This is a genomic window from Mesorhizobium sp. M0768 (assembly GCF_040320195.1).
In the GTDB taxonomy this organism is placed as follows: Bacteria; Pseudomonadota; Alphaproteobacteria; order Rhizobiales; family Rhizobiaceae; genus Mesorhizobium.
This window is the reverse complement of sequence record NZ_JAMYPD010000004.1, coordinates 357,219-410,583: the sequence shown is the minus strand read 5'-3', so window position 1 is coordinate 410,583 and position 53,365 is coordinate 357,219. Positions and strand designations below refer to the sequence as shown.

At 62.5% G+C, this 53,365-nt stretch carries 61 protein-coding genes, 1 other RNA gene and 1 pseudogene (2 of these 63 only partly in view); 35 read left to right on the top strand and 28 right to left on the bottom strand.

Features of this window, described 5'->3' with window-relative positions; translation table 11 throughout:
- Positions 1–1,029 carry the 3' portion of an alanine racemase gene (gene alr, locus NKI08_RS08715; protein WP_352768425.1) on the top strand. The gene continues 123 nt to the left of window position 1, outside the view, so the window shows 1,029 of its 1,152 coding nt (coding positions 124–1,152); the start codon falls outside the window, past its left edge; it ends in the stop codon at positions 1,027–1,029.
- Between the two features lie 117 nt (positions 1,030–1,146).
- Positions 1,147–2,424: pseudogene (locus tag NKI08_RS08710) on the top strand (D-amino acid dehydrogenase); the annotation flags it as partial.
- A gap of 37 nt (positions 2,425–2,461) precedes the next feature.
- On the opposite strand, the gene NKI08_RS08705 reads toward NKI08_RS08710, so the two are convergent.
- Complete coding sequence (locus NKI08_RS08705; RefSeq protein WP_352768423.1) at positions 2,462–3,343, bottom strand: LysR family transcriptional regulator; 882 nt, start codon at positions 3,341–3,343, stop codon at positions 2,462–2,464.
- Positions 3,344–3,563: 220 nt separating this feature from the next.
- Between NKI08_RS08705 and NKI08_RS08700 the strand changes: the two genes are divergently transcribed.
- The 3 genes from NKI08_RS08700 (at position 3,564) to NKI08_RS08690 (ending at position 6,281) form a co-directional block, all read left to right on the top strand.
- Entirely contained in the window at positions 3,564–5,060 is a 1,497-nt protein-coding gene (locus NKI08_RS08700; RefSeq protein WP_352768420.1) for a CoA-acylating methylmalonate-semialdehyde dehydrogenase, read from the top strand.
- A 307-nt stretch (positions 5,061–5,367) separates the two neighbouring features.
- Entirely contained in the window at positions 5,368–5,664 is a 297-nt protein-coding gene (locus NKI08_RS08695; RefSeq protein ID WP_352471247.1) for a hypothetical protein, read from the top strand.
- A gap of 302 nt (positions 5,665–5,966) precedes the next feature.
- Complete coding sequence (locus NKI08_RS08690; RefSeq protein WP_352471246.1) at positions 5,967–6,281, top strand: hypothetical protein; 315 nt, start codon at positions 5,967–5,969, stop codon at positions 6,279–6,281.
- A 13-nt stretch (positions 6,282–6,294) separates the two neighbouring features.
- Here NKI08_RS08690 and NKI08_RS08685 read toward each other — a convergent pair whose 3' ends face one another.
- Complete coding sequence (locus NKI08_RS08685) at positions 6,295–6,885, bottom strand: GntR family transcriptional regulator (protein WP_502893709.1); 591 nt, start codon at positions 6,883–6,885, stop codon at positions 6,295–6,297.
- 166 nt (positions 6,886–7,051) lie between these two features.
- Between NKI08_RS08685 and NKI08_RS08680 the strand changes: the two genes are divergently transcribed.
- From NKI08_RS08680 to NKI08_RS08620, 13 genes are all read left to right on the top strand, one after another.
- On the top strand, positions 7,052–7,945 hold the full coding sequence (locus NKI08_RS08680) for a dihydrodipicolinate synthase family protein (protein ID WP_352471244.1): 894 nt from the start codon (positions 7,052–7,054) through the stop codon (positions 7,943–7,945).
- Positions 7,946–7,993: 48 nt separating this feature from the next.
- Positions 7,994–9,244 carry an NAD(P)/FAD-dependent oxidoreductase gene (locus NKI08_RS08675; RefSeq protein ID WP_352768416.1) on the top strand — a complete coding sequence of 417 codons (1,251 nt, stop codon included), beginning with the start codon at positions 7,994–7,996 and terminating at the stop codon, positions 9,242–9,244.
- A gap of 28 nt (positions 9,245–9,272) precedes the next feature.
- Positions 9,273–10,274 (top strand): 4-hydroxyproline epimerase, encoded by a 1,002-nt coding sequence (locus NKI08_RS08670; RefSeq protein WP_352683322.1) that lies wholly within the window; start codon positions 9,273–9,275, stop codon positions 10,272–10,274.
- 335 nt (positions 10,275–10,609) lie between these two features.
- Positions 10,610–11,512 carry a branched-chain amino acid ABC transporter permease gene (locus tag NKI08_RS08665; RefSeq protein ID WP_352454929.1) on the top strand — a complete coding sequence of 301 codons (903 nt, stop codon included), beginning with the start codon at positions 10,610–10,612 and terminating at the stop codon, positions 11,510–11,512.
- Positions 11,513–11,516: 4 nt separating this feature from the next.
- Positions 11,517–13,145: a high-affinity branched-chain amino acid ABC transporter permease LivM gene (livM, locus tag NKI08_RS08660; RefSeq protein WP_352768413.1), complete on the top strand. Its 1,629-nt coding sequence runs from the start codon at positions 11,517–11,519 to the stop codon at positions 13,143–13,145.
- Positions 13,145–14,311: an ABC transporter ATP-binding protein gene (locus tag NKI08_RS08655; RefSeq protein WP_352471240.1), complete on the top strand. Its 1,167-nt coding sequence runs from the start codon at positions 13,145–13,147 to the stop codon at positions 14,309–14,311. The genes livM and NKI08_RS08655 overlap by 1 nt, the downstream gene beginning before the upstream one ends.
- Complete coding sequence (locus tag NKI08_RS08650) at positions 14,311–15,039, top strand: ABC transporter ATP-binding protein (RefSeq protein ID WP_352471239.1); 729 nt, start codon at positions 14,311–14,313, stop codon at positions 15,037–15,039. Before NKI08_RS08655 ends, NKI08_RS08650 begins: the two co-directional genes overlap by 1 nt.
- A gap of 19 nt (positions 15,040–15,058) precedes the next feature.
- Positions 15,059–15,406, top strand: a complete 348-nt coding sequence (locus NKI08_RS08645; protein ID WP_352471238.1) for a DUF6867 family protein — start codon at positions 15,059–15,061, stop codon at positions 15,404–15,406.
- A gap of 138 nt (positions 15,407–15,544) precedes the next feature.
- Positions 15,545–16,663, top strand: a complete 1,119-nt coding sequence (locus NKI08_RS08640; protein WP_352471237.1) for a branched-chain amino acid ABC transporter substrate-binding protein — start codon at positions 15,545–15,547, stop codon at positions 16,661–16,663.
- Between the two features lie 191 nt (positions 16,664–16,854).
- On the top strand, positions 16,855–20,313 hold the full coding sequence (pyc, locus tag NKI08_RS08635) for a pyruvate carboxylase (RefSeq protein WP_352768410.1): 3,459 nt from the start codon (positions 16,855–16,857) through the stop codon (positions 20,311–20,313).
- 160 nt (positions 20,314–20,473) lie between these two features.
- Positions 20,474–20,734 carry a DUF2312 domain-containing protein gene (locus NKI08_RS08630; protein ID WP_023719653.1) on the top strand — a complete coding sequence of 87 codons (261 nt, stop codon included), beginning with the start codon at positions 20,474–20,476 and terminating at the stop codon, positions 20,732–20,734.
- Between the two features lie 61 nt (positions 20,735–20,795).
- Positions 20,796–21,236, top strand: a complete 441-nt coding sequence (locus tag NKI08_RS08625) for a hypothetical protein (protein WP_352683328.1) — start codon at positions 20,796–20,798, stop codon at positions 21,234–21,236.
- 69 nt (positions 21,237–21,305) lie between these two features.
- A complete protein-coding gene (locus tag NKI08_RS08620; RefSeq protein WP_023678043.1) occupies positions 21,306–21,620 on the top strand; it encodes a hypothetical protein in 315 nt (104 codons plus the stop codon).
- A gap of 3 nt (positions 21,621–21,623) precedes the next feature.
- On the opposite strand, the gene msrB is transcribed toward NKI08_RS08620, so the two are convergent.
- From msrB to NKI08_RS08585, 7 genes are all read right to left on the bottom strand, one after another.
- Positions 21,624–22,028 carry a peptide-methionine (R)-S-oxide reductase MsrB gene (msrB, locus tag NKI08_RS08615; protein ID WP_027152870.1) on the bottom strand — a complete coding sequence of 135 codons (405 nt, stop codon included), beginning with the start codon at positions 22,026–22,028 and terminating at the stop codon, positions 21,624–21,626.
- 109 nt (positions 22,029–22,137) lie between these two features.
- On the bottom strand, positions 22,138–22,959 hold the full coding sequence (locus NKI08_RS08610; RefSeq protein ID WP_352768406.1) for an MBL fold metallo-hydrolase: 822 nt from the start codon (positions 22,957–22,959) through the stop codon (positions 22,138–22,140).
- Complete coding sequence (locus NKI08_RS08605; RefSeq protein WP_352768403.1) at positions 22,960–24,150, bottom strand: vWA domain-containing protein; 1,191 nt, start codon at positions 24,148–24,150, stop codon at positions 22,960–22,962.
- A gap of 9 nt (positions 24,151–24,159) precedes the next feature.
- Positions 24,160–24,564 carry a type II toxin-antitoxin system HicB family antitoxin gene (locus NKI08_RS08600; RefSeq protein ID WP_254816428.1) on the bottom strand — a complete coding sequence of 135 codons (405 nt, stop codon included), beginning with the start codon at positions 24,562–24,564 and terminating at the stop codon, positions 24,160–24,162.
- 9 nt (positions 24,565–24,573) lie between these two features.
- Complete coding sequence (locus NKI08_RS08595; protein ID WP_126104508.1) at positions 24,574–24,768, bottom strand: type II toxin-antitoxin system HicA family toxin; 195 nt, start codon at positions 24,766–24,768, stop codon at positions 24,574–24,576.
- A gap of 61 nt (positions 24,769–24,829) precedes the next feature.
- The gene (locus NKI08_RS08590; protein WP_352768400.1) at positions 24,830–25,276 is read right to left on the bottom strand and encodes a GNAT family N-acetyltransferase; all 447 of its coding nucleotides are present in this window, start codon (positions 25,274–25,276) and stop codon (positions 24,830–24,832) included.
- Between the two features lie 117 nt (positions 25,277–25,393).
- Positions 25,394–26,233: an AAA family ATPase gene (locus tag NKI08_RS08585; RefSeq protein ID WP_352471229.1), complete on the bottom strand. Its 840-nt coding sequence runs from the start codon at positions 26,231–26,233 to the stop codon at positions 25,394–25,396.
- Between the two features lie 176 nt (positions 26,234–26,409).
- Between NKI08_RS08585 and ssrS the strand changes: the two genes are divergently transcribed.
- The 6 genes from ssrS (at position 26,410) to NKI08_RS08555 (ending at position 29,641) form a co-directional block, all read left to right on the top strand.
- Positions 26,410–26,565, top strand: a non-coding RNA gene (gene ssrS, locus NKI08_RS08580) — 6S RNA.
- A 140-nt stretch (positions 26,566–26,705) separates the two neighbouring features.
- On the top strand, positions 26,706–27,293 hold the full coding sequence (locus tag NKI08_RS08575) for a 5-formyltetrahydrofolate cyclo-ligase (protein WP_352450855.1): 588 nt from the start codon (positions 26,706–26,708) through the stop codon (positions 27,291–27,293).
- Between the two features lie 81 nt (positions 27,294–27,374).
- A complete protein-coding gene (locus NKI08_RS08570; RefSeq protein WP_023678036.1) occupies positions 27,375–28,199 on the top strand; it encodes a TIGR00282 family metallophosphoesterase in 825 nt (274 codons plus the stop codon).
- 70 nt (positions 28,200–28,269) lie between these two features.
- Complete coding sequence (locus tag NKI08_RS08565) at positions 28,270–29,037, top strand: TerC family protein (protein ID WP_352768396.1); 768 nt, start codon at positions 28,270–28,272, stop codon at positions 29,035–29,037.
- A 53-nt stretch (positions 29,038–29,090) separates the two neighbouring features.
- On the top strand, positions 29,091–29,297 hold the full coding sequence (locus NKI08_RS08560; protein WP_352768394.1) for a BrnT family toxin: 207 nt from the start codon (positions 29,091–29,093) through the stop codon (positions 29,295–29,297).
- Between the two features lie 56 nt (positions 29,298–29,353).
- Entirely contained in the window at positions 29,354–29,641 is a 288-nt protein-coding gene (locus NKI08_RS08555; protein WP_352450852.1) for a BrnA antitoxin family protein, read from the top strand.
- Positions 29,642–29,683: 42 nt separating this feature from the next.
- Here NKI08_RS08555 and NKI08_RS08550 read toward each other — a convergent pair whose 3' ends face one another.
- From NKI08_RS08550 to NKI08_RS08540, 3 genes are read right to left on the bottom strand one after another with little or no spacing between them, the layout of a single operon-like run.
- The gene (locus tag NKI08_RS08550) at positions 29,684–30,151 is read right to left on the bottom strand and encodes an SRPBCC family protein (protein ID WP_352768391.1); all 468 of its coding nucleotides are present in this window, start codon (positions 30,149–30,151) and stop codon (positions 29,684–29,686) included.
- A 30-nt stretch (positions 30,152–30,181) separates the two neighbouring features.
- A complete protein-coding gene (locus NKI08_RS08545) occupies positions 30,182–30,544 on the bottom strand; it encodes a VOC family protein (protein ID WP_352768388.1) in 363 nt (120 codons plus the stop codon).
- A 17-nt stretch (positions 30,545–30,561) separates the two neighbouring features.
- Positions 30,562–31,044 (bottom strand): SRPBCC domain-containing protein, encoded by a 483-nt coding sequence (locus NKI08_RS08540; protein ID WP_352613345.1) that lies wholly within the window; start codon positions 31,042–31,044, stop codon positions 30,562–30,564.
- Positions 31,045–31,095: 51 nt separating this feature from the next.
- Between NKI08_RS08540 and NKI08_RS08535 the strand changes: the two genes are divergently transcribed.
- From NKI08_RS08535 to NKI08_RS08525, 3 genes are all read left to right on the top strand, one after another.
- Positions 31,096–31,419, top strand: a complete 324-nt coding sequence (locus NKI08_RS08535; protein WP_023678030.1) for an ArsR/SmtB family transcription factor — start codon at positions 31,096–31,098, stop codon at positions 31,417–31,419.
- 237 nt (positions 31,420–31,656) lie between these two features.
- Entirely contained in the window at positions 31,657–32,406 is a 750-nt protein-coding gene (locus NKI08_RS08530) for a YebC/PmpR family DNA-binding transcriptional regulator (protein ID WP_352540320.1), read from the top strand.
- Positions 32,403–32,714, top strand: coding sequence for an Rdx family protein (locus tag NKI08_RS08525; protein ID WP_352683337.1), 312 nt, complete (start codon positions 32,403–32,405; stop codon positions 32,712–32,714). The genes NKI08_RS08530 and NKI08_RS08525 overlap by 4 nt, the downstream gene beginning before the upstream one ends.
- A 27-nt stretch (positions 32,715–32,741) precedes the next feature.
- Here NKI08_RS08525 and NKI08_RS08520 read toward each other — a convergent pair whose 3' ends face one another.
- On the bottom strand, positions 32,742–33,221 hold the full coding sequence (locus NKI08_RS08520; RefSeq protein WP_352471219.1) for an anthrone oxygenase family protein: 480 nt from the start codon (positions 33,219–33,221) through the stop codon (positions 32,742–32,744).
- Between the two features lie 131 nt (positions 33,222–33,352).
- Here NKI08_RS08520 and NKI08_RS08515 point away from each other — a divergent pair, with 131 nt between their 5' ends.
- Positions 33,353–33,994 (top strand): TetR family transcriptional regulator, encoded by a 642-nt coding sequence (locus NKI08_RS08515; protein WP_352768383.1) that lies wholly within the window; start codon positions 33,353–33,355, stop codon positions 33,992–33,994.
- A gap of 69 nt (positions 33,995–34,063) precedes the next feature.
- Here NKI08_RS08515 and rpmE read toward each other — a convergent pair whose 3' ends face one another.
- Positions 34,064–34,285, bottom strand: coding sequence for a 50S ribosomal protein L31 (gene rpmE, locus NKI08_RS08510; RefSeq protein ID WP_006327661.1), 222 nt, complete (start codon positions 34,283–34,285; stop codon positions 34,064–34,066).
- A 204-nt stretch (positions 34,286–34,489) separates the two neighbouring features.
- Between rpmE and NKI08_RS08505 the strand changes: the two genes are divergently transcribed.
- On the top strand, positions 34,490–36,292 hold the full coding sequence (locus tag NKI08_RS08505) for an ABC transporter transmembrane domain-containing protein (protein ID WP_352768380.1): 1,803 nt from the start codon (positions 34,490–34,492) through the stop codon (positions 36,290–36,292).
- A 118-nt stretch (positions 36,293–36,410) separates the two neighbouring features.
- On the opposite strand, the gene NKI08_RS08500 is transcribed toward NKI08_RS08505, so the two are convergent.
- From NKI08_RS08500 to NKI08_RS08490, 3 genes are all read right to left on the bottom strand, one after another.
- The gene (locus NKI08_RS08500) at positions 36,411–37,607 is read right to left on the bottom strand and encodes a hypothetical protein (RefSeq protein ID WP_352768377.1); all 1,197 of its coding nucleotides are present in this window, start codon (positions 37,605–37,607) and stop codon (positions 36,411–36,413) included.
- On the bottom strand, positions 37,562–38,437 hold the full coding sequence (locus tag NKI08_RS08495) for a DUF3857 domain-containing protein (protein WP_352768374.1): 876 nt from the start codon (positions 38,435–38,437) through the stop codon (positions 37,562–37,564). Before NKI08_RS08495 ends, NKI08_RS08500 begins: the two co-directional genes overlap by 46 nt.
- A gap of 206 nt (positions 38,438–38,643) precedes the next feature.
- A complete protein-coding gene (locus NKI08_RS08490) occupies positions 38,644–40,128 on the bottom strand; it encodes a carboxypeptidase M32 (protein WP_352768371.1) in 1,485 nt (494 codons plus the stop codon).
- A 166-nt stretch (positions 40,129–40,294) separates the two neighbouring features.
- Here NKI08_RS08490 and NKI08_RS34675 point away from each other — a divergent pair, with 166 nt between their 5' ends.
- Positions 40,295–40,534: a DUF1304 family protein gene (locus NKI08_RS34675; protein WP_502899574.1), complete on the top strand. Its 240-nt coding sequence runs from the start codon at positions 40,295–40,297 to the stop codon at positions 40,532–40,534.
- A complete protein-coding gene (locus NKI08_RS34670) occupies positions 40,446–40,655 on the top strand; it encodes a DUF1304 family protein (protein ID WP_502899569.1) in 210 nt (69 codons plus the stop codon). The genes NKI08_RS34675 and NKI08_RS34670 overlap by 89 nt, the downstream gene beginning before the upstream one ends.
- A 78-nt stretch (positions 40,656–40,733) precedes the next feature.
- On the opposite strand, the gene NKI08_RS08480 is transcribed toward NKI08_RS34670, so the two are convergent.
- The 7 genes from NKI08_RS08480 to NKI08_RS08450 form a co-directional block, all read right to left on the bottom strand.
- A complete protein-coding gene (locus tag NKI08_RS08480) occupies positions 40,734–41,030 on the bottom strand; it encodes a hypothetical protein (protein ID WP_352768368.1) in 297 nt (98 codons plus the stop codon).
- Positions 41,031–41,396: 366 nt separating this feature from the next.
- On the bottom strand, positions 41,397–42,428 hold the full coding sequence (locus NKI08_RS08475) for a peptidoglycan -binding protein (RefSeq protein WP_352768365.1): 1,032 nt from the start codon (positions 42,426–42,428) through the stop codon (positions 41,397–41,399).
- 1 nt (position 42,429) lies between these two features.
- A complete protein-coding gene (locus tag NKI08_RS08470) occupies positions 42,430–43,455 on the bottom strand; it encodes a MotA/TolQ/ExbB proton channel family protein (RefSeq protein WP_352471212.1) in 1,026 nt (341 codons plus the stop codon).
- A 115-nt stretch (positions 43,456–43,570) separates the two neighbouring features.
- Positions 43,571–44,278 carry a PAQR family membrane homeostasis protein TrhA gene (trhA, locus tag NKI08_RS08465; RefSeq protein ID WP_023678018.1) on the bottom strand — a complete coding sequence of 236 codons (708 nt, stop codon included), beginning with the start codon at positions 44,276–44,278 and terminating at the stop codon, positions 43,571–43,573.
- Positions 44,279–44,377: 99 nt separating this feature from the next.
- Positions 44,378–45,178, bottom strand: coding sequence for an inositol monophosphatase family protein (locus tag NKI08_RS08460; protein WP_023678017.1), 801 nt, complete (start codon positions 45,176–45,178; stop codon positions 44,378–44,380).
- Positions 45,179–45,259: 81 nt separating this feature from the next.
- Entirely contained in the window at positions 45,260–45,826 is a 567-nt protein-coding gene (efp, locus tag NKI08_RS08455) for an elongation factor P (RefSeq protein WP_023678016.1), read from the bottom strand.
- 138 nt (positions 45,827–45,964) lie between these two features.
- On the bottom strand, positions 45,965–46,822 hold the full coding sequence (locus NKI08_RS08450) for a LysR family transcriptional regulator (protein ID WP_352768362.1): 858 nt from the start codon (positions 46,820–46,822) through the stop codon (positions 45,965–45,967).
- A 112-nt stretch (positions 46,823–46,934) separates the two neighbouring features.
- Here NKI08_RS08450 and NKI08_RS08445 point away from each other — a divergent pair, with 112 nt between their 5' ends.
- Positions 46,935–47,951: a zinc-dependent alcohol dehydrogenase family protein gene (locus NKI08_RS08445; RefSeq protein ID WP_352768359.1), complete on the top strand. Its 1,017-nt coding sequence runs from the start codon at positions 46,935–46,937 to the stop codon at positions 47,949–47,951.
- A 42-nt stretch (positions 47,952–47,993) separates the two neighbouring features.
- Here NKI08_RS08445 and NKI08_RS08440 read toward each other — a convergent pair whose 3' ends face one another.
- The 3 genes from NKI08_RS08440 to NKI08_RS08430 all read right to left on the bottom strand — a co-directional run bounded on the left by NKI08_RS08440 (position 47,994) and on the right by NKI08_RS08430 (position 50,735).
- Complete coding sequence (locus tag NKI08_RS08440; protein WP_352683356.1) at positions 47,994–49,025, bottom strand: tetratricopeptide repeat protein; 1,032 nt, start codon at positions 49,023–49,025, stop codon at positions 47,994–47,996.
- A 1-nt stretch (position 49,026) separates the two neighbouring features.
- Entirely contained in the window at positions 49,027–49,674 is a 648-nt protein-coding gene (locus NKI08_RS08435; RefSeq protein WP_352471207.1) for a thiamine phosphate synthase, read from the bottom strand.
- A gap of 176 nt (positions 49,675–49,850) precedes the next feature.
- Positions 49,851–50,735, bottom strand: a complete 885-nt coding sequence (locus tag NKI08_RS08430) for a DMT family transporter (RefSeq protein ID WP_352540309.1) — start codon at positions 50,733–50,735, stop codon at positions 49,851–49,853.
- Positions 50,736–50,867: 132 nt separating this feature from the next.
- On the opposite strand from NKI08_RS08430, the gene NKI08_RS08425 reads away from it, so the two are divergent.
- Positions 50,868–51,317 (top strand): Lrp/AsnC family transcriptional regulator, encoded by a 450-nt coding sequence (locus NKI08_RS08425; RefSeq protein WP_023678010.1) that lies wholly within the window; start codon positions 50,868–50,870, stop codon positions 51,315–51,317.
- Positions 51,318–51,412: 95 nt separating this feature from the next.
- On the top strand, positions 51,413–52,183 hold the full coding sequence (locus tag NKI08_RS08420; protein ID WP_352450835.1) for a sulfite exporter TauE/SafE family protein: 771 nt from the start codon (positions 51,413–51,415) through the stop codon (positions 52,181–52,183).
- Positions 52,184–52,224: 41 nt separating this feature from the next.
- Here the strand turns inward: NKI08_RS08420 and NKI08_RS08415 are convergent, their stop codons facing one another.
- Positions 52,225–52,776 (bottom strand): DUF2269 family protein, encoded by a 552-nt coding sequence (locus NKI08_RS08415; protein ID WP_352768354.1) that lies wholly within the window; start codon positions 52,774–52,776, stop codon positions 52,225–52,227.
- Positions 52,777–53,356: 580 nt separating this feature from the next.
- Here NKI08_RS08415 and rcdA point away from each other — a divergent pair.
- Positions 53,357–53,365 carry the beginning of a protease adaptor protein RcdA gene (gene rcdA / locus NKI08_RS08410; protein ID WP_352450833.1) on the top strand. It continues 519 nt past the right edge of the window, so the window shows 9 of its 528 coding nt (coding positions 1–9); its start codon is at positions 53,357–53,359; its stop codon lies beyond the right edge, outside the window.

Here is a 53,365-nt window from a genome sequence, read left to right as displayed (position 1 = left end):
CTGAAGGCGCGGCTGGGCGGCGTCGGCTGTGCTGGAGTGGTCAAGGCCGACGGCTATGGGATTGGCGCGGCGCCGGTGGCGGCGGCGCTGATGGGTGAGGGCTGTAATACTTTCTTTGTTGCGCATTTGGCCGGCGGCATCTTGCTGCGCAAGGCGCTCGGCTCAGTCCCGGCCATTTATGTGCTGAACGGCATTCCGCCGGGTGCGGAAAGGGAAGCGGTTGCGGCAGGGCTTTGCCCAGTACTCAACAGCGCCAGCCAACTCGCGGCATGGCGCGAGATGGCCGGGCGGGTGGGCCGTAAGTTGCCGGCCGCCCTCCAGGTCGACAGCGGCATGTCGCGGCTCGGCATGACGCCATCCGAGGTGAAGGCAGTCGCGCAGGATCCGCAGGCTTTCGACGGTGTCGAACTGACGTTCGTGATGAGCCATCTCGCCTGCGCCGATGAACCCGAGCAGCCGGCCAACGAGCGGCAGCGGCTCGAATTCGAACGGCTGCGCCGGATGCTGCCGGAAGCGCCGGCTTCGTTTGCCAATTCATCAGGCATTTTTCTCGGGCAGCGCTATCACTACGACCTCGTTCGTCCGGGTGCCGCTCTCTATGGCGTCAATCCGACGCCGGCGAAGGACAATCCGATGCTGCCGGTGGTGCGATTGCAGGCCAAGGTCATCCAGACGCGGATATTGGGGGCCGGCGCCGGTGTCGGCTACGGCCACACTTTCCACACCAAGGCTCCGCTTGCCGCGGCGACGATTTCGCTCGGCTACGGCGATGGCTGGCATCGACGCGCCGCTTCCTCCGCCTGGCTCGAAAATGTGCGGCTGCCCTTCGTCGGCCGGGTTTCGATGGATTCGATCATCCTCGACATTTCCGCACTGCCGCCCGGCAGGCTGAAGGCCGGCGACCTCGTCGAACTGATCGGACCGTCGTCGCAGACGGTGGACCAGGTAGCCGGCCAGGCCGGCACCATCGGCTATGAGGTCTTGACCAGCCTCGGCCACCGTTTCCACCGGCGCTATGTGAATGGCTAGGACGCAAGGTTGTTGTCCTCACGCATGTCTTTTCCCTAAGCATCGGCACTTGGCTGACGCCACAGAATCCGGCAGACATGAGGCGGCGATGATCCCGGTCTCGAATCCCGACGAGATGCTGCCGCGGAGAACCAAACGATGAAGATCTTCGTGCTGGGCGGCGGCGTGATCGGGGTCACCACCGCCTATTTTCTTGCCGAGGCCGGTCATCAGGTGACGGTGATCGATCGCCAGAAAGGCCCGGCGCTGGAAACCAGCTTTGCCAATGCCGGCGAGATCTCGCCCGGCTATGCCTCGCCCTGGGCCGGGCCCGGCGTTCCGCTGAAGGCCATCAAATGGCTTTTGATGAAGCACGGTCCACTGGTGGTGCGACCGGCCCTCGATCCGCATATGTGGATATGGCTGGTCAAGATGCTGCGCAATTGCACGGCTGAACGCTACGCGCTGAACAAGGCGCGCATGGTGCCGCTGGCCGAATACAGCCGCGACACGCTGAAGGCGCTGCGCGAGGCGACCGGCATCGCCTATGACGAGCGCGCCAAGGGCACGCTGCAGCTCTTCCGAACGCAAAAGCAGCTCGACGGCGTCGGCGGCGATGTCGAGGTGCTGAAGGCCTATGGCGTCCCCTACGAGGTCCTCGACCCCGACGGCTGCATTGCGGCCGAGCCTGGGCTGGCCGGCGTGCGCGAGAAATTCGTCGGTGGCCTGCGGTTGCCCGGCGACGAAACTGGCGACTGCAAGATGTTCACCGACAGGCTTGCCGAGCTTTGCGCGGCACGCGGCGTCACCTTCGAATACGACACGGAGATACGGCGCGTCGTCAAGAAGCGCGATCGCATCACCAACATCAGCACCAGCAAGGGCTGGATGGTCGCCGATGCCTATGTGATGGCGATGGGCAGCTATTCGGCACGGTTCATGCGCATGCTGAAGCGGCCCATCCCGGTCTACCCGGTCAAGGGCTATTCGATCACCCTGCCGATCAAGGACGCCGCCGCCGCGCCGGTCTCGACCGTGATGGACGAGAGCTACAAAGTAGCGATCACCCGGCTCGGCGACCGTATCCGGGTCGGCGGCACGGCGGAGATTTCCGGCTTCGACCTGCGGCTGCATGAATCGCGGCGGCGCACGCTCGAGCATTCGGTCGGCGACCTGTTTCCGGGCAGCGGCGACATGCGATCGGCGACCTTCTGGTGCGGGCTGCGGCCGATGACACCGGACGGGCCGCCGCTGATCGGCCGCACCGATTTCTCCAATCTCTATCTCAACACTGGCCATGGCACACTCGGCTGGACCATGGCCTGCGGCTCGGCCAAAGTTCTGGCCGACATCATCTCCAGCCGGGTGCCCGACATCGACGTCGGCGATCTCGGGCCCGGACGATACGCCAAGTAAGACGCCCACCAGCTAAGACAGCCAGCGGCCGGCAGGCTCACGCGAACAAACCCCTGTCCCGTTCGACGGCCTTGGTAATGAAGCTCGCGACGACCTGGACGCGGCGCAGCGGCCTGACCGATTCATGATAGACCAGCCAGTAGGCGCGGCGGATGGGTGCGACGATATCGAGAGGCACCAGCTCCGGGATCGAGCGGGCAACGAAGGTGTGCAGGATGCCGATGCCGGCGCCGGAACGCACCGCTTCGGCCTGGCCGAGCGCGGAGGAAATGGCGAAGCTGGTGCGCCAGTCGGGGCTGAATTCGGCCGCGTAGTCGAGCGAGGGACTGACGATTAGGTCCGGCACGTAGCCGATCAGCGTATGCTGGCCTAGCTCGGCGGCGGTTCCGGGCAGGCCATGGGTGTCGGCGTAGGCACGCGACGCGAACAGGCCGAGCGTGTAGTCGACCAGCTTTCCCGCCACCAGGCGGCCTTCCGTCGGCCGTTCGACGGTGATGGCAATGTCGGCCTCGCGCCGGGACAAAGAGAAGGAGCGTGGCACCGGCACCAGCTGGATGGTGAGCTCACGGTGCAGAGCGGTCAGCGCGCCGAGGCGCCTGGCCAGGAAGGCGACGCCAAAGCCGTCCGGCGCGCCGATGCGCACGGTGCCCGAGATGTCGTCGCCTTCGCCTGAAACGGTCGAGCGCGCGGCGATCATGTCGCCCTCCATGCGTTCGGCAATCTCGAGGAAACGCTCGCCCGCCGGCGTCAGCTCGCTGCCGGTGGTAAGCCGGCGAAACAGTTTTGTCCTGAGCGCTGCCTCGAGGGCGGCAATGCGGCGCGAGACGGTCGCGTGATTAAGCTCCAGCCGCCTGGCGGCGCCGAGGATCTGGCCGGCCCGCGCTACGGCAAGGAAGATACGGGCATCATCCCAGTTCATGAGGGTGGTCCGGATAATGACGATTACGGCAGCGCTCGACGGCGAAGAAACTCAATTTCTCAATCCCATGGCGTACACCGCACATCTCTATCATTTGCGCTATTTGATGCACAGACACCCACCGCTATCCATTTTCTGCACAACGGTTGCGTTTTCGCTCGCGTTGCCATCGCTCCCGCAAAGGCGGACAATGCCTCATCACGAACCAGGGAGAGAGACCATGATCGAATACGGTCATTTCATCGGCGGCAAGCGCGTCGCCGGAACCAGCGGCCGCAAGCAGGACGTCATGCAGCCGATGGACGGCACGGTGCGCGGCACGGTGACGCTGGCTTCGCAGGCGGAATTGCGTGCGGCGGTCGAAAACGCCAAGGCCGCACAGCCCGGCTGGGCGGCGACCAATCCGCAGCGGCGCGTACGCGTCCTGATGCGGTTCCTCGAGTTGGTCGCCAAGGAGTATGACGCGCTGGCCGAGGTATTGGCGCGCGAACACGGCAAGACCATCGCCGACGCCAAGGGAGACATCCAGCGCGGCCTCGAAGTGGTCGAGGTCTGCATCGGTGCGCCGCATATGATGAAGGGCGAGTTCACCGATGGCGCCGGCCCCGGCATCGACGTCTATTCGATGCGCCAGCCGCTCGGCGTCGTCGCCGGCATCACGCCGTTCAATTTTCCGGCGATGATCCCGCTGTGGAAGATCGCGCCGGCCATCGCCTGCGGCAATGCCTACATCCTCAAGCCGTCGGAGCGCGATCCGGGCGTGCCGATGCGGATTGCCGAACTGTTCATCGAGGCCGGTCTGCCGGCGGGCATCCTCAATGTCGTCAACGGCGACAAGGAAGTGGTCGACGCCATCCTCGACGATCCCGACATCAAGGCCATCGGTTTCGTCGGCTCGACACCGATCGCCCACTACATCTATTCGCGCGGCTGCGCGGCCGGCAAGCGCGTGCAGTGCTTCGGCGGCGCCAAGAACCACATGATCATCATGCCCGATGCCGACATGGACCAGACCGTCGACGCGCTGATCGGCGCCGGCTACGGCTCGGCCGGCGAGCGCTGCATGGCGATCTCGGTGGCCGTCCCGGTCGGCAACGACACCGCCAACCGGCTGATGGAAAGACTGGTGCCGCGCGTCGAGAGCCTGAAGGTCGGTCCGTCGACGGATTCTTCCGCCGATTTCGGCCCGCTGGTGACGGCGCAGGCGCTGGAGCGGGTCAAGTCCTATGTCGACACCGGCGTCAAGGAAGGCGCCAAGCTGGTCGTCGACGGCCGCGGCTTTTCCATGCAGGGCTACGAGAACGGCTACTATATGGGCGGCTGCCTGTTCGACAACGTGACCGCCGACATGCGTATCTACAAGGAAGAGATCTTCGGGCCGGTGCTGTCGGTGGTGCGCGCACCGACCTACGAGAACGCCATCAAGCTCGCCAACGAGCACGAGATGGGCAATGGCGTCGCCATCTTCACCCGCGACGGCGACGCGGCGCGCGACTTCGCCTCGCGGGTTCAGGTCGGCATGGTCGGGATCAACGTGCCGATCCCGGTGCCGATCGCCTACTACACCTTTGGCGGCTGGAAGGCGTCCTCCTTCGGCGACCTCAACCAGCACGGGCCGGACGCGTTCCGCTTCTACACCAAGACCAAGACGGTAACGTCGCGCTGGCCGTCCGGCGTGAAGGACGGTGCCGAGTTCGTCATCCCGACGATGAACTGACCGAACGGTTTCCTGTCAGCGCGTCCTCGCCTTCGGCTTGGGGCGCGCGGGCCGGCGTGAAGGATGGCGCCGAATTCGTCACCCCGACGATGAACTGATCCAAATCGCAGAAAGCAAGAAAAGGCCCGGGCACCAAGCTCGGGCCTTTTTGTCGCGGTCTTCATCGGCATGAACACTAATGTGATGGAACCAAGAAGGCAGCAATCTTCTTAGGTTGCAGTCCTGCCGCGAAGGAGATGCTGGCAGATCAACCAACGGCGCTGGTGACGGCTCCGGGGGATATCGTCCGGCGCAAAGGAGGTGTCAGATGGCACGTCTCATGGCGACTATAGCTTGCGCTGCGATGGCCCTTTCCGCCGTCCCGGCAATGGCTGCGGAGCAATGTGCGGCACGCGCCGATATGGTCAAGGCGCTCGGCGAGAAGTTTCATGAAAACCCGAGCGCGGTCGGCGTCGTCAATCCGAATGTGGTGCTTGAAGTCTTCGTTTCCGACAAGGGCACATGGACCATCCTCGCCAGCGACACAAAAGGTCAAAGCTGCGTGATTTCAGTCGGCGAAGGCTGGGAGAGCGCGATGACGAAAGCGGCGCTGCCAGGCACCTGAACGATTTATCACGGGTCTGCGCGCCTCGGCATGGCCGCGCGGCCTGTGGCTCATTCTTTCGGCGACAGCCGTAAAACGGATCTGCAGGCGCCCGCTTGGGCGCCTGCTTGCGCTTTTCCATTATCGATACCATATATCGAGAACATAATGGGAACATCTTAAATCGTTCCCACCAATGGCAGACCGGAACACAGAAAGGAACGACGCGATGATGATGACGTCGGAACCGGCCTGGATCGCTCCGGCAAAATGAGGCCGTCAAACCCTCCTTTGCCGGAACGTGATGGCAAAGGAGGTGCCCTATGGCACGCAAATCGCTGTTGAGATGGGTGAAAACCCTGGTTCTTGCTGGCGCATTGGCGGTGGGTACGAACACCGCAGGCGCGCAATATCAACACTGCGTTGAACATGGCGAGCTCGTCGCCCATTTGAGCGAGAAGTTCCAGGAAAGGCAGTTTGCTTTGGGGCTGATCGGTCATGAGGCGGTCATGGAAGTCTTTGTCGCCGAGACCGGAACCTGGACCATCGTCGTCACCGATATCGCCGGCAGAAGCTGCATCGTCGCGGCCGGCGACAATTGGGAAAACGTGATGGCCCTGCCCGGCCAGGGGGCATGACGAAATGGCAGGCTCAACGTGTGGCAGCTGCCTCGGCATGGCCGCGCAAAAGCGCCATCAGGCGCTTGGCGTCCTTGGCCGCGGCATCTTCGTCGCCTGCGAGGATCGAACGGATCAGTGCGACATGATGCTCGGCGGATTCGGCCAAGCCGGTATCGGCCTTGTAGCGGAACCAGAAGCGACGGCTATGGGTTTGCAAGGGTGCCGCCAGGCGCGCGGCGAACGGGTTGTCGGCAGCCAGCGCCAGCGCCTCGTCGAGCGCCTTGTCGGCCTGGATAAAGTAGAACACATTTTCCGAAATCACCGCCTTTTGCATGGCAAGGGCAGCGTCATGGAACAGGTCGGCGGCCTCGCGGGTGACGAAGCGGGCGGCCGAGCGGGCAAGCACCACCTCGACGCCACGGCGGGCGTCGAGGACACGCAGCCAGTCGCCGGGGTGAAGCGGCGCGATGGCGATGCCGGCGCGCGGCCGGACCTCGAGCAGGCCCTCCCAGGCCAGCCGCTGGATTGCTTCGCGAACCGGGGTGCGGCCGAGGCCGAGCCTGTCAATCAGCGCCCCCTCGGTGATGAAGCTCGCCGGCGCCAGTTCGAGAGTTACGATCATGTGCTCGAGCCTGCGGTAGGCCTTCGCAGTTGCCGGCTCGGAGCCCGGGCTGTCATATACCAATGCGGCATCTCCTGATATATTGTTGATATATCATATCAGATTCAACGTTGACAGCCGACTTCTTAAGAAATATACGACTGATATATCAGATGGAGCGATCGACATGTGGGCCGGAGTCTTCCCCGCCGTTACGACCAAATTCACCGAGGACGACGGCCTCGACCATGCCGAGATGGAGCGCTGCTTTGCGCTGCAGATGGAGGCCGGCTGTGACGGCATCATCGTCTGCGGGTCGCTCGGCGAAGGCCCGATGCTGTCGCACGACGAGAAGATCGCGGTGCTGAAGACCGCGCAGAAGATCGCCGGCAAGAAACCGGTGCTGTTGACGGTCAACGAGGCCGGTACACGCGAGGCGGCGGCGATCGCGCGCCGCGCCGCCAAGGAAGGCGCCAACGGTTTGATGGTGGTGCCGAGCCCGATCTACCATACCAATGCCGAGGAGACGGTCGCGGCACTCAGCGCCGTCGCCGCGGCCGGCGACCTGCCGGTGATGATCTACTCCAACCGGCTTGCCTACCGCGTCGACGTCACCGTCGACCAGATGGAGGAGTTGGCGAAGGACCAACGCTTCGTCGCCATAAAAGAGTCCTCCGACGACATCCGCCGCTCGACCGAGATCATCAACCGCCTCGGCGACCGCTACGACCTGTTCACCGGCGTAGACAATCTCGCCTTCGAGGCGCTGTCGGTCGGCGCCATCGGCTGGGTGGCGGGCCTGGTCACCGCGTTCCCGCGCGAGACCGTCGCCATCTACCAGCTGATGCGACAGGGCCGCCGCGAGGAGGCGTTGAAGATCTACCGCTGGTTCCGGCCGCTGCTCGACCTCGACGTTTCGACCTATCTGGTGCAGAACATCAAGCTTGCCGAAGTGCTGGCGATCAACACCAACGACCGCGTGCGCATGCCGCGCCAGCCATTGTCGGGCGAGCGGCGCAAGGCAGTCGAAAAGATCGTCAGGGATGCGCTGGCGGTGCGGCCAGAGCTGCCGACATTCTGATCCAGTCGCTTTGAAGGCATTTGCAGATGTGCAGCGCGGCGCATGGCAATGAATGATAATGCTACGCTCGATGTCGCCATCATTGGTGGCGGCATCATCGGCATCTGCGCCGCCGCCTTTCTGGCAGAGGCGGGGCGAAACGTGACGATCTTCGATCGGACGGGGATCTGTGAGGAAACCAGTTCCGGCAATGCCGCTGCCTTTGCCTTCTCCGATGTGCTGCCGCTCGCCCACAAGGGCATGATCAAGCAGTTGCCGAAATGGCTCGCCGACCCGCTCGGCCCGCTCAGCATCCCACCCGCGTATCTGCCGAAGCTGCTGCCCTGGCTGGTCCGCTTCTGGCGCGCCGGCCGAAGCGACCGCTATGAAGGCGGCCTTGCCGCGCAGGCCGGGATGATGAAGCTCGCCGAGGCGGAATGGATGGGCTTGCTCGACCGTTCCGGCACACGGCCGATGCTGCATGAGGACGGCTCGCTCGAACTCTACGACAGCGAGGCCGAGTTCAAGGCTTCACTGCCCGGCTGGGCGGCAAGGCAGCGCTTCGGCATCGGCTTCAGCCATGTCGAGGGGAGCGCTCTCACAGCCCTGCAGCCCGGTCTGTCGCCGCGCTTCGTCAAGGGAACGTTCGTGCCGGGGTGGAAAACCGTTGCCGATCCCAAGCTGCTTGGAAAGGCCTTGTGGGCCTATGCCGAGAGGTTGGGCGCCGTGTTCGAAAGGGCCCGGATCGAGCGTGTCGAGGCGGGACAGGACGGCGCGATCCTGACCACGGCCGACGGCACGCGGCGACGGGCGAAGCACGTCGTCATCGCTGCCGGGGCCTGGTCGCATCTGCTGGCGAGACATCTCGGCGACGGAATCCCGCTGGAGACCGAGCGTGGCTACAACACGACGTTGCCGAAGACTGCCTTCGACGTAAAGCGGCAATTGATCTTCTCCGGGCATGGCTTCGTCATCACGCCGCTCGAGACGGGCCTGCGCGTCGGCGGCGCGGTCGAACTCGGCGGCCTTGAGAGGCCGCCCAATTATGCGCGCTCGAAAGCGCTGCTCGAAAAGGCGCAGAAATTCCTGCCGGGACTGGATCCGGCCAATGGACGCGAATGGATGGGGTTCCGGCCGTCGCTGCCGGATTCGCTGCCGGTGATCGGGCGGTCGCAACAAACGCCGTCGGTGGTGTATGGTTTCGGCCACGGTCACCTCGGCCTGACCCAGGCCGCGGTGACCGGGCGCTTGATCCGCGAGCTCGTTCTCGGGCAGAATCCATCGCTCGATCTCGGCCCGTTCAGCCCGCAACGGTTTTGAGTTCGAAGACAGTCAGTTGGGAGCCGGCATGGCCAAGAATTCCTTCTTCTGCATAGACGGCCACACCTGCGGCAATCCGGTGCGGCTGGTCGCCGGCGGCGGGCCTTTGCTCAAGGGCTCGACGATGATGGAGCGGCGAGCGCATTTCCTGGCCGAATATGACTGGATCCGCACCGGGCTGATGTTCGAGCCGCGCGGCCATGACGTGATGTCCGGCTCGATCCTCTATCCGCCGACGCGTGAAGATTGCGACATCGCCATCCTGTTCATCGAAACCTCGGGCTGCTTGCCGATGTGCGGCCACGGCACCATCGGCACGGTAACTTTTGCCGTCGAGCATGGGCTGATCAAGCCGAAGACACCGGGCGTGCTCAGGCTGGATACGCCGGCGGGCTTGGTCGTAGCGGAGTACAGCCAAGTCGGCGACTATGTCGAGGAGGTGCGCATCACCAATGTGCCTTCCTTCCTCTATGCCGAGGCTCTGACGGTCGAATGCCCCGGGCTCGGCGAGATCAGCGTCGATGTCGCCTATGGCGGCAATTTCTACGCCATCGTCGAACCGCAAAAAACCTATCGCGACATGGCCGACCATTCGGCCGGCGAACTGATCGCCTGGAGCCCGGTGATGCGGCAGCGGCTCAACGAGAAATATTCCTTCGTCCACCCGGAGAATCCCGGCATCGATAAGCTGTCGCACATATTGTGGACCGGGGCGCCGACCAACCCGCAAGCCGATGCCCGCAACGCCGTCTTCTACGGCGACAAGGCAATCGACCGCTCGCCCTGCGGCACCGGCACCTCGGCGCGGATGGCGCAGCTTCACGCCAAGGGCAAGCTTGGGGTCGGCAACGACTTCGTCCACGAATCGATCATCGGGTCGCTGTTCAAGGGCAGGGTGGAGAAAGAGGTCACCGTCGCTGGCAAGCCGGCAATCATTCCGTCGATCGGCGGGTGGGCGCGGATGACCGGATTGAACACGATCTTCATCGACGACCGCGACCCGTTCGCGCACGGCTTCGTCGTCAAATAGAGAAAACGCTGACGCAAGCGAAAGAAAGAGAGCGCAAACGGATTGCCTTCGACGGCGCAACGATCCCGCTCATCAACTTATTTTGACGGCGATTTCTTCGAAATGGGTCGCATGCTGCGATTGAATCGTCAAAGACATTGCGTTAGGCCAATGGTAGGGTCCGCGATGGTCCAGGGGGCGGACGGGAACAAAACGGGCAATCGGACGACGTGCGGCGAAAACACGCGTAATGATCGAAAAATCACGTTGCAATCCGGGCTCGAAACTTTACGACTAGGGAAAATACGAAAAGGAATGCGTCTGCATGGGCGACATTCCAGGGGAGCCACGACAGCATGCAGTATTTTGTCCAGCAGCTTATCAACGGGCTGACGCTGGGATCGATCTATGGGCTGATAGCGATCGGCTATACGATGGTCTACGGCATCATCGGCATGATAAATTTCGCCCATGGCGACATTTTCATGATCGGCGCTTTCACCGCGCTCATCGTTTTCCTTATCCTCGGTGCATTGTTCTATTCGCTGCCGATCGTCGTTGCGCTGCTGATCATGATGATCGTCGCGATGCTGCTGACCAGCCTGTATAACTGGACGATCGAGAAGGTGGCCTACCGGCCTTTGCGCGGTTCATTCCGGCTGGCGCCGCTGATCACCGCGATTGGCATGTCGATTGCGCTGTCCAATTTCGTCCAGGTGACGCAAGGGCCGCGCAACAAGCCGGTCCCGCCAATGGTGTCCAAGGTCTACAACATCGAAGGCATCAGCGTCTCGCTGAAGCAGATCATCATCGTCCTGGTCACCATAGTCCTGCTGGCGCTGTTCTGGTACCTGGTCAACAAGACCTCGCTCGGCCGGGCACAGCGCGCCTGCGAGCAGGATCGCAAGATGGCCGCACTGCTCGGCGTCGACGTCGATCGCACCATCTCGATCACCTTCATCATGGGCGCCGCCCTTGCCGCCGTCGCCGGCACGTTGTTCCTGATGTATTACGGCGTTGTGGTGTTTTCCGACGGCTTTACGCCCGGTGTGAAGGCGTTTACTGCCGCGGTGCTCGGCGGCATCGGCTCACTGCCCGGCGCCGTGCTCGGCGGGCTGATGATTGGCTTCATCGAAAGCATGTGGTCGGCTTATTTCTCGATCGACTACAAGGACGTCGCCGCCTTCTCCATCCTGGCGATCGTGCTGATCTTCCTGCCTTCCGGCATTCTCGGCCGGCCAGAAGTCGAAAAGGTCTGAGATCATGGCGGTTACCGTGTCTCCGGAAAGCACCGTCGTCGCCACCCCGGTCCAGCGCGCTTTTCGCGAAGCGCTCTATGCCGGCGCCATCTCGCTTGGCCTGTTCGTGCTGTTCATCGGCCTGAAAACCGACCAGAATATCTCCAACGAACTGATCCTGGTGCAACGCTGGGGCTTGCTCGCCGGCGTCGTGATCGCCACCATGGCAGGACGCTTCCTCTATGTCGCCTATGGCCAGCCCTTCCTGGCGAACCAGAAGATCGTCGACGTCGCCACCGGCCTGCTGCCGGTCAGCCTGGCTTCGCGATTCTTCCGCCTTCCCGCGTTCATCGTGGCGCTCGCCGTCGCCGTTATTCTGCTCGCGCTCAGCGGCTTTCTGACCGAGGCCTTAGGGCCGGAACTTTCCGATTTTGTGCGGTTCCTGCGGGCGCTCGCAATCATCTATGCGCTGGCTTGGCTGATATATCGGTTCCGGGCCTTCATTCACGCTCATTTCTCGGCATTGGGCATAACCGCACTGGCGCTCTACCCGATTATCGTGGTGTTGGTGCTGGCTCTATATGCCGGGTCGATGGCCGCCGGTTTCCAGGGCTCGCTGAAATATGTCGACAATTACGGCATCCAGATCCTGATCTACGTGATGCTGGCTTGGGGGCTGAATATCGTTATCGGCTTGGCCGGCTTGCTCGATCTCGGCTATGTCGCCTTCTACGCCGTCGGTGCCTACGCCTATGCGCTGCTCGGCACGCATTTCGGCCTCTCCTTCTGGATCCTGCTGCCCGCCGCTGGCCTGATGGCTGCGTTCTGGGGCGTGATGCTCGGCTTCCCGGTGCTGCGCCTGCGCGGTGACTATCTGGCGATCGTGACGCTCGCCTTCGGCGAAATCATAAGGCTGGTGATCATCAACTGGCGCGAGGTGACCAACGGCTCGGCCGGCGTTTCCGGCATCCCGAAGGTGTCTTTCTTCGGCCTGATGTCGTTCAACGTCTCCGATCCGAACTACATCTCGAAGGTGCTCGGCATCGCCCAATCGGGTGCCTACTACAAGATATTCCTCTACTATTTGATCCTTGGGCTCTGTCTGCTGACGGCCTTCGTCACCGTGAGGCTCAGGCGTCTGCCGGTCGGCCGCGCCTGGGAAGCGCTGCGCGAGGACGAGATCGCCTGCCGCTCGCTCGGTATCAACACCACCACCACCAAGCTCACGGCCTTTGCCACGGGCGCGATGTTTGGCGGCTTCGCCGGCTCGTTCTTTGCCGCGCGGCAAGGCTTCGTCAGCCCGGAATCCTTCGTCTTCCTGGAATCCGCGATCATCCTTGCCATCGTCGTGCTTGGCGGCATGGGCTCGCTGGTCGGCATTGCCGTCGCCGCGATGGTGATGATCGGCGGCACCGAAATCCTGCGCGAACTGGATTTCCTCAAGACCGGCCTGAGTTGGGGCAACATCAAGGTTATACCCGGGTTCGGCCCCGACTTCACGCCGGAGCTTTATCGCATGCTGTTGTTCGGCATGGCCATGGTCATCGTCATGCTGTGGAAGCCGCGCGGCTTCGTCGGCAGCCGCGAGCCGACAGCCTTCCTCAAGGTGCGCAGGGCGGTGTCGGGGTCCTTCACCAAGGAGGGACACGGCTGATGAACGCGAGCCCCTCCGTGAACGATGCCATCCTGCAGGTCGATCATTTGTCGATGAAGTTCGGCGGTCTCGTCGCCATCGGCGACCTGTCGTTCCAGGCCAAACGCGGCGAGATCACCGCGCTGATCGGTCCCAACGGCGCCGGCAAGACCACCGTGTTCAATTGCATCACCGGTTTCTACAAACCGTCGGAAGGCATGATCACGCTCAATCGGCGCGACGGCTCGACCTTCCTGCTCGAACGTTTGCCGAACCATGAAATCCCGGCGCGAGCCAAGGTGGCGCGCACCTTCCAGAACATCCGCCTGTTCTCGGGCATGACGCTGCTGGAGAACCTGCTGGTGGCCCAGCACAACAAGCTGATGAAGGCGTCCGGCTATACCATTCTCGGCCTGTTCGGTTATAGCGGATACAGACAGGCTTCGGCGGAATCGGTTGAACTGGCCGAGCACTGGCTGGAAAAGGCCGATCTCGTCGACCGCGCCGACGATCCTGCCGGCGATCTGCCCTATGGCGCGCAGCGACGGCTCGAAATTGCTCGCGCCATGTGCACCGGCCCTGAGCTTCTGTGCCTCGACGAGCCGGCCGCCGGCCTTAATCCGAAGGAATCGGCGGCGCTCAATGCACTGCTGATGGACATCAAGGACAACACCGGCACGTCGATCCTTTTGATCGAACACGATATGGCGGTGGTTATGCAGATTTCAGACCATGTCGTCGTGCTCGAATACGGGCGCAAGATCTCCGACGGCAACCCGCAATCGGTGCGGACCGACCCGCGCGTCATCGCTGCCTACCTCGGCGTCGAAGACGAGGACGTCGAGACGGTGCTGACCGAAGTCGGCGACGAAGACGTCATCGAGCAATTGGATACGGGTCCGGATGCGGCCCACGGCCCAGGCACATCGTCTTCGTATCTCGCCGGACCGGTTGTCGACACGGTTGGCCACAGCGAGGGCGAACGCGTCACCGTGTCAAAGGGCGCTTCGAAAGCCGGGCAGATCGATGCAAGGTCGAGTGCCGCGGCAAAGTCCGGATCGCCGGCCAAAGCCAAATCGGCCGCGAAATCTTCTGCCGCAAAATCTTCCACTGCAAAGCCGGCCTCCAAGGCTCCGGTGAAGTCAAAAACTCCCGGCACCTCTAATCGGCGTGGGGGGCGGAAATAATGGCCGGCACAACGCTGCTCGATATCAAGGGCGTCCAGACCTACTACGGCAACATCAGGGCGCTGAACGGCGTCGATGTCACGGTCAAGCAAGGTGAGATCGTAGCGCTGATCGGTGCCAACGGCGCCGGCAAGTCGACGCTGATGATGACCATCTTCGGTGCTCCCCGCGCCCGCGCGGGTACCATCACATTCGCCGGTACCGACATCACCCAGATGCCGACCCACGAGATCGCGCGCATGCGCATCGCCCAGTCGCCGGAAGGGCGCCGCATTTTCCCGCGCATGACGGTGATGGAAAACCTGCAAATGGGCGCCAGCCTCGACAACCTCGAGCATTATGACGAGGACGTCGAGAAGGTGTTCACGCTGTTTCCACGCCTGAAGGAACGCATTGCCCAGCGTGGTGGCACGCTGTCCGGCGGCGAGCAGCAGATGCTGTCGATCGGGCGCGCGCTGATGGCGCGGCCGAAGCTGCTTTTGCTCGACGAGCCGTCGCTTGGCCTGGCGCCGCTGATCGTCAAGCAGATATTCGACGCTATCCGGGAGCTGAACCGCACGCAGGGACTGACCGTGTTCCTGGTCGAGCAAAACGCCTTCGGCGCTCTGAAGCTCGCCACGCGCGGCTATGTCATGGTCAACGGCAACGTGACGATGAGCGGCACCGGCAAGGAGTTGCTCGCCAATCCGGAGGTGCGCGCCGCCTATCTCGAAGGCGGCCATCACTGAGTTTCAGGAGACATCAATCATGCAGGGCATTGTCTATGAGGAACCCTCGATCTGGCAGTTCTTCTTCGTCACCTGCCTGCTCGGCGGCTGGGCGGCGTGGATGACGGGCAAGGCATGTGCGCAGACGTGGCGCAGCTTCGCCCAGTTGTTCGCCTACATGCTGGGGCTCGGCATCGGCGTAAGATTCATCCATCATGCGCTGTTCGGCGGAACGATGTTTTCGCTGCATTACTACGTGGTCGACACCATCGTGCTGATGATATTGGGCTTCATTGGCTACCAATACACGCGCACCAACCAGATGGTAACGCAGTATAATTGGCTTTACGAAAGAGCCTCTCTTTTGAGCTGGAAACCAAAAGGTTGACATTTATCATTAACGGCGCTTCAGGGATGAATCGGCGTGACAAGTGCCTGAAAATCGGCAAAGTACTCTTTCTGCGAGCAAGAGTGGGCATCGCATGAAAGCAACATCCACGCCCACTCGGTAAATGGGAGCGTTTCAATGAAAAAGTCACTTTTGTCCGCCGTCGCCCTGACCGCGCTTGTCGCGTTCAGCGGCAGCGCGTGGGCTGACATCCTGATCGGCGTTGCCGGTCCGATCACTGGCCCGAACGCAGCATTCGGCGCGCAGTTGCAGAAGGGCGCCGAACAGGCTGCCGCCGATATCAACGCGGCTGGCGGCATTAACGGCGAGCAGATCAAGATCGAGGTCGGCGACGACGTGTCGGATCCGAAGCAGGGCATCTCGGTCGCCAACAAGTTTGTCGCCGATGGCGTCAAATATGTCGTCGGCCACTTCAATTCGGGCGTCACCATTCCGGCGTCAGAGGTCTATGCCGAGAACGGCATTCTCGTCATCACGCCTTCCGCGACCAACCCGAAGCTGACCGAGCGGGGCCTGTGGAACACGTTCCGTACCTGCGGACGCGACGATCAGCAGGGCAAGGTTGCCGGCGACTACCTCGCCGCGCACTTTAAGGACGGCAAGATCGCCGTCGTCCACGACAAGACGCCTTACGGCCAGGGTCTCGCCGACGAAACCAAGAAGGCACTCAATGCTGATGGCGTGACCGAAGCCATGTATGAGGGCATCAATGTCGGCGACAAGGACTTCTCGGCGTTGATCGCCAAGATGAAGGATGCCGGCGTCAACGTCGTCTACTATGGCGGCCTGCACACCGAGGCCGGCCTGATTATGCGCCAGCTCGCCGATCAGGGTCTCAAGGCCCAGTTCATGTCCGGCGACGGCATCGTGTCGAACGAATTGGCCTCCATCGCCGGCGATGCCGTCGACGGCACGCTGATGACGTTCGCTCCCGATCCGCGCAAGAACCCGAACGCCAAGGAACTCGTGGAGAAGTTCCGCGCCGCCGGTTTCGAGCCTGAAGCCTATACGCTCTACTCCTACGCCGCGCTGCAGATCGTCGCCGCCGCCGCCAACAAGGTCGGCTCTTCCGACGACGCGCAGAAGGTTGCGGAAGAGATCAAGAAGAGTGGCCCGTGGAAGACCGCCATCGGCGACATCGGCTATGACGCAAAGGGCGACATCACCCGTCCCGACTACGTCATCTACACTTGGAAGAAGGGTGACGACGGCAAGTACACCTACTTCGAACAATAAGCCGGCAAACGCCTGCAGCCCAAAAAATGCCCGGCGCCTCGCGCCGGGCATTTTTCATTTGTCTTTTGCTTCATCGCATAGGCGCAAGGATTTAAATCGGTTTAGCCGACGTCTCCATTTTTGTTTGCACTGCAGCATTTTCGCGCTAATCATGTCCGGCAGTTCCCTTTCCCGCGTCCGGAGCCCTGTCCTTGGCAATCTCGAAGATCCTTGTCGCCAACCGCTCCGAAATAGCCATCCGCGTCTTCCGCGCGGCCAATGAGCTCGGCCTCAAAACCGTGGCGATCTGGGCAGAGGAGGACAAATACTCCCTGCATCGCTTCAAGGCCGACGAAAGCTACCAGGTCGGGCGCGGGCCGCATTTGGCCAGGGACATGGGGCCGATAGAAAGCTATCTGTCGATCGAGGAGGTTATCCGCGTCGCCAGGCTATCGGGCGCCGATGCCATCCATCCAGGCTACGGCCTGCTGTCGGAAAGCCCGGAATTCGCCGAGGCCTGCGCCACGGCCGGCATCATCTTCATCGGGCCAAAGCCGGATACGATGCGCAGGCTAGGCAACAAGGTCGCCGCTCGCAACCTCGCGATCGAAGTCGGCGTGCCGGTAATTCCCGCCACCGATCCCTTGCCGGACGACATGGAGGCGGTAAAGGAACTCGCCAAGACGATCGGCTACCCGGTGATGCTCAAGGCATCCTGGGGCGGCGGCGGCCGCGGCATGCGCGCCATCCGCTCCGAGGCCGATCTCGCGCGCGAGGTCATGGAAGGCAAGCGTGAGGCGAAGGCGGCTTTCGGCAAGGACGAGGTCTATCTCGAAAAGCTGATCGAGCGCGCACGCCATGTCGAGGTGCAGGTGCTGGGCGACACTCATGGCAACGCCGTGCACCTGTTCGAGCGCGATTGTTCGATCCAGCGCCGCAACCAGAAAGTGGTCGAGCGGGCGCCGGCGCCCTACCTCGAAATGTCACAGCGCGAGGAGCTTTGCGGCTACGCGCTGAGGATCGCGCGCGAAACCAGCTATATCGGCGCCGGCACGGTCGAGTTCCTGCAGGATGCCGATACCGGAAAATTCTACTTCATCGAGGTCAATCCGCGTATCCAGGTCGAGCACACGGTCACCGAACAGGTGACCGGCATCGACATCGTCAAGGCGCAGATCCATATCCTCGACGGCTTTGCCATCGGCACGGCGGAATCGGGCGTTCCGGCGCAGAAGGACATCAGGCTCAACGGCCACGCGCTGCAGTGCCGCATCACCACGGAAGATCCCGAGCATAATTTCATCCCCGACTATGGCCGCATCACCGCCTATCGCGGTGCCACCGGCTTCGGTATCCGCCTTGATGGCGGCACCGCCTATTCGGGCGCGGTCATCACCCGCTTCTACGATCCGCTGCTGGAAAAGGTAACGGCGTGGGCGCCGACGCCGGCCGAGACCATCGCCCGCATGAACCGGGCGCTGCGCGAATTCCGCATCCGCGGCGTGGCGACCAACCTCACGTTCCTCGAGGCGATCATCAATCACCCGAGCTTCGCCGACAATTCCTACACCACCAAGTTCATCGACACGACGCCGGAACTGTTCGCCAGTGTGAAGCGGCAGGACCGCGCGACCAAGCTGCTCAACTACCTTGCCGACGTTTCGGTCAATGGTCATCCCGAGACGCGCGGCCGGCCGCAGCCAAAGGCCGATGCGGCGCCACCGGTAGTGCCATATCTCAACGGCAATGTGCCTCAAGGCAGCAAGCAGAAGCTCGACGTGCTCGGGCCGGAGAAATTCGCCGCGTGGATGCGCGAGCAAAAAGAGGTGCTGGTCACCGACACGACAATGCGCGACGGGCATCAATCCTTGCTCGCGACGCGTGTGCGCACCTATGACATTGCCGGAATTGCCGGCACCTATGCGCGTGCTCTGCCGCAGCTTTTGTCGCTCGAATGCTGGGGCGGCGCCACATTCGACGTCGCCATGCGCTTTCTCACCGAAGACCCATGGGAGCGGCTGTCGCTGGTGCGCGAGGCAGCACCCAACCTTCTGCTGCAGATGCTCCTGCGCGGTGCCAACGGCGTCGGCTATACCAACTATCCCGACAATGTCGTCCAGCATTTCGTCCGCCAGGCCGCTGCCGGCGGCATCGACCTGTTCCGGGTCTTCGACTGCCTGAACTGGGTCGAGAACATGCGCGTGGCCATGGATGCGGTCGGCGCCGAGGGCAGACTGATCGAAGCGGCGATCTGTTATACCGGCGACATACTCGATCCGGCGCGGGCGAAATACGATCTGAAATACTATGTCGGCCTGGCCAGGGAATTGCAGGCGGCAGGCGCCCACATCATCGCCGTCAAGGACATGGCTGGGCTTCTAAAGCCGAGCGCTGCCCGCGCGCTGTTCAAGGCACTGCGCGAGGCGACGGACCTGCCGATCCACTTCCACACCCACGACACATCCGGCCTGTCGGCGGCAACCGTGCTGGCGGCGGTGGAGAGCGGCGTCGACGCCATCGACGCGGCGATGGATTCGCTATCGGGCAACACCTCGCAGCCGTGCCTGGGTTCGATCGTGGAGGCGCTGAAGGGCACCGAGCGCGATCCGGGCCTCGACCCGCAGTGGATCAGGAACATCTCGTTCTACTGGGAGGCGGTGCGCAACCAGTATTCAGCCTTCGAAAGCGACCTGAAGGGGCCGGCATCGGAGGTCTATCTGCACGAAATGCCGGGCGGTCAGTTCACCAACCTCAAGGAACAGGCGCGCTCGCTCGGGCTGGAGACACGCTGGCACGAAGTGGCGCAGACCTATCACGACGTCAATCTGATGTTCGGCGACATCGTCAAGGTGACGCCGTCGTCCAAGGTCGTCGGCGACATGGCGCTGATGATGGTGAGCCAGGACCTGACCGTCGCCGACGTCGAGAATCCGGCGAGGGACATCGCCTTCCCGGATTCGGTGGTGTCGATGTTGCGCGGCGATCTCGGCCAGTCGCCGGGCGGCTGGCCAAAGCCATTGCAGAAGAAGGTGCTGAAGGGCGAAAAGCCGATCACGGTGCGGCCGGGTTCGCTGCTCAAACCGGCGGACCTCAAGGCCAGTCGCGCGGAGGTCGAGGAAAAGCTCGAGCGCAAGCTCAGCGGGTTCGAGTTCGCGTCGTGGCTGATGTATCCGAAGGTGTTTTCCGATTTTGCCGCCGCGCAGGAGACCTACGGGCCGGTCAGCGTGCTGCCGACGCCGACCTATTTCTACGGCATGAAGCCGGAAGACGAGATTTTCGTCGACATCGAAAAAGGCAAGACGCTGGTGGTGCGCTGCCTTGCCATCGGCGATGTCGACGAAAAGGGCATGGTCACCGTGTTCTTCGAGCTCAACGGGCAGCCGCGCCGGGTGAAGGTGCCGGACCGGGCCCATGGCGCGTCCGCTGCCAAGGCACGGCGCAAGGCGGAGCCGGGCAATGAGGCGCATGTCGGCGCGCCGATGCCTGGCGTCGTCTCGGCGCTTGCGGTCGCTGCCGGCCAGGCGGTGAAGGCCGGCGACGTGCTGCTGTCGATCGAAGCGATGAAGATGGAAACGGCGTTGCATGCCGAACGCGACGGCACCATAGCCGAGGTGCTGGTCAAGGCCGGCGACCAGATCGATGCCAAGGATCTGCTGATCGCGTTCGGGTGAAACAGGCCGGCATCAGAGAGACTTGTCGGCGCCTGGCAGCAGCCCTTCATGCCGCATCGATAGTACCTTGACCCGCCGCGCCCGGTCGGGCATCGAACCGCTGCAATTCGCCGCTCGGGTCACCCCGAGTCGCGGCGAGAAACGACGCGGAGAGAAGAATATGGCCGACGACATCACCGAGACCAGCCAGACTGTTGCCGCCGGCCAGCTGCGCGCCTTCATCGAACGAATCGAGCGGCTCGAGGAAGAGAAGAAGACGATTGCCGACGACATCAAGGAAGTGTTCGCCGAGGCCAAGGGCACCGGATTCGACACCAAGGCGATGCGGTCGATCATCCGGCTGCGCAAGAAGGACCAGGCCGAGCGGCAGGAAGAGGAGTCCATCCTCGATCTGTACAAGGCTGCGCTCGGCATGGTGTAAAGGCCGGCCTCGGCGCCGGAGACGATCGCGGGAGAAGCGGTTCTGACCATGGATTCCAGCCATGAGCGAATTCGATTTTGGCGCCCGCCGCGCCTCTGAATTCCGCCAACGCAGCTTCTGGACGCTGTTCGCGGAACGGCATCCGGATGAAAGGGCTCTGTTGGCGAGGCGCGGACCGTGGTTCTGGCAGCGTGGGCTGCCCGATTTCGCATTGGTCCTTTCCATGTATGTCGCGCCTGCGCACAATCATGTCGGCGTCTTCTTCGGCCGCAACGAGAAGTTCGGTGCCACGCAAGCCTGGTCGCGGTTGAAGCCGTTCCAGCCGGCCATCGAAGACAGGCTGAAGCTCAGGCCAGAACAAAGTTGCGACGGCCTCGGCATCAATTCGATGTGGCGGGTGAATTGTTTTGCCGAGGACAATTGGCCGGCGATGACCGACTGGCTGGTGACGGAAGCCTCACGTTTCGAGCGCGCGATTGCCGACGTTCTGGGTCAGGAATAAAGCAGGGTTTCCAGACGCAATCCTTGTGGAAGGGTTGCTCTGGTGAGCAGCCAGGGAGCCGGTCGATCGATGACGATCATGTCGCGCGTTGCCGCTTTCTTCCGCTCACGCTGGTTCGGCGGCGTGCCGCTCGATCGGCTGTTCTGGCGCGACCTGGTCGTTGTCGGCACAGCGATCAACGTCGCGTCGTCGGTGGCGGCGCTCATTCTGCTAGGATTGAAGCTGCCGCTTGCGCTCGTCCTGGCGGTGCATTTCGCGCCGGTTCCCTACAATATCTTCCTGACCTTTGCCGTTTGGCGAACTGCCGGAAAATCGAGTGGCGTCATGGCCTCGCTGATGACTCTTGGCGCCACGTTGTGGCTGATCCTGGTGGTTGTGGCCTGACGATCAGGCGGCCGGCTCGAATTTGAGCGCCACGCCGTTGATGCAATAGCGCAGACCGGTCGGTGGCGGGCCGTCCTCGAAGACATGGCCGAGATGGCTGCCGCAGCGGGCGCAATGGCATTCGGTGCGGACCATGCCGTAGCTGCGGTCGACGGTGGTCTCGACCGAACCCGGCACTGGGTCGTTGAAGCTCGGCCAGCCGGTGCCGCTCTCGAATTTCAGCTTGGATTCAAACAAGGGCTGGTCGCAGCCGACGCAGGAGAAGGTGCCGGCGCGCTTCTCGTGCAGCAGGGCGCAGCTTCCCGGCCGCTCGGTGCCGTGGTTGCGCATCACCGCATATTGCTCAGGCGTCAGCCGGGCGCGCCATTCGGCATCGGTGCGGGTAACGGGGTAGGTGTGGCTGTCCATTTTTTCCTCTTAGCTTATGTCGCTATTTGGGTTGCCTTCGCAACTTCGCCTGAAATAGGCATTTGTTACGGCGTTTGCTCGTATTTCCTGTCCTGCTGCGAAGAATCCCTCAGGCGATGGCCGCGAGATAGCGCGCAACCGATGCTGAAAATGCTGCCTTTGCATCTCCGATGACGTTCTGGTTCCACCATGCGCCGTAGATATGGTCGAACGCGAAAGGCTCCAGCGCGGCCTTGATGCCGAGCACTTTCGTCGCGTTGAGCGGGATATAGTTCGGATAGCTGTACATGAAGCTGACATGACGGCGGGTCGGCGTCACCTGCAGGATGTCGCCGGCCAGGATGGCATTGCCGCGGTCGCGCTTCCAGTGCAGTACCTGGCCACCGGCAAAGTGGCCGCCGCAGCGGATGAGCGTCAGCGACGGGTTTATGGCGCGCATCTCGCCTTCCCAACTGATGATTGCCGGATGCGGCCGCATGATCCACTGACGATCATCGGCGTGCAGATAAATCGGCACGCCGCCAAACGCCCCGCTCCATTCGACCATTGCCGAATAATAATGGCAGTGCGAAATGGCGATGGCGGTCAGGCCGCCCCGGCGGTTGATCTCGGCCACCGCCTCGTCGCTGACCATCGAGATGCAGTCCCACAGCACATTGCCGTGCGGCGTTTGCGCCAGCAATGCGCGCTGGCCGATAGCGAAGCGTGGCTCGATGCCGAAGGCGAGCACGCCGGCATCATCCTTGATCACGACCCGATGGCCGGCGGCGAGCTCTTCCGGCGTGGTCCAGGCCTGACCTTCCCAGCGCACATATTGCCGCTCGTCCTCGCAGATCGGGCAATGTCGCGGCGGCGTCGCTGTCGCCGCGAACTGGACACCGCATTGCAGGCAAAGGAAACAGGTCGACCGTCCTGTTTTGCGTGGATCCATTCAGTGCTTCCTTGAAAGTTGCTTCGTCGCGGCTTCGAGGCCGGCGAGCGTCAGCGGAAACATGCGGCCGCCAAAAATATCGCGGATCATGGCAATCGAATGGGTAAAACCCCAGTTCTTCGCGTCTTCCGGATTGAGCCAAATGGCGTTCGGCCATTGCTGCAGCAGCCTGCCGAGCCAGACGGCGCCGGCCTCCTTGTTCCAATGCTCGACCGAGCCGCCGGGTTGAGCGATCTCATAGGGGCTCATCGAGGCGTCGCCGACGACGATCACCTTGTAGTCGGGGCCATATTTATGGAGGAGATCGAAGGTCGGAATCACCTCGGCATGGCGGCGGCGATTGTCCTTCCACACGCCCTCGTAGAGGCAGTTGTGGAAATAGAAATATTCGAGCTGGCGGAACTCGGCGCGGGCGGCCGAAAACAGCTCCTCGACACTCCTGACATGGTCGTCCATCGAGCCGCCGACATCGAAGAACATCAGCAGCTTCACGGCATTGCGACGTTCGGGTTGTGTCTTAACGTCAAGATAACCGTGCTCGGCGGTGGCGTGGATGGTGCCGGGCAGGTCGAATTCCTGTTCGGCGCCTTCGCGCACCCAGCGGCGCAAGCGCTTCAGCGCGACCTTGATGTTGCGGGTGCCGAGTTCGACGGCGTCATCGAAATTCCTGAACTCGCGTTTGTCCCAGACTTTTACCGCGCGGCGGTTGCGGCTTTCGTGCTGGCCGATGCGCACGCCTTCGGGATTGTAGCCATAGGCGCCGAAGGGCGAGGTGCCGCCGGTGCCGATCCATTTCGAACCGCCCTGATGCCGGCCGTTTTGCTCCTCCAACCGCTTCTTCAGCGTCTCCATCAGCTTTCCGAAGCCGCCCAGCGCCTCGATCAGCTTTTTCTCCTCGTCGGTCAGGTGCTTTTCGGCGAGCCTCCGCAGCCATTCCTCCGGGATGTTTGCGACATCGACCGGCTTTTCGCCAGCCAGCGCCTCGACACCTTTGAAGATGTGCGAAAAGACCTGGTCGAAGCGGTCGATGTGGCGCTCGTCCTTCACCAGAGCGGCGCGGGCGAGATAGTAAAAGCCCTCGACATCATAGTCGACCAGCCCGGCCTCCAGCCCCTCCAGCAGCGACAGATATTCGCGGAGCGAGACCGGAACCCGCGCTGCCTTCAGTTCGAGGAAGAAGGGGATGAACATGGTCCGACTTTATCTGTGTCCCTCGATCTTCTCCCGTGCGGCGCTGGCGATAAAGGCGGAACGCGTCAGACCACGCCGACCCGCTTCTTCGTCGATTGCTGCCAAAAGACCTGCGTCGAGCGACAGATTGGCCCGGACAGGCCGTCCGGAATCGATCAGCACAGGGATCATCACGGCGGATTCACCGGCAGCGCTATCGACTTCGCCCAGTCGGAGCAGATCTGCCACAGTGCGCGCCGCGGGCAAGGGCAAGTTCTTCGCCATTCGTGTCTCTGCCCATTCGCGAACGGCAGAAGTCGCATCGGCTATCGCCTCTTCGGGACTTGCGCCACCGCCGTGACATCCGGGAAGATCAGGCACCCGCACTCCCCAGACTTCATCTGCGCCGTCAAGAATTCCGACATAGTGCGTCATGATTCGTCCTTAAATCCATCCAGCAAGCCGGGCGATCGACCGCGCAACACCCAGAGATTGTTCGCGATGCCGCGGCACGATAATCATGATCTCCGGCCTTTCCGGATGCTCGTACTTCTCGTGTTTGCCGCCGCCTACGTTCACCCAGCCGTCACGTAAAAGCCTCGTGACAATCTTGCGCGTGTTGGTCTCGATCAGCGGCACTGTCGCCCCTGATCATGCGCAATATATTGCGCACAGGTGATTATTTCAATCGTTGGCTTCATCATAGCAGATCGTATTCGATGAAGCCGGTCCGCCGCGCCACGTGGTCGTAGAGCTTGCGTGCGGTGGCGTTGGTCTCGTGGGTCATCCAGTAGACGTTCTTGACGCCGACCTTGCCGGCTTCCTGCTTGACCGCTTCGATCAGGGCGGCGCCGACGCCCTTGCCGCGTACATCGGGGTCGGCGAACAGGTCCTGCAGATAGCAGTTGTTTATCTGCGACCAGCAGGAGCGATGGTAGAGATAGTGCGTCAGGCCGACGGCCTTGCCGTCGAGGGTGGCGATGAAGCCTTTCGGCTCGAACTCGCCCGCCGTGAACAGCCGCTTCCAGGTGACGGCGTAAACCTCTTCCGGCAGCTTGGTTTCGTAGAAGGTGAGATAGGCGGTCCAAAGACGCCGCCAATCGGCGTGGTGAGATTGCGCCAATGGGCGGATGGTGATCTCGGTCATTTCGTTTCCCTCTGAAGTCGGCAACCTGAAGCTGCCTCCGTGCCCGGCTAGAGGCAACGGTCCAGCACCGGGAAAGCGCTGTCCGGTGACTTCGTGGGCTTCCGGCCGACCGGCCCCTCATCCCTGCCGTCTCGCCATGAAGGCCAGGCGCTCGAACAGATGCACGTCCTGTTCGTTCTTCAGCAAGGCGCCGTGCAGCTTGGGCAGCACGTTCTTCGGGTCGGCGCGCAGGTCCTCGGGCGCGATCTCGTCGGCGACCAGCAGGCGGATCCAGTCGAGTGCCTCGGAGGTCGACGGCTTCTTCTTGAGGCCCGGCACGTCACGGATTTCATAGAATTGCGTGAGTGCGGCGCGCACCAGGTTCTGCTTGATGCCGGGATAGTGCACGTCGACGATTTTGTGCAGCGTCTCGACGTCGGGAAAGCGGATGTAGTGGAAGAAGCAGCGGCGCAGGAAGGCGTCCGGCAGCTCTTTTTCGTTGTTGGAGGTGATGATGACGATCGGCCGGACTGTGGCACGGATGGTCTCGCCGGTCTCGTAGACGAAGAACTCCATCCGATCCAGTTCCTGCAACAGATCGTTGGGGAACTCGATATCGGCCTTGTCGATCTCGTCGATCAGAAGCACGACTTTCTTGCCGGCAGCAAAGGCGTCCCACAGCTTGCCGCGCTTGATGTAATTGCGGATGTCGTTGAAGCGCTCGTCGCCGAGCTGGCTGTCGCGCAGCCGCGAGACGGCATCATATTCGTAGAGGCCCTGCTGCGCCCGCGTGGTCGATTTGACGTGCCATTCGATCAGATCGAGGCCGAGCGCCGCCGCCACCTGGCGGGCAAGTTCGGTCTTGCCGGTACCGGGCTCGCCCTTGACCAGCAACGGCCGCTCGAGCGCGATCGCCGCGTTGACCGCCACCATCAGATCCTTGTCGGCGACATAGGCTGCCGTGCCTTCAAAACGCATTTTTGCTCCCGGGTTCATCGCGCGACCCTAAGGAGGCGGCCTTCGCTGTGCAAGGCGCTGCTGGCAAAGCGGGGATCTTGCCGGCGCGACCCTCGTCGAGCGGTTCTGCGTCGATTTAAGACTCGAAACATGTCGTCTCTCTGGCGCTTGGTCTGCCGTCTGCCTATATTGGCGGAGACGGTCTGCGCTTCCCGGCAGGAGAACATTTTCCCCGGGGCCTTAATGATCCCTAGGGAGCTGTCCCTGGGAAGACCCGTGGGTTTTCTCATACGGCGCCCACCTACTTTGTAGGTTCCCGGGATCGCTCTCTCCACCGGTTGTGTGGATCGTCACCTGTCGAAAAGGCAATGTCTGGCGGATCTTGTCGTCGCGCCGCTTTGTGCGGTGCTCTCACGAACGAAAGTTCGCCCCGCTCCTCCAAAACGTCGCTCGTAAAACTCCATCCAAATCTGACCTTTTCTAACGTCGGCGCATGACATCCCCAAAAGACCTGAAAAAAACTCTCCGCAACCAAGCCCTCGGGCGCCGCGACGCGCTCGATCCTTTCTGGCGGGTGGAGGCAGCACTCGAAATGGCCGAGACGGCGCGCGACCGGATCACCGTCGAGCCGGCCCAGATCGTCTCAGGCTTCTGGCCGATGCGCTCGGAAGTCGACGTCCGGCCGCTGATGTTTGCCTTGCGCGAAAAGGGGGCAAGACTCTGCCTGCCGGCCATCCTCAACAAGACCACCATCGTTTTTCGCGAACTGGTGCGCGGCGCGCCGATGATCGACATGGGCTTCGGCACCGTCGGGCCGCATGAGGAAGCCGAGGTGCTCGATCCCCAAATGATGCTGGTGCCGCTTGCCGCCTTCGATGCGCGCGGCCACCGCATCGGTTACGGCGCCGGCTATTACGACCGGGCGATCGCGCGGCTGGCCGACAAGGGACAGCAGCCGCGGCTGATCGGCATTGCCTTCGACTGCCAGGAGGTGGCCCTGGTGCCGGACGAGCCGCATGACGTGATCATTCCGGAAATACTCACCGAGAGCGGGTTGCGCCGGTTCGCGCCGAAATTGTAGATAAGTTCCTGGACGCATGGTCTTTTCCGAAAGTCATGCAGCTTTTTGCTTCGCTGACCTTCGGTTTGGGATCACGCTTATATGAGACTTCTCTTCCTCGGCGACATGGTCGGCAAGACAGGACGTACGGCGGTGTGGGAACAACTGCCCGGCCTGATCTCGGATTTCAAACTCGACTTCGTCATCGTCAATGGCGAGAACGCCGCCGGCGGCTTCGGCATCACCGAGGAAATTTTTCGCGAGACGATCTCGGCCGGCGCCGATGTCGTCACCACCGGCAACCATGTCTGGGACCAGCGCGATGCGCTGATTTTCGCGCCGCGCGAAGAGCGCTTCCTGCGTCCGTCCAATTTCCCCAAGGGTACGCCGGGGCGCGGCTCAGGCGTCTACATCGCCAGGAACGGCGCGCGCGTGCTGGTCGCCAACATCATGGGCCGGGTGTTCATGCATCCCGAGCTCGACGATCCGTTCCAGGCCGGCGAGCGCGAACTTGCCGCTTGTCCGCTTGGTGAGCAGGCCGATGCGATCGTCATCGATTTCCATGCCGAGGCGACCTCGGAAAAAATGTGTTTCGCCCACTTTGTCGACGGCCGTGCCAGCCTTGTTGTCGGCACCCACACGCATCAGCCGACCGGCGATCACCAGATCCTCAATGGCGGCACCGGTTATATTTCCGATGCCGGCATGTGCGGCGATTACGATTCCTCGCTCGGCATGGACAAGGAGGAGCCGCTCAACCGGTTCCTGTCCAAGGTGCCGAAAGGCCGCTTCGAGGCGTCGACCGGACCGGCGACATTGTGCGGCGTCGGCGTCGACATTTCCGACCGTAGCGGCCTGACCGAACGGATCGCGCCGTTTCGCCGCGGCCCGCGGCTGGAGGAAACGGCGCCATCCTTCTGGTCGTGACATTGATATGGACGCTTGCAGTACCCAATTGCCGGCGAAACTGCTCTAGATCGTAGAGGGGACGACCTCCATGCAGCTAGTCGAATTCCTGGCGCCGCATTTCGCCTTTGTCTCCGACCCGACGGCATGGATCGCGCTGCTGACGCTGGTCGTGCTGGAGGTCGTGCTCGGCATCGACAATCTGATCTTCATCTCGATCCTGACCAACAAATTGCCGGTAGCGCAGCGGGCCCGCGCCCGGCGGCTCGGCATATCCGCCGCGCTGGTGATGCGGCTGATCCTGCTGGCCACCATCTCGATCATCGTCCAACTGACGACGCCGATATTCACCGCCTTCGGCCACGGCTTTTCATGGCGCGACCTGATCCTGATCGCCGGCGGCCTGTTTCTCGTCTGGAAGGCGACCAAGGAGATCCACCACACGGTTGATCTCGATGATCACCAAGACACCATGATGGGCGAGACGCTGCAGCTTTCGCTGGCCGGCGCGATTTTCCAGATATTGCTGCTCGACCTCGTCTTCTCGATCGACTCGATCATCACCGCCGTCGGCATGACCGACGAAATCGCGATCATGTACATCGCGGTGATCGTGGCGGTGAGCGTGATGATGCTGGCGGCCGGGCCGCTGGCCGATTTCATCGCCAGGAACCCCAGCATCGTCATGCTGGCCCTCGGCTTCCTGCTGATGATCGGCATGACGCTGATCGCCGACGGCATGGGTTACCACGTGCCGAAAGGCTACATCTACGCCGCCATGGGTTTTTCGGCACTGGTCGAAGGGCTCAACATGCTGGCGCGGCGGCGGAAGAAGGCAAAGGGCGGGGGCGGGCATTGACTTGACTCTTACAGAATTGTGCGTACAATTTTGTAAATAACGGTGCCGCTATATTGCGATTTGGATGGGATCCCGAGAAGGCCAAGCGCAACCGTGCGAAGCATGGTGTTGCGTTCGATCTCGCCAAAGATGTCTTCAAGGATCCGCTTCATCTGATTGTGCCTGACCGGTTTGAAGATGGCGAGCAAAGGTGGCATGCGATCGGGATGAGGGCTGGTGGTACTGCTCGTTGTTCACACTTATCCCGATCTCGAAGATGAGGAACGAATTCGGATTGTCGGTGTCCGGAAAGCAACGCCGCATGAATGGAGGCGCTATGAGCAGGAAGGAACTTAGCCAAGATCAGCGCAACCAGCTCGCCAATTTGGCAGATTTGCCTGACAGCGAAATTGACACGTCCGACATTCCGGAAACTTCGGCCGAGAATTGGGTTCATGCTCGCCGAGGGCACCTCTACCGGCCACTAAAGCAGCCGGTGACCATTCGGCTTGACGCTGATGTGCTGTCCTGGTTCAAGGAGCATGTCGAAGGCGGTGGCTATCAAACGGAGATCAACCGCGTGCTCCGCCGTCATGTGCTAGAGCAGGAAAAGCGGCGTTCCTGAGCATTCGCGGTCTGTTGCCAGCCGATCTTGGCTCGCCGTTACTTAATTTGCTGGAACGTCCTTCGGGTGGCGGTCGCCGATCAGGCCGAGCATCACGCCTTGCTCCAGCCACGCCTTGGCGCCGGCGAGCACCAGCGCAAAACCGCCGGTCGAGCCGATCGCCTGCTTGACCTGCTCGTCAGGGCTGCCGGCAAAGCCGAAATTGCGGACCTCGACAAAGGTCGTGTTGCCCGGCATCTCCTCGAAAGTCCAGACCACCGTAGTCGGCGGATCGCTCCATTGCATGACGATCTTCTTGTTATCGACGATCTCACTGACATTGACCGTCGTCGAGACGCCATACATGCGCCATTCCCAGCGAACTTTGTTGCCGCTGTCCAGCCTGTTGCTGCCATGGGTGAACCAGAACTTCGTCGTGATCGCCGGATCGACGAAGGCTTCGAATACGTCGGCGACCGGCCGCCTTATCAGCATGCCGGCTTCGGCGGTCGGTGTTTCGCGGATTTCCATTTCATCCTCCTTTCCACGGCGCCGCCCTGTTCACCAGGCATCGGGTTCGCGCACCAGGTGAATGATGTTGGTCGGGTTGGTGATCCAGCCGCCGCGAAAGCCTTCACCCAGTGCCTCGATGGCATCGCAGCGCACGACACCGGCCTCGGCGAGATGCTCCGCAGCGGCCGGAAAGTCATCGGTGAACAGTTCCAGCCAGATCTCGGCCTGGCTCATCATCGGCGCCTCGTCGATCCACAGCCGATTGGGACCGAGTTCGAAGCCGACGGCCGGCGGCTTGGCGGTGAATGGCTTCAGGCCGATGACGTCGCGATAGAAGGCGACCGTTGTCTGGTATTGATGCGGCGGGACCTTCATCGCGATGTTGATGCCGCCGGTGATCTTCGCGGACATTCTTACTCCATTTGCTCTCAGATGTTGTTCTGGTTGGCCGGCTCGCCCTTCATCTCGCTGCGGTAATAGCCGTCGCGCAGATTGATGCCGTATTCGACATAGGCCTTCATGCAGGCCAGCATCTGCGACCAGCCCTCGCAATTGAGGTAGGATTTCTTCAGGCCGACCGCGTCCTCGTGCCAGCCGGTTTCGGCGATGGTGACGAAGGTGCCGCCATCGTCGAGCGGCTCGAAATTCATCTCGATGCGAGTCTTGTAGGCTGGCTTGCCGTCGGCGTCGGTGGCATCCCAGCGCAGCACGATGCGGCTGTCTTTCTTCACCTCGTCGACCTCGACGGGAACCTTGCCCCACCAGATGACGGTGGCGCCCGCCACCAGCAGTGCGCTGGCGCCGCCGATCGTGGTGAAGTAGCCGCTAAGTTTCTTCGGATTGACGACCGCATCGAAGACTTCGGCGACGGGTTTGCCGATGCGGCCAGAAACCCTGAATCCAAGAGACATATCCACAGCTCCTTCCTTGAATGGCTCAATGATATGTTATAGAAATATAACATGTCAAGCCAATCGCGGGACGACAATGTTTTCAAGGCGCTGGCGCATCCGCGCCGGCGTGCGTTGCTCGACCGGCTGAAGGATGCGCCGCAGACCACCGGCATGTTGTGCGATGCCTTCCCCGACATGGACCGCTGCACGGTCATGCTGCACCTGAAGGTGCTGGAGGAGGCCGACCTGGTCGTGGCGCGGCGCGAGGGGCGCGAACGCTGGAACCATCTCAACGCGCTGCCGATCAAGCACATCCACGACCGCTGGATCAGTCAATATGCCACGCACGCGATCAGCATCCTCGACCGGCTGAAATCCGATCTTGAGGGATGAAAGGTTTGCCGAAGCCTGCCGATTTTCGGATCTTGAAACCCTTGCGTGCCGGCAGCAATGGCGCGGCTGGACGAATTGAGCCGATTTATCTATAAGCCGGCCATTCCGACAGCGAGCGCCGTCCGTCCGTCAGGGACGCAGCAGGACGTTCTGAAATTTTGAATTCGAGCATTTTGCAAGATGCCGGGTGGTTCACCAGGCGGCAGATGCTCTAGCCGAGAAGATGACAGGGGTGCCATGGCTGGCCATTCACAGTTCAAGAACATCATGCACCGCAAGGGCCGCCAGGATGCGGTGCGGTCGAAAATGTTTTCCAAGCTGGCGCGCGAAATCACCGTCGCCGCCAAGAGCGGCACGCCCGATCCATCGATGAACCCGCGCCTGCGCCTTGCGGTGCAGAACGCTAAGGCGGTGTCGATGCCGAAGGACAATATCCAGCGCGCCATCAACAAGGCGTCGATGGGCGATGCCGAGACCTACGAAGCCGTGCGCTACGAGGGTTACGGGCCAGGCGGCGTCGCGCTGATCGTCGAGGCGCTGACCGACAACCGCAACCGCTCGGCGTCGAATGTGCGCGCTGCCTTCACCAAGGCGGGCGGGGCGATGGGCGAGACCGGCTCGGTATCGTTCATGTGGGACCGCGTCGGCGAGATCTACTATCCGGCATCGGCCGGCAGCGCCGAGAAGGTGATGGACGCGGCGATCGAGGCCGGCGCCGACGACGTCCAGTCGGACGAGGACGGCCACACGATCTACTGCGCTTTCGAGAATCTCGGCGAAGTGTCGAAGGCGCTGGAGGGCGCGCTCGGAGAGGCTGAATCGGTGAAGCCGATCTGGAAGCCGCAGACCAATATCGCGGTCGACGAGGAGCGGGCACAATCGCTGATGAAGCTGGTTGCGACGCTCGAGGACGACGACGACGTGCAGAGCGTCTACGCCAATTTCGAGGTCGACGAGGAGACCTTGGCAAAGCTCAGCGCGGCATGATCCAACACGCGCTGCCCACAGTCCGCATCACCTATTGCACGCAGTGCCTGTGGCTGCTCAGGGCCGGCTGGATGGCGCAGGAGCTGCTGTCGACCTTCGGCACCGATCTGGGCGAAGTGACGCTGGTGCCCGGCACCGGCGGCATCTTCACCATTTCCTGCAATGATACGCTGGTCTGGGACCGCAAGCGTGACGGCGGTTTTCCCGACGCCGCAAAGCTCAAGCAACTGGTTCGCGACGTCATCGATCCGGATCGCGATCTGGGCCATGCCGACCGCAAGGGCCATAAGTCAAAAGACCCTGCCTGACGGCCTTTTAGGACTTCCGTCCTGCATTCACCGCCATGCGAAGATGAAGCAGCCCAGCGCCACGATGGCGGTGATGGTGCGGACATGGTTCCACATCACCCAGTCCCTGAGATAGGTGGCCCATACCGCGGCGCCGTTGGCGCTTGCCGGATCGACCGCGGCCAGGGCGTTGTTAAGCGGCACGTTGAACATCATCGTCACGATTGGGTTGCCGACGAGGTAGATCAGGGCGCCGGCGAGGAGCCAGAACGAACCCGGTTGGCTCCAGCCGATAAGAGCGCCGGCGGCAAGGACAAGACAGACCAGCCCGGTGCCGAAAAGCGCGGTCATGAATGCCGGCGTAATCACGGTGATGTTGATCGAATTCATGGCGGCGATGCCGCCTCCGGCAGGCAAGCGGGCGAGCGCCGGCATGATAAAGTTGGAGAAGGCGAAGAAAACGCCGCCGACAACGCCTGAGCCAATGGCAGCGACGAAGGTGAGGGTGGGAAGCAGTTTCATGATCATGTCAGTTCCTCCGGCTTCAGATTCGAGCAGTTCGATTGGTGTGTCGTCTAAAAATATGAATGATCCTCACATTTGCAAAACGTGATAAACCCTCGTATTTTCTCAGTCAAGCCATTTTTCTGGAGACAGTCATGGAAGGCACCGCTGCACCGGGTTCCCGCAACGAGCAGATCGCATCGCCGCGCCGGGCGCCGAGCCAGCAGCGCAGCCGCGAGCGGGTCGAGCGCATGCTGGCCGCCGCCTCGGCGTTGATCGCCGAGCAAGGCAGCGACGCCATGCGCATGGGCGAGGTGGCCGAGAGGGCCGGCGTGTCGATTGGCTCGCTCTACCAGTTCTTCCCCGACAAGAGGGCGATCATCTGGGCGCTGGCCGAACGCTACACCGCCGAAAGCCAGGCCTGCATTGCGGCAGCGCTAGCCGAGGTCAATGACGCCGAAGGCCTGCGCCGGGCATTTTCGGAACTGGTGGATATCTACTACGGAATGTTCCTGGCGGAGCCGGTGATGCGCGACATCTGGTCGGGCACGCAGGCCGACAAGGCGCTGCGCGAACTCGAGCTTGCCGACAGCCGGGCCAACGCCGAATTCCTTACAGCCGTGCTGAAACGGCTGCGGCCATCCGCCGATCCGGAAGCGCTCGAAACGACGGCGTTTCTCATCTGGCAGATGGGCGAGGCCGCAATGCGGCTGGCGATCTCGGTCGGGCGGCAAGAAGGCGACAGGCTGGTCGCGGCCTACAAGCGGATGGCCCTGCGCGAGTTGCTCGGCGAGTAGGGCCGTATTTTCCCAACAAAAAACCCGCCACGAAGGCGGGTTTCTCGATCTGCGAAATGCCAATGCGGCTTAGAGGCCGAAGCCTTCGAAACGCTTCTTGAACTTCGACAGGCGGCCACCGCGGTCGAGCAGGGTCTGCTGGCCGCCGGTCCAGGCCGGATGGGTGGTGGGGTCGATATCGAGGTTCATCGTATCGCCTTCCTTGCCCCAGGTCGAACGGGTCATGTATTCGGTGCCGTCGGTCATGACGACCTTGATGGTGTGGTAGTCGGGATGGATATCGGTCTTCATGGGTCTGTTCCTGGCTTGCCGGGTGCTGCCGACGGGCTGAAGCCTGCGTCGATGCGCCCCTTTTTAAAACTCGAAGCCGCAGCTATTGAGGAGCCACGGCTTCTAAAACGGTCGGCGAGCCTATACATCAGCCGGAATTGAATCACAAGGCCGCGGCAAGCGCATATTGATGGCGCAAGCCTCAAAGGGCCAAAGGAAACGGTCATGGCGAACATCAGCGGCGATGCAGACGAGCGCAGGCGCTCGCTGAGGCCGCTGCAGCGCCTGTTTCCCTACATTACGCATTACCGCAAAATGGTCATCGGCGCGATCGTCTCGCTGGCCGTCGCTGCGGCGACGACGCTGGCGCTGCCGCTGGCCGTGCGGCGGATGATCGACCACGGTTTTTCCGCTTCCGATTCCAGCTTCATTGCCGAATATTTCGCCATGCTGGTGGTGATGGCCGCCGTTCTGGCGGCGGCGTCGGCCAGCCGCTACTATTTCGTCATCACGCTCGGCGAGCGCGTCGTTGCCGATATCCGCCGCGATGTCTTTGCCCACGTCACAACACTGTCGCCATCCTTTTTCGACACGGCCCAGTCGGGCGAGATCGTCTCGCGGCTCGCCGCCGACACGACACAGGTCAAATCGGCCGTCGGTGCTACCGCCTCGGTGGCTTTGCGCAACGTCATCCTCGGCCTTGGCGCCGTGGCGATGATGGTCTTCACCAGCCCAAAACTGTCCGGCCTGGTCATCGCGGCCATTCCGCTGATCGTGCTGCCGCTGGTCGCCTTCGGCCGCTCGGTGCGGCGCAAGTCACGGCTGGCGCAGGATACGCTTGCCAATGCCACCGCCTATGCCAGCGAGCAGATCGGCGCGGTGCGCACCCTGCAGGCCTTCACCAACGAGAAGCTTGTAACCAGATATTTTTCGTCCGCCGTGGAAGCAGCGTTCGAAGCGGCGCGGGCCTCGATCTTTGCCCGCTCCTTTCTCACCTTCTTCGCCATCTTCATGATCTTTTCGTCAGTCGTGGCGGTGCTGTGGTTCGGTTCGCGCGACGTGCTCGACGGCACGCTGTCGCCGGGCACGCTCGGTCAATTCCTGCTCTATTCGGTGTTCGCCGCCGGCGCGCTCGGCGCCCTGTCGGAGGTCTGGGGCGAACTTTCCCAGGCAGCGGGCGCTGCCGAACGGCTGACCGAGATCCTGGCCGAGAAACCCGCGATCCAGGCGCCCGCCGATCCGAAGCCGCTGCCGGCAAAGGCGAGAGGTGCCATCAGCTTCGACGATGTCTCCTTCTCCTATCCGGCCCGGCCCGACCGCGCCGCCGTCCATGGCCTGAGCTTTCAGGTCAAACCCGGCGAGACGGTCGCGATCGTCGGACCCTCGGGCGCCGGCAAGAGCACCGTGTTTTCGCTGCTTCTGCGCTTCTACGATCCGGAGTCCGGCGGGATCATCATCGACGGGGTCGATCTGCGCGAGGCCGATCCGGCGGCGATCCGCGCGCGCATCGCCATCGTGCCGCAGGACGTCACCATCTTTGCCGCAAGCGCGCGCGACAATATCGGCTTTGGCCGGCCTGGCGCCAGCCAGGCCGAGATCGAGGCGGCGGCGAAGGACGCGCTTGCCGACGAGTTCATCCTGAAACTCGAAAAGGGCTATGACAGCCAGGTCGGCGAGCGCGGCGTGACGCTGTCGGGCGGCCAGCGCCAGCGCGTGGCGATCGCCCGCGCCATTTTGCGCGATGCGCCCGTCCTGCTGCTCGACGAGGCGACCTCGGCGCTAGATGCCGAAAGCGAGACGCTGGTGCAGACGGCGCTGGACCGGCTGATGAAGGGCCGCACCACGATCGTCATCGCCCATCGGCTGGCCACCGTGCTGAAGGCCGATCGCATCCTGGTCATGGATGGCGGCCGCATCGTCGAGGAAGGCACGCATCAGAGCCTGGTCGCCAAGGGCGGCATCTATGCGCGGCTGGCCAAGCTGCAGTTCGACACCGGGGCGAGTGCTTTCAGGGGCGCGGCCGAGTAGCATCGCTCCATCCCGATGAAATCGGGATAAGGCTCCATCTTCTTGTTTGACCATGATCTTTTCCGAAAACCGGCATCCACTTTTCGGGATCATGGTGCCCCGCGGCGGCCGAGATTCTTCAGCTACCGAAAGCTCGGCGTTTGCCGCGTCGATAGGCGATGAACAGGGGAACGCCGACAAGCAACGACAACAAAAGCATGCTGGCGACGGTCTGTCGCTGCTCCTTTGCCGGATCGCTGAGCTGCACATCGGCAGGCGGCTCTTCATAGGTAAAATCGTACTGCCAGCGAACCTGGTCTGCGAGGTCATCGACGATTTTCAGATAATCGGCAATCGCCTTGGCCGGTACTTCAGTCGCCAGCGTCTGAAAGTTCCATTCAACTTGAAATTCGGTGGGCGTGTTGGACCAGGATGCCTTGAGAGACAGATAGGGCGTCACGACGTTTTTCATCGACTCGCCGGAAAACCTCGCCTTGAGGTTGCGCACGGTCACCTTGTGGCGGCGGTAGAACTGGGGGCCGAGGGAGACGGGCCCGGTTCGGTCGACGATTGTCGGGGTTGGAAGAGAGTTGTTGCCGAGATCGGCCGCGCGGATCGGGAAATTCTTTGCCAGATCGTTGGCCGTCAGCGCTTCCGCCGGCAAGCGATAACTTTCCTTCACGCTCACTATGTTGCCGTCGCGGCGATCCACGATTTCCGGCTTGGCGATGGTTTGGATGCCCGGATATTGCTTGTTGTAGTATTTCAGGTAGGCGTCCGACACCTCGCTCAGCGACCGGCTGGCGAAATTGCCGCGCATCCAATCGGCATCGGCGTCCTCATATGTCGAGAAGACCGTCAGCACGAGGGGATCGCCCGGTCTCCGCGGAAAGTCGAATTCCTCGGCGATCTGGATCGATGGGCTGGTAAGCACAGGGCTCGGCATCTTCTCCAACCCGCCGGTGCTGGAAAGCGGCAGCGCGAAGCCGTAGTCGGGCTGTGCGAGATTGTGCGCCCCGCCGCCCTGAAGATAGTTCGTGGCGTCCAGCCAATATGTCTTTGCTCCGATCCTTGCCTTGACGATGGCATGGTCGAAATCGCGGAGCGCCGGCAGATGCTGGTCCAGGGCCCGTCCCTCGTCGAGATCGGCCAAGGCGACCTCGGCAGCAATGCCAAGCCGCACAAGCGACGAAACCAGCAGCAGGGCCTTGTCCTTGCAGTCACCGAACCCGCTCAGGATGACCGTCGCGGGATCACGCGGAACGTAGGAACCGGCACCCATCGACAGGCTTACATAGCGGATCTGGTCCTGCACCAGCCGCATTGCCTCGACCATCCGGTCTTCGGGCACCGGATGCCGCAGAGCGATGTCGTCGAGCTTTGCGGCAAAAGCCGGGGAAAAACGGTCGCTGGCTTGTAATAGGGCGCAACGGCATCGACCACACTTTGCCAATTCGCGGTAGACGCGACATCGATGGAGCCCCAGCCTGGATAGGTCACGGGCAGGTTGTCCTCGACATTGACCGGTTTCGGGTTTGGAATCTCCCATAGATAGGTGGTGTCCGGTCCAGTCGGGGAGATTGAGGGCTTGAGTCGGGTTCCCCGTGTCTTGATCTGGAGCGGCTGGTCCGAAGGCCAAATGATGCTTGTGCGGATAAGCGCTACCGGCTCTTCCCATTCGGTGGAGAAATTCTTGAAGAAAAGGTCCTTGCCGGCCAGCGGCGTTATCTCATAGGTCGACCCGTAGTCGACGATGTCGCCGGTGCGCACATCATCGATGTTGACATGTGCTGTCAGCCAGCCGTCGAAGACACCCTTCTCGGCGTCTCTTTCCCTGCGGAAGATGTCGAATTCGACACCTTCCAGCCGGTCCAAAACGGCGCCATCGCGGATGATGTGAAGATGGTTGAGCGTGACCTTGTGCCGGGACGGATCGAACTGCAGATCGATACTCGCGCCACGATCCAGGCCGGGACGGTCGACGATTTTATAGACGGTGCGCGAGTACTCGACATAGCCGCCGGCGCGATGCGTGATCTGGTCGTCCGAGAGCAGCCATGAAACGCCATTCTTGATTTGATCCGATCGGGTGGGATCGGCAGCCGGAATATCAAGCTGCTTTACCCAGCTTTCTGCCGGCCCCTTGAGAACCATGTCGTCGGCCATGGCCGGAGAACTCAGGCCGATCAATAAGATGAAAAATACCAAGCGGGGCCAGAAAGACTTCATCCTATGAAAACTGTAACAGACAGACATCTACGCTCGCCCAACTTGGAAGAACTCCTTTTTCAGAGGCTTTCCCACCAAAGTAAAGGCCAGTTTCGCGGATTTCTGCAGTCACCGCGGCAAGAACCTGGAATAGACGAAGCGGCTCAGTTCCCGTACCGCTTCTTCAGGTGATCGGTGAAATGCACGGCATTGAGCTTTTCGCCGGTAGCGCGTTCGAGCAGTTCTGGCGTCGACCAGCGCGAGCCTTGCGACCAGATCCTTTTGCGGCGCCAGTCGTTGATCGCGGCGAAATCTCCCTTGGCGAGGTCTTCGTCGGCTGAAGGATGATCCCTGGTCAGCGCCGCCCATTGCTGCGCCGCCATCATGGCGCCCAGCGTGTAGGAGGGGAAATAGCCGAAGGCGGCACCCGGCCAGTGGACGTCCTGCATCGGACCATCAGCCGGATTGTCTGATGTCGACAGGCCGAGATAATCGCGCATCTTGGCATCCCAGGCTTCGGGCAGGTCGGCTGCTTCCAGCCGTCCCGAGACAAGCTCCTGCTCCAGCTCGTAACGCAGGATGACGTGCAGCGGATAGGTGACCTCGTCGGCATCGACGCGGATCAGGCCGCGCTCGACCCGGTGCACATGCGGCAGGATGTCGTCGATCCTCCAGCGCTCGCCGAGGTGTCTTTCGACCACCGGCAGCGCCCAGCGCCAGAATTCTGGATTGCGGCCGATCTGCTTTTCGACGAACAGGCTCTGGCTTTCATGCACCGCCATACCGCGCGCTCTGCCGAGCGGCCAGTGCGCCCACGCCTTCGGCAGATTCTGCTCGTACAGCGCATGGCCAGTCTCGTGCAGCACGCCCATCAGCGCCGACAGGAAATCCGAGGTCTTGTAGCGGGTGGTGATGCGCACGTCGCTCGGCACGCCGCCGCAGAACGGATGGTGCGAAACCGACAGCGAGCCGTGGGTGAGGTCGAAGCCGACTGCCGCCATCATGGCGAGGCCGAGCTCGCGCTGTTTGTCCAAGGGGTAGCTGCCGGAAAGCGGCTTCAGCGGATGTTTCGCCAGCCGCTCTTCCTGCACGGCCAGTGCCTCCGGCACGAAACCTTTCAGGAAGGTCTTCAACTCGGCAAACACAGGCGTGACGTCGGCGGTGCGATTGCCCGGATCATATTGCTCCATCAGCGCGTCGTAAGGCTCGAGCCCGAGCACCTCGGCGCGAAGGGCCGCCTCCTCGCGGACCAGCGCCACGACGCCTTCCAGCGCCGGCAGGAAGCCGGCCCAGTCGTTCTTGGCGCGCAGGTCGCGCCAGAGCTGCTCGGAGCGCATCCGCGCGGTCGTCTGGCGCTCGACGAACTCGACCGGCAGGCAGGTCAGGTTGGTGTGTTGCCGGCGGAATTCCCTGACCGCGGCCTGCTGCTCTTCGTTCAGCGCTTCCTGCTCGGCCGCCGCGATCCAGTCGGCAATCTCCGGCGCAGTCGCCCGGGCATGGTGCATGCCGGCAAGCGCCGACATTGCCTCTGAGCGCTTCTCGCCGCCGCCGACCGCCATATGGGTCGCCTCGTCGGCGCCGAGGATGGCGAGGGCGTGTTCCAGCGCTTCGAGCTTGTGGCCGAGGTCGTCGAGTTTTTGAAAGGACATTGTGGGTTCCGCTGATTTGACGGCGGGAAAAGATACCAATGCAAAGCTATTGGCAACCCCGAAGCCGTCCGCGATCGACGCATTGACTGCCGGCTGCAACGGCCGAAAAGCATCTCGCGGAAGCGGTGGCGTGCGTGATCAATGTCATCCGCGGCGGCAGACCGCGATGGGGAGACGAAACATGATCGCCAATGTGCTGGTCGGGCTGGTGGCCGTGATCCACCTCTGCATCGTCTATCTGGAGATGGTGCTGTGGGACACGCCGCGCGGCCATATGGTATTCAGGCTGACGCCGGAATTCGCCAGGGGCCTCGAAAGTGCTTGCTGCCAATCAGGGGCTTTACAACGGCTTTCTCGCAGCCGGCCTGATCTGGGGCTTTACCTCGGCGAAGCCGGTTTTCAGTAGTCTTCTTCCTGCTCTGCGTCGCCGTCGCCGGCCTTTACGGCGCGGCAACGGCGGCCGCAAAATCCTCTTCATCGAGACAGTGCCGGCAGTACTGGCGCTGATCGCGCCGGCGTTGGACTAGCGCATGATCCCTGAACCGAAAGCTGGAAAAGGATCATGGGCAAATCAATTGCCACAGCGCCGGGCATTGCGGCCGATTTCAGCCGCCTGGATAAGTTGGGCCATAGCCGTTGGGATAGTATCCGCCATCGGCGCCGTTGCCGATGAGGAAGGCACTGCCGGTGTCAGCGCGCAGCTTTTGGCTGATATCGTCGAGCTGCGCCATCAACTGCTGATATTGCGTGCTCGGCATCGTTCCACGGCGAGCGGCCCTCTGGGCGGCCCGATCGAGCTGAGCGACCTGCGTGCGCAAGTCACGTGCCTCGCCCGGCTCGAGCTTGTTCGCCCGGATGGCGCCCTGGATACCCGCCTCCACGCTCTGGATCTGATTGATCAAGGCCGTCTCACGCGGGCCGGCGTAAGCGCCAGCAAACGGAACGGCGAGGAGAAGTGTGGCGAGCGTAGCAGTCCTGAGATTCCTGGGAGCGAAGAAGCGCATGGTTGCGTCTCCTTTACTGGGGAAGGCGGTGGTTGGGAGGGTCCTGCCTTCCGGCCGCGGGCCGTCAGGTTCCGTCGCGTCGCGATGAGCGGTTCCACCGCCGGCGGTTCTCGGCCCATGACCAAGGCTAAAAGGCCATGGCGGCAAAGTGTAATTAAAAAAAGGTAATTTTTTCAGTTCTTGCCGCTGCCGTACCAGTGCCCTAAATGCCGCCGACTTGAGCCGGCTCGACCTGGCGCATGATACAAGCCAAAGGCTTGCAGATCACCGCTCGGTCAGCTTCAACTCGATGCGGCGGTTCTTGTTGCGCGCCTCTTCGGAATCGGCGGGGTCGAGCGGCTGGAATTCGCCGAAGCCGGCCGCGACCAGCCGGTTGGCCGGCACGCCGTTCTCGATCAGGAACTTGACCACCGATGTCGAGCGCGCCGTCGACAATTCCCAATTGTCGCGGTAGCGGCCGGTACCGGAGAGCGGCTTGTTGTCGGTGTGGCCATCGACGCGCAGCACCCAGTTGATCTCCGGCGGGATTTCCTTTTGCAATTCGATGATGGCATCGGCAAGCTTCTTCATCTCGAGCTTGCCGGCATCGTTGATCACCTCGGAGCCGGTCGGGAAAAGCACTTCCGACTGGAAGACGAAGCGGTCGCCGACGATGCGGATGTTCTCGCGGTCGGCAAGAATTTCACGCAAGCGGCCGAAGAAATCGGAGCGGTAGCGGTTTAGCTCCTGCACGCGTTGCGCCAGTGCGACATTGAGGCGGCGGCCGAGATCGGCGATCTTGGTGTTGGATTCGCGGTCGCGCGTTTCGGACACGTCGAGCGCTTGTTCGAGCGCTGCGATCTGCCTGCGCAGCGCCGAAATCTGCTGGTTGAGGATCTCGACCTGGCTCAGCGCCTGCTGGCTGATCTGGCGCTGGCTGTCGAGCTCGCCGGAAAGTGCCGTCGCGCGCTGGTTGGCGGCATCGCCGGCACCGGCGCCTTGCGCCAGCAATTGCTCGAGCCGGCTCTTTTCCGCCTCCGATGCAGACAGCGATGCCTGCAAATTGGCAAGGGTGTCCTCCTTGTCCTGCGTCGTCGAGCGCTCCAGCGCCAGAAGCTGGGTCAACTCGTTGATCTGCGAATTGAGGCGGTTGAGCACCGTGTCCTTGCCGGAGATCTCGCGGCCGAGCAGGAACTGCGCCAGCACGAAAACAGTCAGCAGGAACATGATCGCCAACAGCAGCGTCGACAGCGCATCGACGAACCCCGGCCAGTAATCGATGCGGCGGTCGGAGCGCCGGCCTCGTGCCAACGCCACGTCAATGCACTCCAGGCTTCTTCAAGGCGTCGGCGATCTTCTCCAGGGTGTTGCGCATCGCCTTCTGCTCGTCCGACTGGGCCTCGACCCAGTCGCGCATGATCTGCTGTTCCGAGCGCATGTTCTTGACCAGGCCGGAAATGCCGTCGGCGAGATTGGCCATGGCGGTGGCGACGCGCGGATTGGAGCCGCCGCCATTCTCCTGCAGAGTGCGCAGCTTTTCCGACAACAGCCGGATTTCCTCGGAGGGTTCGGTCTTGGCCGTGTCGGCAACGACGATGTCGGAGGACAGGTCGGTGACCGAGGACAGCCAGTTTTCGAGTTCGGTATAGAAGCGCGTCTGGGCGCGGCCGGCCTGCAGGTCGAGGAAGCCGAGCACCAGCGAGCCGGAGAGGCCGAACAGAGAGGACGAGAAGGCGGTGCCCATGCCGGCCAACGGAGCGGAAAGCCCCTGCTTCAGGGATTCGAGCACGGCCGCGGCATCGCCGGTGCCGGGATCGAGCGACTCGATGGTTTCGCGGATCGAGCCGATCGTGTTGAGCAGGCCCCAGAAGGTGCCGAGCAGGCCGAGGAACACCAGCAGTCCGACAAGATAGCGCGACGTGTCGCGGCTTTCGTCGAGCCGGGTGGCGATCGAATCCAGCATGGTGCGCATCGAACTGGTCGAGAAGGCAATCGTCGAGGAGCGGCCGATCATCGCCTTCATCGGCGCCAGCAGCACCGGTTCGGTGGTTTCGGAGCCGGCGCGGAACGAGTTGACCCAGCGCACCTCGCGGAACAGCCGGCCGACCTGGACGAAGGCCAGCAGGATGCCGACCGCCAGCACGCCGATGATCAGGCCGTTGAGGCCGGGATTGGTGACGAAGGCGGTCGAGATCTGGCGCGTCAGGATGGCGGCGATAAAGGCCACGATGAACAGAAAGATCACCATGGTCAGCAGAAACACCTGCGGGCTCGACAATTTGTGCGGATCGTAGATCAGAACGTCGGAGCGCCTGCCCATGCCGAAGGATCTGAGAAGAGTCATCCGTGCCCCGTTTCCGATGCCGTCGCCGCCGATCAATTTGTGTTTGCGACTCTAAACGGAATTGTGACGAAATTGAATGGCGCTTGGCAATATTGCCACTGTCCGCGACCGGAGGTCAAAGCCGGTTGATGACCAGGCAGTCGACCATGGCGGCCAGATGCAGGCCGGCGCCGGTGACGACAAAGCCATGCCACAGCGCATTGTGGAAACGCAGGCCCTTCCAGGCGAAGAAGATCACGCCACAGGAGTAGACGATGCCGCCGGCAACGATGAGCGCGATCGAAGTCGCCGGCAGCGTCCGCACGAGCGGCTCCACCAGAACGATACCGCTCCAGCCGATGGCTAGGTAGAAGACGATCGCCAGCCGGTCGAAACGGCCGGGAAGAAAGACCTTGATGGCGATGCCGACCGCCGCGGCGGTCCAGACCAGCACGATCATGGAAACGGCCAGCGGCGAGCCGCCGAGCTGCGCCAGGAAAGGCGTGTAGGTGGCAGCGATCAGCAGATAGATCGCGGCATGGTCGAAGCGCCGCAATATCCATTTTGCCGGCGACGACACCGGCCAGACATTGTAGGCCAGCGAAACCGACAGCACGGTGAGCAGCGAGACTACATAGAAGGCGGCGGCGACGTATTCGCCGGGGCCGGTTCGATAGGCGGCCAGTGCCAGCAGCGTCGAGCCGGCAGCGATCGCCAGCACGATGCCCACGGCGTGGACAATGCCGTCGGCGATGATCTCGGCGCGCGAGTAATGCCAGCGCCCCATGAAGGGAATGTCGAGCTGGGAGAGTTCGCTCTGGGGTTGGGGCCGGCTGTTCGTCATCGATGATCCTGCGCCACCTTATCTGGGCGGCCGCGGGACAGTATTTCAAGCTTTGGTTGCGGTTTTGCGACTGCGGCGGTTCAGCGCGGTGTGCCTCTATCAGCCGGCTGAGAGTGGCCTTTTGATAGTCTTCAACAGCGCGCGCTGGATGAGTTCGTTGCCGGCGACCAGTGAACCGGCGTTCAGCACATCCTGTCCCCCGGCGAAATCGGAGACGAAACCGCCTGCCTCGCGGATCAGCAAAATGCCGGCGGCGACATCCCAGGCCGACAGGCCGGTTTCCCAGAACCCGTCCATGCGGCCAGCGGCGACGTAGGCGAGATCGAGCGAGGCGGAGCCGAGACGGCGGACGCCAGAGACCTCGGCCATGACATTGCGCAACTCGATGAGGAAATTGCCGTGCTGGCCACGCCCGAGATGCGGCATGCCGCAGCCGATCACCGCATCGACCAGCTTGGTGCGGCCGGCGACGCGCAGCCGGCGGTCGTTCATGAAAGCGCCGCCGCCGCGCTCGGCGGTATAGAGCTCATCCATCGCCGGATTGTAGACGACGCCGGCGACGATCTGGCCCTGGCGCTCCAGCGCGATCGAAACGGCAAAGAGCGGAATGCCGTGCAGGAAATTGGTGGTGCCGTCGAGCGGGTCGACGATCCAGCGGTGCTGGCCGTCGTCGCCCTCGATCACGCCGCGTTCCTCCATCAGGAAGGCGTAGCCGGGCCGCGCCTTGGAGAGTTCGGCAAAGACGATGTCTTCGGCCTTGCGGTCGGCCTGGCTGACATAGTCGCCCGGCCCCTTCATCGAGACCTGCAGGTTCTGCACTTCGCCGAAATCACGCGACAGCGAGCGGCCGGCCTTCATTGCGGCCTGGACCATGACATTGAGGATCGCGGAACGCGCCATTGCTGTTCTTCCTGTCGCTGCGCCTATTTGCCTTGACGCATGATCTTATCCAAAAAGTCTGCAACTCTTTGGGATCACGCCTTAGTCGGCGCGGCGCACGTAAGTGATTTCGTTGGTATCGACGATGATGCGCTCGCCCGAGCCGATGAACGGCGGCACCAGCACGCGGATGCCGTTTTCGAGTATCGCCGGCTTGTAGGACGAGGCTGCCGTCTGGCCCCTCACCACCGGGTCGGCCTCGGTGATGGTCAGCGTCACCTGGTCGGGCAGCGAAATGCCGATCGGCCTTTCGTCATAGAGCTGGACCGTCACCATCATGCCGTCCTGCAGGAAGGCGGCGCGATCGCCGACGAACTCCTTTTGCAATTCGAGCTGCTCGTAGCTTTCGGTGTCCATGAACACCAGCGCGTCGCCCTGCTCGTAGAGGAAGGAAAAATCCTTCAGATCGAGCCGGATCTGCTCGACCGTCTCGGCCGAACGGAAGCGCTCGTTGAGCTTGGTGCCGTTGATCAGGTTCTTGAGTTCGACCTGGTTGTAGGCGCCGCCCTTGCCGGGTTTGACGGTGTTGGTCCTGACCGCCACCCAAAGGCCGCCATCATGCTCGATGACGTTGCCGGGACGGATTTCGTTGCCATTGATCTTGGCCATGGTGAGGTGATCCGGAAATGAGATGATCGCCGCAAAGGGCAATTTGGCGCCTCCAAGACCACAAATCGCCAGCAGAGGCAAGGAGCGCCTTCCGATGAAGCGGGAACGAAGCTGGCGCGGCAGCGCGGCGTGGCGGCCTCAGTCCGTCCTGACAGTCGCGGTGACGGCCTCGGTCACTGCGTCGGCGACCTCTCTCAAAAGATGCAGGTGCGGCGAACGCAGGACGACAATTCGCAGCGACAGCTCGAGGCCGGGAGCGTCGACCAGGGCAATGCCCTGCGGCAGCTTTTCCCGCAGCAGCCGCCTGGGCAGCAGGCCAAGGCCTTGGCCTCGACGAACCCAGTCGATCTGCAGCGCGCTGTCCTGAATCTCGGCGCCGACCATCAACCTGTGGCCGCCCTCGGCCAGGGCAGCCGCCAGCCGCCGGCGCGCGTCGCAAGGCTCAGGGCTGAGGATCCAGGGCATGGTCTTGACGTCGGCTTGCCGGACAGTGCTTTCGGCAGCGATGACGCCGAGGGCCTCGGTTCCGACAACGCCGTCGCCAGCTTTGGAATTGCTGCCGTCCAGGATGACGGCGAGGTCAAGCTGTCCGCGCTTGTGCTGGTCGGCCAGCTCAAGGCTCCAGCCGCTCTTCAGACGCAGCGAGACCTTCGGAAACCGCGCCACGGCATCACCGATGGCAGCGGCCACGGCTTTGTCGCAAAGTCCATGCGCGAGGCCGAGCCGCAGCAGGCCCTCCGGCTCGTCGCCCTTGGCGAATGATCTCAGCGCGTCGACGGCGGCGAGAATGTCCTTGCCGCGTGCCAGCACTTCTACGCCGGCCGGGGTCAGTCGCGACGGCTTTAGCCGGCGGTCGAGCAATTCCGTGCCGAGCATCTCCTCCAGCCGCTGGATCTGGCGGGTGACGGCCGGCTGCGTCAACGGCAGGCGTTGCGCCACCTTCTGAATCGAACCCTCCTCGGCAAAGAGGGCCAGTGTTTTCAGTTCCTCAAGCACGACACACCCGAACATGTCATAGAAGCATAATTATGCTGAACATTATGAATTTGAAATCCGGTGGATGGCAAGCGATTTTCCTCTGGCAGGACCCAGCTGAAAAGGAACGACGATGAAAGCGATCGAATTGCAGAGCCCGGGCGGCCTCAAGAGCCTCAGAATGGTCGAGCGGCCGATGCCTGAACCGGGGCGCCAGGAGATGATTGTGAAGGTCAAGGCGACGGCGCTGAACTACCGCGATGCCGAGATCGTCCGCGGCAGCTATCACACGAAGTTTGCATTGCCGCTGGTGCCGCTGTCGGACGGCGTCGGCGAAGTCGTTGCCATCGGCGCCGAGGTCAGCCGGTTCAAGATCGGCGACCGGGTCTGCGGCACGTTCTGGCAACGCTGGGTCGGCGGCAGTTTCGCGATGGCCGAGCCCTCCTATCAACGTGGCGGCCCGATCGACGGGCTGCTCAGCGAATTTGCCCGGCTCGACGAACAGGCGGCGGTGCTGGCGCCGGCCAATCTGAGCGACCTCGAGGCGGCGACGCTGCCATGCGCCGGCGTGACGGCATGGCACGCGCTGTTTACGGAAGGCAGCGTCAAACCCGGCGACACCGTGCTTTGCCTCGGCACCGGCGGCGTTTCGCTGTTTGCGGTGCAGTTCGCCGCCGCTGCCGGGGCGCGCGTCATCGTGACGTCGAGCAGCGATGAGAAGCTTGCGCGGGCAAAGCAACTTGGCGCGCAGGATGGCGTGAACTATCGCAGCGTCCCCGATTGGGCATCGGCCGTGCTGGGATTGACGGATGGCCGCGGCGCCGACCATATCATCGAGGTTGGCGGACCGCAGAGTTTTGCACAATCGCTGAGGGCAACGGCGCGCGGCGCCCAGATCAACGTCATCGGCTATCTCGGCGGCAGTGACGGCGCCATCAACCCGCTCGACATCTTCCGCCGGCAGGTCCGGGCGCGAGGCATACCGGTGGGCTCACGCGAATCCTTCGAGGCGATGAACCGAGCCATTGTCGTCAACCGGTTGAGACCGGTGATCGACCGGGTCGTGCCATGGAGCCGGGCCGCCGAAGCCTTTCGGTACCTTGAACACGGCTCGCCCTTCGGCAAGGTCGTGCTCGATCATACCCAATGAGCCCGCCTGACGAGCCCGGTGCGATGAGTCTCGAGACCGCGGTCAGGGCAGGCGGTTGGCCCGTTGCAGCGCCTGCTGCGTCTGGTCGTCGGTCAGGCCCTGCAGGAAATCGTCCATCTCTTGGTCGATGAGCCCGGCGCGGCGGGCGACAACATACCAGGCGCCAGCGAGGATCAGATCCGGGTCGGTGCCGATGCCGTTCATGTAGAGCTTGGCGAGACGGTTCTGGGCGGCGACATTGCCGCCCTCGGCGGCCTGCTTCATCCAGTTGAAGCCGGATTTCAGGTCGCGGGCGCCGCCGCGCCCCTCGATCATCCAGGTTGCGAGATCGATCTGTGCCGTGTCGTAGTTCTGCCGCGCGGCCTGTGCCAGCAGGCTGCGGGCGCGGACATCGTCGCGCGGCTTGCCGCCGGCGCCATTGGCGTAGACCTGTGCCATCGCATATTGTGCGTCGGCAAGCCCGGTCGCGGCAGCGCGCTCGTAATAGGATACGGCTTTGGCAATACCGGCATCGCCGGGCTCCTGTTCGACCATCAGCTGCGCAAAATTGAACTGCGCCAGGCGGTTGCCGGCCTCGGCGGCGGCCTGCATCAGCGCATAGGCCTCCTTCTCGTCCTTTTTGACGTAGCGGCCGTCGAGCAGCATCAGTGCATACTGGAATTGCGATTCCGGGACGCCCTGCTCGGCGGCAAGCGCATACCACTTCGCCGCCCCTGCCGCGTCGACCGGCACGCCGAGGCCGCGCGACAATATCTCGGCCACCAGCGTCTGTGCCGCCGGATCGCCGTTTTGAGCGCGCGAAAGCGCAAGGTTGTAGGCCGTCTTGTAGAGCCCGCGCTGAAAGGCGCCGTAGGCAGCATCGGACGGCTTTGCGCCGAAGCGGTCGGGGTTGATGGTGTCGGCCGACGGCAACGGGGTGGTGGTGGCGGGCTGCGGCAATTGTGCGGCGATCGGCTTGTCGGCAGGTTCGCTGGAATCCGGCCTGGGCTGCGGCAGCGGAACGGGTTCCGCCGCTATCGCCTGCGTCACGGCCGTTGCAAGAAAGGCGCTGAAAAGGATTTTCCGCGAGAGCACGTCAGTCCTCGAAGCGCGGCGCGGTTTCGTCGAGCAGCGCGTTGGCGGCGGCGACCGCCATCTTCGGATCGACGCCGTCGGCGAAAACGGCGCTGGACAGTGCCACGAATTCAGCGCCGGTGGCGGCGACCGCTTCCACCGAGGCAAGATCCGATCCGGCCATGACGATGCAGGGGATCTGGATGACGTCCGCCCACCATTGCCCGAGCGACAGGTTGCGGGGGTGCGGCTCAGGCTTGTTGTCGTAACCGAAACGGCCGAAGAAAATGTAATCAGGCCTGACCTCGCCGAGTTCCAGCGCATCGTCGCGGGTCTTGGCGCCGCCGGTGCCGACCATCATCCTGGCCTGGAAGTGTTCGATCGTTTCGGCGAGCTCGTCCTTGCCGACCTCGACATGAATGCCGTCGGCCTGGACGCGGCCGGCGATGCGGGTGTCGCCGGCAATGATGACCGCAATGCCGGCCGCTTGCGCCACCGGCACGATCTGTTCGGCAAAGGCTTGGAAAGAGGCCTCGTCCATACCGTTTTCCGGCAGGATAAGCGAGGCGACGTCACCGCCCTCGAAGGCCGCGGCGATGCGCTCGGCCGGCACGTTCGGCGGCGCGATCAGCACGATACGGCAGCGGTTGGGCGGCGTTGCGTCATTCATTGGTGTTCGATCCCGGTTATCGCCTATGCCGGGCGAAGATGGTTGCATTGCGGCATAGAGCAAAGTGCGGGGATTGAACAGGCGGCAGGGGGATCACGATTGCCGTCAACGATTCCATAGGGCTCGGCGCATGACTGCCGTTGGCCGAAATTCTCCTCGCCTGGTCGCCTGCGGCCCTACGCAGGCACCTTCGATTTCCACAGCGACCAGCCGAGATTCATGCCGGCCGCGGCGACCAGGATGGCGGCGGCGCCGACGATCTGCGCCGGATGCAGCCGATGGCCGAAGGCGACGACATCGACGAGGATGGCGACGACGGGATAGATGAAGGACAGCGATCCCTGCAGATGCGTCGGCAGCTTCTGGATGGCGCCGTACATGAGGATGTACATCAGGCCGGTATGGACGATGCCGAGCGTCGCCAGCATGACCCAGCTTCGCGCATCGGCGGGAAGGTGGGTGAGATTGGCGAAGGGTGCCAGCATGAGAACGCCGACGCAGACCTGGATCAGGGCGATCAGGTGCGGCGGCGTGCCTTTGAGCTTCTTGGTGACGATAGCCGCAACGGCCCAGAAGAAAGCCGCGGCCAGCGCCATCGCAATGCCGGTAAAGTAATCCGTACCATGATCGCCTGCATCGGGCGCGGCCTGCACGATCAGCAGCATGCCGGCAAAGGCGATGCCGAGCCAGGTCAGCTTGGTCACCGTCAGCCGTTCGGAGAAGAAGAGCGCGCCAAAACCTACCAGCATGAAGGGCTGTGTGTTGTAAACGGCCGTGGCGATCGAGATCGACGCGCGGGAAAACGCGCTGAACAGCAACAGCCAGTTGATAACGATGGCAGCACCGCCGAGAGCCGCGATCGCGACGATGCGAAGCGACAGCCTGCCACGCAGCAGTCCCAGCGCCGCGCAGATGATCAGCAGCGTTACCGCCCCGAAAGCACAGCGCCAGAACACCACGTCCATGATGGGCTGGCCGGAAAGCACGACGAACCAGCCGATCGTGCCGAGGATCGCCATCGCCGCCGTCATTTCGATCGTGCCGCGTACCGTGTTGTCCATGGATGCTCCTGAAACCCGTTGAGATTTTATAATCCCACGGCGGATCGGGTATTTCCATGATTTGCAGCTGGTGATATGCAGGACGAACCTCATTTAATTAGGTAGACATCGGCTTTTTCTTGGAATTGTAAAATGCTGGACGAACTCGACAGAAAGCTCCTCGATATCCTGGTCAAGGATTCACGGACCTCGCTGAAGGAACTGGCGCTGCAGGTCGGGTTGTCGTCGCCAAGCGTTTCGGAGCGGCTTCGGCGGCTTGAGGATCGCGGCGTCATCCGCGCGTTCACCATTGACATCGATCCGCAGGCGCTCGGCTACGCCTTGCAGGCGATCGTTCGCATCCGGCCATTGCCGGGCAAGCTGCACATCGTCCAGAAGCTGATCGAGGAAATCCCGGAATTCGGCGAATGCGACAAGGTGACGGGCGATGACTGCTTCGTTGCCCGGCTGTTCGTCCGCTCGATCGGCGAGCTCGACGGGATTCTCGACCGCATCGCCGACAAGGCCGAAACCAGCACCGCCATCATCAAGGCGCAGCCGATCCGGAGACGCCCGCCGCCGCTCGACATGCCAAACATGTGACGGGTTTCGGTGGCGTGGCCCACATATTTGCGGTCGCGGTCTGGCCATTTCTGGTCTATTCCAGAGTTCAACTTTCCCTCCAGCGTCCCTTCCCCATGTCAGGCCTGCTCGTCGATCCCTGGTTCTATGCCGCGGCCATTCCGGCCGTCATCCTCGTCGGCCTGTCGAAAGGCGGCTTCGGCGGCGCCGTCGGCTTTGTCGGCGTGCCGTTGATGGCGCTGACCATGCCGCCGGTTCAGGCTGCCGCAATTCTTCTGCCAATTCTGTGCCTGATGGACATTGTCTCGGTATGGACGTGGTGGGGCATCTTCGACCGCAAGATGCTGGCCGACATGATGCCGGGCGCCGTGATCGGCATTGCCCTTGGCTGGCTGACGGCGGCACTTGTAACCGAAGAGATGGTGCGGCTGATCGTCGGCGCGGTTGCCCTGATCTTCGTGCTGCGCTGGCTCTATTTGCAACTCCGCCACGGTGCCGGCCACGCAGCGGAGCCCAACCGCGTCGCCGCCGGCTTCTGGGGTACCGTTGCCGGGTTCACCAGCTTCGTCGCCCATGTCGGCGGCCCGCCTTTTCAGGTCTATGCGCTGCCGATCAGGCTCGATCCGAAGGTGCTGTCGGGCACCGCGGCGATCTTTTTCGCCGTCACCAATGCGCTGAAGCTCATCCCTTATTTCGCGCTCGGCCAGTTCGACACCACCAATTTGACCGCATCGGCGGTGCTGATGCCGCTGGCGCCGCTGTCGACCATCGCCGGCGCCTGGCTGGTGCGGCGGATGCGGCCGGAGCTGTTCTATCCCTTCACCTATGCGACCGTAGCGGTCGTCGCGGTCAAGCTTCTGTGGGACGGCATCGCCGGCCTCCTGTAAGACGGCGGCCCCATTCGGCCGCCGCCGGATATCCTTACACCTCAGGCGGCACTCGGCAGCAACTGCCGCGTCCTGCCAAGCGCCAGGGCAATGCCGGTTGCCAGTATGAGCGCCATGCAGCCCAGAATGGTGATGTCGTGCAGCGTCGGCTTCAGCACCATGTCCGCGATGATCACCAGCATCACCGAATAGTCGAAGCGCGCGGCGCTGAGGACGCGCTGGCCCTGGGCAAGCACCGCCGGCGTCACACCCTCCTTGGCGATCATGCCTGCCATGCGGTCGGCAGTCGGCTTGAAGATGAACATGCCGATGCAGAAGGTCGTCGCATAACCGGCAAGGCCGATCAGCACCCACAGATCGGAAAAGCCGACCCAGAAGCCGCACATGATGAGGCCGAAAAGCAATGTCAGCATCGACATCGGCGCGAAGAACCGGTTGCCGAGCTCGCCGGTGGCGCGCATCGCCTGCAGCATGCCTTCGACGTTCCCGGCGCGGTCGGCGCGTACCGCGAGCAGCATCAGCGTGAAGCCGCCGCCGACCCAGAGGATCGCCGAGACGACATGCAGAAATTTAACGGCCGAGTACCAGTCCATTATTCGCTCCTTGAGAGATTTGATGATTTGCCGGAGCGCAAGGTTTGCTCCGCCTCGTTGCGAGGAGCGGGCGTTTAGCGCGGCGCCTGTTTCGGAACGATGTCGCGCGGCGAGTGGATCGGTTTCGGTATGTCGGTCGCGATCTGGAGGAAACATGGCGCAAGCGCGTCGCCCCGACTTTCCAGCCGGTGGTGTGAACGGCGCCGTGGCCAGTCAGCTGTGCTGTTACGGCACAGATGCTGGGCGCTTGATCAAAAAATATGCCCCGCGTTAAGGCTTCGTTAAGCTTTACAGGCGTTTACTATGTCCATCCAGTGATCTGGATTCTTACCGAGTGGTTGGAGCCACTTTGTTTGACGCCTCCCTGTTAAACTCCTGAGAGCCGCCTTATCCGCGGCTCTTTTTTTGTCCGCCGGCATGGGCGTCCTTCCGACTAAATGCGGCCGTTAACCGTTTGTTAAACATGTGCTTGCCTTCGCTGGCAGCGAAGCGCATTTTCAAGCTTCAGTCGTTTAGGCTGCCGGATATGGCGGCCAAGAGCCGAATCGGCCGGCTGTCAGGCAAGTGCAGGGGCGTAGCGATGAACGAG

What these genes read in the sequence shown, in the direction of transcription:
- NKI08_RS08705 (WP_352768423.1), bottom strand. Translation starts at nt 3,343, where the DNA reads ATGAACTGGGATGATGCCCGTATCTTCCTTGCCGTAGCGCGGGCCGGC.
- NKI08_RS08700 (WP_352768420.1), top strand. Translation starts at nt 3,564, where the DNA reads ATGATCGAATACGGTCATTTCATCGGCGGCAAGCGCGTCGCCGGAACC.
- NKI08_RS08695 (WP_352471247.1), top strand. Translation starts at nt 5,368, where the DNA reads ATGGCACGTCTCATGGCGACTATAGCTTGCGCTGCGATGGCCCTTTCC.
- NKI08_RS08690 (WP_352471246.1), top strand. Translation starts at nt 5,967, where the DNA reads ATGGCACGCAAATCGCTGTTGAGATGGGTGAAAACCCTGGTTCTTGCT.
- NKI08_RS08685 (WP_502893709.1), bottom strand. Translation starts at nt 6,885, where the DNA reads ATGATCGTAACTCTCGAACTGGCGCCGGCGAGCTTCATCACCGAGGGG.
- NKI08_RS08680 (WP_352471244.1), top strand. Translation starts at nt 7,052, where the DNA reads ATGTGGGCCGGAGTCTTCCCCGCCGTTACGACCAAATTCACCGAGGAC.
- NKI08_RS08675 (WP_352768416.1), top strand. Translation starts at nt 7,994, where the DNA reads ATGAATGATAATGCTACGCTCGATGTCGCCATCATTGGTGGCGGCATC.
- NKI08_RS08670 (WP_352683322.1), top strand. Translation starts at nt 9,273, where the DNA reads ATGGCCAAGAATTCCTTCTTCTGCATAGACGGCCACACCTGCGGCAAT.
- NKI08_RS08665 (WP_352454929.1), top strand. Translation starts at nt 10,610, where the DNA reads ATGCAGTATTTTGTCCAGCAGCTTATCAACGGGCTGACGCTGGGATCG.
- livM (WP_352768413.1), top strand. Translation starts at nt 11,517, where the DNA reads ATGGCGGTTACCGTGTCTCCGGAAAGCACCGTCGTCGCCACCCCGGTC.
- NKI08_RS08655 (WP_352471240.1), top strand. Translation starts at nt 13,145, where the DNA reads ATGAACGCGAGCCCCTCCGTGAACGATGCCATCCTGCAGGTCGATCAT.
- NKI08_RS08650 (WP_352471239.1), top strand. Translation starts at nt 14,311, where the DNA reads ATGGCCGGCACAACGCTGCTCGATATCAAGGGCGTCCAGACCTACTAC.
- NKI08_RS08645 (WP_352471238.1), top strand. Translation starts at nt 15,059, where the DNA reads ATGCAGGGCATTGTCTATGAGGAACCCTCGATCTGGCAGTTCTTCTTC.
- NKI08_RS08640 (WP_352471237.1), top strand. Translation starts at nt 15,545, where the DNA reads ATGAAAAAGTCACTTTTGTCCGCCGTCGCCCTGACCGCGCTTGTCGCG.
- NKI08_RS08630 (WP_023719653.1), top strand. Translation starts at nt 20,474, where the DNA reads ATGGCCGACGACATCACCGAGACCAGCCAGACTGTTGCCGCCGGCCAG.
- NKI08_RS08625 (WP_352683328.1), top strand. Translation starts at nt 20,796, where the DNA reads ATGAGCGAATTCGATTTTGGCGCCCGCCGCGCCTCTGAATTCCGCCAA.
- NKI08_RS08620 (WP_023678043.1), top strand. Translation starts at nt 21,306, where the DNA reads ATGACGATCATGTCGCGCGTTGCCGCTTTCTTCCGCTCACGCTGGTTC.
- msrB (WP_027152870.1), bottom strand. Translation starts at nt 22,028, where the DNA reads ATGGACAGCCACACCTACCCCGTTACCCGCACCGATGCCGAATGGCGC.
- NKI08_RS08610 (WP_352768406.1), bottom strand. Translation starts at nt 22,959, where the DNA reads ATGGATCCACGCAAAACAGGACGGTCGACCTGTTTCCTTTGCCTGCAA.
- NKI08_RS08605 (WP_352768403.1), bottom strand. Translation starts at nt 24,150, where the DNA reads ATGTTCATCCCCTTCTTCCTCGAACTGAAGGCAGCGCGGGTTCCGGTC.
- NKI08_RS08600 (WP_254816428.1), bottom strand. Translation starts at nt 24,564, where the DNA reads ATGACGCACTATGTCGGAATTCTTGACGGCGCAGATGAAGTCTGGGGA.
- NKI08_RS08590 (WP_352768400.1), bottom strand. Translation starts at nt 25,276, where the DNA reads ATGACCGAGATCACCATCCGCCCATTGGCGCAATCTCACCACGCCGAT.
- NKI08_RS08585 (WP_352471229.1), bottom strand. Translation starts at nt 26,233, where the DNA reads ATGCGTTTTGAAGGCACGGCAGCCTATGTCGCCGACAAGGATCTGATG.
- NKI08_RS08575 (WP_352450855.1), top strand. Translation starts at nt 26,706, where the DNA reads ATGACATCCCCAAAAGACCTGAAAAAAACTCTCCGCAACCAAGCCCTC.
- NKI08_RS08570 (WP_023678036.1), top strand. Translation starts at nt 27,375, where the DNA reads ATGAGACTTCTCTTCCTCGGCGACATGGTCGGCAAGACAGGACGTACG.
- NKI08_RS08565 (WP_352768396.1), top strand. Translation starts at nt 28,270, where the DNA reads ATGCAGCTAGTCGAATTCCTGGCGCCGCATTTCGCCTTTGTCTCCGAC.
- NKI08_RS08555 (WP_352450852.1), top strand. Translation starts at nt 29,354, where the DNA reads ATGAGCAGGAAGGAACTTAGCCAAGATCAGCGCAACCAGCTCGCCAAT.
- NKI08_RS08550 (WP_352768391.1), bottom strand. Translation starts at nt 30,151, where the DNA reads ATGGAAATCCGCGAAACACCGACCGCCGAAGCCGGCATGCTGATAAGG.
- NKI08_RS08545 (WP_352768388.1), bottom strand. Translation starts at nt 30,544, where the DNA reads ATGTCCGCGAAGATCACCGGCGGCATCAACATCGCGATGAAGGTCCCG.
- NKI08_RS08540 (WP_352613345.1), bottom strand. Translation starts at nt 31,044, where the DNA reads ATGTCTCTTGGATTCAGGGTTTCTGGCCGCATCGGCAAACCCGTCGCC.
- NKI08_RS08535 (WP_023678030.1), top strand. Translation starts at nt 31,096, where the DNA reads ATGTCAAGCCAATCGCGGGACGACAATGTTTTCAAGGCGCTGGCGCAT.
- NKI08_RS08530 (WP_352540320.1), top strand. Translation starts at nt 31,657, where the DNA reads ATGGCTGGCCATTCACAGTTCAAGAACATCATGCACCGCAAGGGCCGC.
- NKI08_RS08525 (WP_352683337.1), top strand. Translation starts at nt 32,403, where the DNA reads ATGATCCAACACGCGCTGCCCACAGTCCGCATCACCTATTGCACGCAG.
- NKI08_RS08520 (WP_352471219.1), bottom strand. Translation starts at nt 33,221, where the DNA reads ATGATCATGAAACTGCTTCCCACCCTCACCTTCGTCGCTGCCATTGGC.
- NKI08_RS08515 (WP_352768383.1), top strand. Translation starts at nt 33,353, where the DNA reads ATGGAAGGCACCGCTGCACCGGGTTCCCGCAACGAGCAGATCGCATCG.
- rpmE (WP_006327661.1), bottom strand. Translation starts at nt 34,285, where the DNA reads ATGAAGACCGATATCCATCCCGACTACCACACCATCAAGGTCGTCATG.
- NKI08_RS08505 (WP_352768380.1), top strand. Translation starts at nt 34,490, where the DNA reads ATGGCGAACATCAGCGGCGATGCAGACGAGCGCAGGCGCTCGCTGAGG.
- NKI08_RS08500 (WP_352768377.1), bottom strand. Translation starts at nt 37,607, where the DNA reads ATGGTCGAGGCAATGCGGCTGGTGCAGGACCAGATCCGCTATGTAAGC.
- NKI08_RS08495 (WP_352768374.1), bottom strand. Translation starts at nt 38,437, where the DNA reads ATGGCCGACGACATGGTTCTCAAGGGGCCGGCAGAAAGCTGGGTAAAG.
- NKI08_RS08490 (WP_352768371.1), bottom strand. Translation starts at nt 40,128, where the DNA reads ATGTCCTTTCAAAAACTCGACGACCTCGGCCACAAGCTCGAAGCGCTG.
- NKI08_RS34675 (WP_502899574.1), top strand. Translation starts at nt 40,295, where the DNA reads ATGGGGAGACGAAACATGATCGCCAATGTGCTGGTCGGGCTGGTGGCC.
- NKI08_RS08470 (WP_352471212.1), bottom strand. Translation starts at nt 43,455, where the DNA reads ATGACTCTTCTCAGATCCTTCGGCATGGGCAGGCGCTCCGACGTTCTG.
- trhA (WP_023678018.1), bottom strand. Translation starts at nt 44,278, where the DNA reads ATGACGAACAGCCGGCCCCAACCCCAGAGCGAACTCTCCCAGCTCGAC.
- NKI08_RS08460 (WP_023678017.1), bottom strand. Translation starts at nt 45,178, where the DNA reads ATGGCGCGTTCCGCGATCCTCAATGTCATGGTCCAGGCCGCAATGAAG.
- efp (WP_023678016.1), bottom strand. Translation starts at nt 45,826, where the DNA reads ATGGCCAAGATCAATGGCAACGAAATCCGTCCCGGCAACGTCATCGAG.
- NKI08_RS08445 (WP_352768359.1), top strand. Translation starts at nt 46,935, where the DNA reads ATGAAAGCGATCGAATTGCAGAGCCCGGGCGGCCTCAAGAGCCTCAGA.
- NKI08_RS08435 (WP_352471207.1), bottom strand. Translation starts at nt 49,674, where the DNA reads ATGAATGACGCAACGCCGCCCAACCGCTGCCGTATCGTGCTGATCGCG.
- NKI08_RS08430 (WP_352540309.1), bottom strand. Translation starts at nt 50,735, where the DNA reads ATGGACAACACGGTACGCGGCACGATCGAAATGACGGCGGCGATGGCG.
- NKI08_RS08425 (WP_023678010.1), top strand. Translation starts at nt 50,868, where the DNA reads ATGCTGGACGAACTCGACAGAAAGCTCCTCGATATCCTGGTCAAGGAT.
- NKI08_RS08420 (WP_352450835.1), top strand. Translation starts at nt 51,413, where the DNA reads ATGTCAGGCCTGCTCGTCGATCCCTGGTTCTATGCCGCGGCCATTCCG.
- NKI08_RS08415 (WP_352768354.1), bottom strand. Translation starts at nt 52,776, where the DNA reads ATGGACTGGTACTCGGCCGTTAAATTTCTGCATGTCGTCTCGGCGATC.